This window comes from Woeseia sp. D3-10 (assembly GCF_055809415.1).
Window position 1 is genome coordinate 3,487,243 of record NZ_JBVVTW010000007.1, and the last position, 56,228, is coordinate 3,543,470.

Genomic DNA, 56,228 nt, shown 5'->3' on the forward strand with positions numbered 1-56,228 from the left:
CTGGCCGCGCTCGCGCCGTCGTGGGTGCCCAACGATTCTTGGCTTGGTGAAGTAGTCAATGGCCGGTACGGCGAGATTCATCAGTAGTACAGCGAACGCTACGCCGTCCGCGTAACTGCCCCAGCGACGAATGGCGAAAATCATGAAGCCAACTCCAAAGCCGTACACCAACCGGCCGCGAGTGCTGGTTGCCGCGGACACCGGGTCCGTGGCAATGAAGAAGGCGCACAAAATGGTGCCGCCGCTGAACAGGTGAAAACCCGGTCCCGGGCTGATGCCAGGCTCGATGAAGTACATGACACCTGCGGGTATTAACAATCCCATCAGGACCGCAACGGGTATGTGCCAGCGTATGATTTTCTTGAGCAACAGCCAGGCGCCACCGATCGCCGTAAAGTTGGCAATCCACTCCCAGCCGCGGCCACCAAAATCGCCCATGCTGGGCAGGGCCTGAATTTCGCTGAAGGTACGCATGTTGTTCAGCCCGGCTTTCACCGTATCAAGTGGAGTCGCACGGCTGATGGCATCGAAACTCAGGTAGTCCGGTAACGATCCGGTCAGCGTGTAGCGGACTGTTTCAAGCACCGTAAGGTAGTGATAGTCGAGATCACCCATACGCGGCTGTGTCCAGAGGTTCAGGTACATGGGAAAGGCCACCATAACCGCGACGTAGCCGGCCATCGCCGGGTTGAAAATGTTGAAGCCCAGTCCGCCGTACAAGTGTTTTGCAATCACTACCGCGAACAGCGCGCCCGTTGCGGTTACCCACCAGGGTGTCAGTGCCGGCAAGGCAAAGACCAGTAGCACGGCCGTGACCATGGCGCTGTAATCGCCCAGCGCTGTCTCTACTGATCGGCCACGAATACGCATCATCGCGGCTTCGCCGAGTGCACAAAACAGCGCGGCGATCATCAGGTTCAGAATGAAGCCAGGACCGAAAAACCAGACATAGGCCAATGCAGCGGGCACGAGCGCAAGCAAGACCTGGCGCATGATGGCGGCCACGTCGGTGGGCGGCGTGACAAACGGAGCTTCGCGGCGTTCGAATTCCATACCGCTATTCTTCCTTATCCGCTGACGGTTTGCTTTGCCCGGCGCGCTTGAGCATGTCCTTAATGGCGTCCGGGCCGACTTTCTGCGCGGTGCGCTTTTGCGCAGCCAATTGCTGATCACGCTCCGCTTGCTCCCGGCTCAGGCGCTCATTGCGGGATTCGAATCGTTGCCGGGCGCGTTCGGCTCGAGCTTTTTCATCAGCGAGTTCACGCACGCGGCCCTTGGCCTGGCGAAAATCCGCGGTCAGGGGAATGTGACTGGGGCAGACGAGGTCGCAACAGCCGCATTCGATGCAATCCGTTAGCCCGTATTCGCGCAGCTTTACTTCGTTGTCGGCACAGGCGTACCAGAACAGTTGTTGCGGTAGCAGCTGTACCGGGCAAACTTCCGCGCATTCGCCACAGCGAATGCACGGTGATTCGCTGCCGATCGACGGCGGTTGTGAAAGTACCAGCACGCAGTTCGTTGCCTTGACCAGCGGTACCTGGTCATTGCTGATCGACTTGCCCGTCATTGGGCCGCCTATGACCAGTGTGGCTGCGCGCTCTGTGTATCCGCCTGCGGCTGCTGTTACGGCGGACAGCGGTGTGCCGATACGTGCAAGTACGTTGCAAGGTTCTTTTATGCCGTCACCGGTTACGGTGGTCACGCGGGATATCAGAGGCTCGCCCAAATTGATCCAGCGATGCACGGCGGCCGCCGTGCCGACGTTCTGAACAACACACCCAACATCACTTGGCAGACCGCCACTTGGCACTTCCCGGTTGGCAACCAATTGCACGAGCTGGTCTTCACCGCCTGACGGATAAATCGTCGGTACCTGTTTTAGTACGAGGCGCGGATCGGCAAGCTCCGCCAGCGCACTGCCGATGCTGGCAATTGCTTCCGGCTTGTCACTTTCGACGACGACAAAGCAGCTGGCAATGTCGAGTGCGTGCATGATGACCTGCGCGCCCTTGACCACATCGCTGCCAAATTCCCGCATCAACATGTCGTCGCAGCTGATATAGGGTTCGCACTCGACGCCGTTCAGAATCAAATGTTGCAGGGGGGCAGTAATGGCCTGCATCAATTTCTGCGCGGTTGGAAACACCGCGCCGCCCAGGCCGACGATGCCGCCGAGCATGATTCGCTGCAGCAAAGTCTCGCGACTGAGTTCGCGAAAATCGCCGATTTTTTCGTTGCCTTCGTATGCGCGATCTTCACCGTCGCACTCGATGATGATGCAGGGCGCTTTGTCACCCAAACGTCTTGAGACCGGCCAGGGTTCGATCGCGATGACCTTGCCCGACGACGGCGCATGTACGGGTGCACTGATTACGCCGTCGGCCTCCGCGACGGTCTGTCCCTTCAACACGGTCTCGCCAATGCTGACAACCGGCTGTGCAGGTTCGCCAACATGCTGTGCCAGCGGCAGTATCAACTGGTCCGGGAGTGGCAATCGCTTGATGGCCGCGGTCGTCGAAACGGCTTTCTCGCCTGGCAGACGCAAACCGCCGTGCAATTGGCCAAGGTCAAATGTCGGCGCGCTCATCGCGCGTCCACCATGCTGATGCAGTCCACCGGGCAGGGCGGCAGACACAATTCGCAGCCTGTGCATTCGCTAGCGAGTACGGTATGCATGAACTGGTGCGCACCGACGATGGCATCGACAGGGCAGGCGTCGCGGCAATGCGTACAGCCGATGCACAGCGATTCGTCGATAACAGCCAGTGAATGCTTCATGTCACTGCTGGGCTCGGTCGCCAGCGGCAGGGGCTCTTTACCGAGGAGCCCGGCAAGTCTTTGTACTGTCTCGTCTCCGCCAGGCGGGCACAGATTGATGTCGGCTGCTCCGCTGACGATGGCGTCGGCATAAGGACGGCAGCCGGGATACCCGCATTGAGCGCATTGTGTTTGCGGCAGCAGACCGTTGACAGTATTAACGAGGTCGTTGCTGTCAGCGGGCAGGCGGCGTGCTGCCACGCTGAGCACAAGGCCCGCAAATAACGCGATCGCGGTTATCAGCAGTACCGCTAACCACATGAGACACCTGTGCTCATCATGGTCGTGCCATGCCGGAAAAGCCCATAAACGCCAGCGACATCATGCCAGCGGTGATCAGGGCGATAGCGGTGCCGCGGAACGGCAAGGGTACGTCGGCGGCTTCAAGTCGCTCCCGCAATGCGGCGAACAAAGTGAGGACCAGCGCGAAACCTGCGGCGGCGCCGAAGCCGAAGAACAGTGCCTGCAAAAAGCCCGTGGCCTGCTGCACGTTCAACAGGGCTACGCCCAGTACGGCACAGTTTGTCGCAATCAGCGGTATGTAAATGCCCAGCACCTGGTCCAGCAGCGGGCTCAAACGTCGTACCATGATCTCGGTGAACTGCACGCTTGCGGCGATGACGAGAATGAACGCAATGGTCCGCAGGTACTCGAGCCCAAGGGGCTTCAGCGCATATTCGTGCAAGAGGAAGCTGACTGCGGCAGACAGTGTCAGTACAAACGCCGTTGCGAGTGACATGCCGAGCGCTGCCTCGAGATTCCGCGACACGCCCATGAAAGGGCAAAGACCCAGAAAGCGCACCAGCACAAAGTTGTTGACCAGTACGGTGCTGACGAGAATAAGGATGATGTCTGTCATAGTCTGACGACGATGCGCCAACGGCGCAGCGGCTGTTACGAACCGGTCACTATTGTAGTGCTTATGTTCGCGCGCGTCGCCTGCGCTTACTTGACCCGCATGCCCGGTTCAGCGCCGTCGTCCACGGACAGCAGGAATACGTCCTTGCCGCCCGGGCCTGCGGCCAGCACCATGCCTTCAGAGACGCCAAAACGCATTTTCCTTGGCTGCAAATTGGCGACAGCGATGACGTGACGGCCAATCAGTTCTTCCGCTGCATAAGCTGATTTTATGCCCGCAAACACGTTTCGTTCGCCTTCACCCAGGCTCAAGGTCAATTGCAGGAGTTTATCGGCCCCTTCAACGGCTTGCGCTTTTTCAATGCGGGCGACCCGCAGATCGACTTTCATGAAATCGTCGATCGTGATCATGCCGTTGTCCGCCGGAGTTGGCGCCGCTGCCGGAGTTTTTGCGGTGTCTTTGGATTGTTCAACCATAGCCTTAATCTGCTTGTCTTCGACGCGAGTTAACAAGGGTTTGAATTTCCGGATGGTGGCGCCCAACAGCGGTGTCGTTGCATCGTCCCAGCGCCACGCCGGTTCATTGAACATCTCCCGCGATTTGCCGGCGAGATCCGGTATGACCGGTGTCAGGTAAATCATCAATGTGCGAAACAGATTCAGGCCCTGCGTGCAAACGGCCTGAACTTCGTCTTTAGCCGAGGCGTCTTTCACCATGAGCCACGGTTTTTTCTGTTCGATGTAACGGTTCGCCTGATCAGCTAAAGCCATGACAGAACGCATGGCTTTGGAGAACTCGCGGGCCTCGTAGGCATTGGCGATGGTCTCGGCCTCGGCGACAAATTCGGCGAACAGTGCATCATCGTCCAGCGAGGTCGAAAGTTGACCGGCGTAGTTCTTGCTGATGAAGCCGGCGCAGCGACTTGCGATGTTGACCAGTTTGCCGACCAGGTCGGAATTCACACGGGCGACGAAGTCCTCCAGATTGAGGTCGATGTCTTCCATGCCTGAACCGAGCTTGGCAGCGTAGTAGTAGCGCAGGCAGTTTGGGTCAAGGTGATCCGCGAAGGTCCGCGCATTTATAAACGTACCGCGCGACTTCGACATTTTCTTGCCGTTGATCGTCAGAAAGCCGTGTGCGAACACGCTGCTTGGCGTACGCATGCCAGAGCCTTGCAGGACCGCAGGCCAGAACAGGGTGTGAAAATAGACGATGTCCTTGCCGATGAAGTGATAGACCTCGTGCTGACTGTCGGCTTTCCAGTAGGCGTCAAAATCAAGATCGTCGCGACGCTTACAAAGGTTCAGGAAGCTCGCAACGTAGCCCATAGGCGCATCGAGCCAGACGTAGAAGTACTTGTTCTCCGTGCCGGGGATGCGAAATCCGAAGTAGGGCGCATCCCGGGAGATATCCCAGTCCTGCAGGCCACTATCGAACCACTCCTCCAGTTTGCTGGTGATGTTGCGATGTAATTTCGCGTCGTTGATCCAGGTTCGCAATTGTTCGGTAAATTCAGAAAGGCGGAAAAAATAATGCTCGGATTCTTTCCAGACCGGTCGGGTGCCTGACAGGACAGAGATGGGATCAATGACCTCATCCGGCGTGTAGGTTGCACCGCAGTTCTCGCAGGCATCACCGTACTGATCCTCAGTCTTGCACCGCGGGCAAGTGCCTTTGACGAAACGATCCGGCAGAAACATGTTTTTCGTTTCGTCGTACGCTTGTTCGATGGTCTTCGTGTAGATATGACCTGCAGCACGCAAGGCTTCGAACATCTGGCAAACGAGTTGTTCGTTTTCTTCTGAATGCGTGGTGTGAAAATTGTCGAAATCGACGTCGAATGCCTGCAGGTCTGCGAGCTGTTCGGCAGCAATCCGCTCAATCAACTGTTCCGGCGTGATGCCTTCTTCGCGAGCGCGGATCATGATCGGCGTGCCGTGCGCGTCGCTGGCGCAAACGTAGGTGCACTGGTGACCACGCAGTTTTTGAAAACGTGCCCAGATGTCCGATTGGATGTACTCCACCAGATGACCCAGGTGAATGGAGCCGTTCGCATAGGGTAATGCGCTGGAGACGAGAATTTGGCGAGGGCTGGCTGTCATGGCTTTCAGGCTGGGTTCCGGCTAAAAGCGGCGATTATGCCACGATGTGGCGCTTCGGATGACAGTTCCGACGAGCTGCCAGTAAGTCTCAGAGTACTGGCGCAGGTCAGCGGGCGGTCTGGGTAATGAATTACTTCTGGTCTTTGACCTGCTGGAACTTCACTTTATTGTTGGCTTGCTGGTAGGCCTCTTTGCCGGACACGAAGCGCCGTTCGACGAGGTCCATCAATGCGGAGTCCATGGTCTGCATGCCGACGGAAGCACCGCTTTGCATGGCAGTTTCCAGCTGATCCAGTTTGCCCTGGCGAATCAGATTGGCCACAGCCGAAGTGTTGACCAGTATTTCCAGCGCAGCGATACGGCCTGGCTTGTGTTTCGTCGGCAGCAATTGCTGCGAGATTACGCCGCGCAGGGAGGTGGATAACATGGTCCGGATATGACTTTGCTTGTCGGCCGGGAAGCTGTTGACGATACGATCAACCGTGGGCGCGGCGCCATTGGTGTGCAATGTCCCCATGACCAGGATGCCCATTTCTGCCGCGGTAATGGCGACACTCATCGTTTCGAGGTCGCGCAGCTCGCCGACCAGAATGACGTCCGGGTCCTCGCGCAAAGCGGAGTGCAGCGCTGATGCAAATGACTCTGCATGGACGCCGACTTCGCGTTGGCTGATAAGGCAACCCTTGCGTTCGTGTACAAATTCGATGGGGTCCTCAACCGTCAGAATGTGGCCCTTCAAGCGCCGATTGATGAAGTCCACCATGGCTGCCAACGTGGTTGACTTGCCGGAGCCGGTTTTTCCCGTCACGAGAATCAGGCCAGACGTTTGTTTGCACAGATTGCTGACGACCTCCGGCATTTTCAGGTCTTCCAGCGACAGGGCCGTGGACGGTATCGCCCGGAACACTGCGCCGACGCCGTTCAAATGGCGCATTACGTTGACACGAAAACGCGAAATCTCAGGGATTTCATAGGCAAAATCCACTGCATCGTCTTTCTCAAAATCACGCTGCACCGTGCCGCTCATGATCTCGTAAATGGCTTCCTTGACAAATTCGGTGGTCAGAACATCCTGACTGAGAGTTTGCAGTGCGCCGTGTACACGGACGCGTGCCGGATCGCCGGAAATGAAATGCAGATCCGAGCTACTGCGCTCGAGAGCTGTCTTCAGGTAAGTGTCAATCTTGTTCAAAGGATCGGAATTCCTGTGCTACGCGTGCCCGGTCAGCTGCCTTCGCCATCGAGTACCGGCAATATGCCGGTGTCGGTTACAAATCGTTTGAACGTGCGCTTGTCACTGGCGTAGCGAATGGCGTCGTCCGGATCGACTTCGCGTGCCTCGATGCACTCCATTAATGCCTGATCCAGCAGTTGCATACCCTGATCGCGTCCGGTTTGAAGCTGGGCAGGAATCTGGTGTGACTGATCGGTCATGATCAACTTGGAAATCGCACGGTTGTTTACAAGTATTTCCAGCACGGCTTTACGGCCGCGTCCGTCGGGGGTCTTCACGAGTATTTGCGTGACCACCGCTTTAAGGCTCTGCGCGAGAAAGCTCTTGGTCTGTTCGCGCAGTTCGCCGGGTTGCGCGTCGATGATGCGATCAATGGTTTTTACCGCACCCGTGGTGTGCAGAGTGCCGAGGACTGAAATGCCCCGTTTCCGCTGCGGTCATCGCCATGGATATGGTCTCGGCATCACGCAACTCACCGACCAGGATGACGTCCGGGTCTTCACGCATTGCCGAGCGAACGCCATCGGCGAAGCTCGTCAAATGCGTGCCCAGTTCGCGCTGAATCACCTGACAGTTCTTGCTGGGATGAACAAACTCGATCGGATCTTCCAGGCTGATGATGTTGAGATTCCGTGTTTGATTCAGGTGGTTGATCATCGCCGCAAGTGTTGTGGACTTGCCGGTACCGGTGGAGCCAGTGACCAAAACCATGCCTTGGTGGTAATCACAGAAGTCGCGCAAAGCGCTCGGCAAATTCAGTGAATCAAGCGTGGGCACTTCATTCGGAATGTAGCGAAAAACGGCGCCAACGCCGCTCGCTTTGCGAAACAGGTTTACACGAAACCGGCCGCCGTCTTCCCCCACGTAAGAGAAATCGAGATCGTGGCCGGTGTCAAAGTGCTCGCGTTGCGAGTCGCTCAAAATTTCCTGTACGTAACTTTCCAGCTCGGTATCGGACAATTCCCGAAATTTGATCGGCATCAGGTCGCCGTTCATGCGCAGCATCGGCGGTACGCCAACGGCGAGATGGACGTCTGAGCAGCCCTGAGCAAGTCCCAGTTTCAGGAATGAATCGATACGTGGCATGAATTCGCACTCACTGTTCTTATTACGTACGCAATGGCACTTGTCAGCATCGCGTAGTGCTGATGCTGACATGGGGCGGGCCAGTAACGAGCTATCCTAGGTGGATTTTCCAGCCAGCACCAGTGCCCTGGTGCACATTTTCTTATAATTCCAGTGAGTTGAGAGCGTCGATCAGGTCGTTCATTGACTGGTAACGCTTGGACTTGTCGACCGACATGGCCTTGCCGACGAGGGCGGCAAAATCATCGGGAATCTTCTTGTTTACTTCCTGGCACAGGCGCGCTTTGCCCTGAACGTGTTGGTACATGACCGACATGTGGTCGCCACGGGAATAGGGCGGAATACCGGTCAGCATTTCGTACATGATGACGCCGATACTGTAAATGTCGGCGGTTTCGTCGACCTTCTTGCCGAGAATCTGTTCCGGTGCCATGTACTTGGGAGAGCCGATGACGTAACCGGTCTTGGTCAACTGCGTGTCGCCACTGCTGGCGGCGGCGGCGACGCCAAAGTCCACGATCTTAAGCAGCGATTCGTTGTTGATAAGAATGTTGGCCGGTTTCAGGTCGCGGTGAATAACACCGGCCTGGTGCGCCACGGCCATACCAGTTGCCATATCCAGCGAGAACTGCAACGCACGTTTGAAGTCCATCGGCTTGTTGTCGACGATTTCACCGCCGAGCGTGTGCGATGGGAAATATTCCATCGAGATCGCGTAGCAACCCTGCAAGTGCAGAAAGTCATAGATTCGGATGACATTGCGGTGCGTGATTTTCCGCGAGTAGCGCAGCTCGTGAACGAAGCGTTTCATCATTTCTTCGTCAGATGAGACGTTCGGGTTCAGGAACTTGAGAATCAAACGCTCGTCGACCACCTGGTCCTGCATGAGCAGTACGGTGCCGAAAGCGCCTTTGCCGATTTTCTCGATGTATTTGTAACGACCGTCTATGACCGTGCCCGGTTCGAGCGTCGAGATATCGAGAATCTGCGGGCCGCCAGCCTGAATGATGCTGTCGATATCCTCGCTCTCGATAAGCAGCGTTTTTGTCTGGTCGACGATTTTTTCGGCGCGCACATTTTCTTCGATAATCGACGGTGAAAAACGGGCATCGATTTCTTTAATTGCGGCGTCGGCGCTATTGATGATTGTCTTGTCACTGGACTGTTTGATCTTTTCAAGCGCATTGCGCACGGTCTCGGCGCGCTTTTCATCGGCCAGATGGGCGATGGCTTTGATGGCTTCGACCTGCACGTCACGCTCGCCCTTAGCGAGCAGTGGGACAATGTGGTCGATAACGTCGTGATCGCCCAGCTTGCCCAGCGCACGTATCAGTACCGTGTCCATCTTCTTGTCTTTACCGAGCATCGCGATCAGTTTCGGCACAGCCTGCTTGCTGCCGATCTGCGAGAGCGCATCCACGGCACGTTCGCGGACCCACCAGTCTGAGTCGTCGGTGGCTACCATGAGCTGCGCAACGGCGCTCTCGTCCTTGGTCGAATTCAGAATTTCGATAGCCGTGCGCCGGATATCTTCGTCTTTGTCATTGATAAGTCGGATCACTGACTGAACCACTTTCGGTCCGCCGATTTCACCCAGTGCATCGCCCGCGCGGGAACGTACCCACCAGTCGTCGTCTTTGATCGCGTCAAGCAGGTGTTTTACTGAATCGGGGTCCGCGAGTTCGTTGAGCACTTCAACGGCGGCACGGCGGGTGTATTCCGACTCGTCTTTCAGTGCCGGCAGCAGATGTTGCACCGTATCTGGGTGATTCATGTTGATAAGGACTTCGACCGCCTTGCCTTGTACATCGAGATCCGGGTCAAGTAATAATTTCGAAACCTTGCGAATATCGACGTCGCCTTTCCGTCGGGCGAGTGCGCCGAGTGCGGCTGATCTCACCATCTTGTGGCCGTCACCAAGCTGCATTTCCAGCGCCTGGTTGATTTGCGTGCCTTTGAATTTTGCCAACAGGCTGATCAGGTGAATCTTGATGACAGGGTCTTTGCCCCCCATGCGATTGATCAGGTCAGGGACGATTTCTTCCGTTGCTATGTCTTCAATAATTTTGAAGAGTGCAGCCTTTTCTTTCGGTTCTAGCTCGTACGCACGCCGCAGCACCTCGTAAACATTCAGGCTTTGCTTGTGCACCTTGAGAATTTCGATGAGTGCCGGTTTCGACACTTCCGGATCATCGAGGAAATCGAGCAGCGCATTGGGGTTGTAGTTGTTGCTGCTGGACAGTGCCCACGCGGTGCCGGAGATTACTCGCTCACCACCGTCCGCAAGACCTTCCCGAAAAAACTTGAGTGTCTTGTCGTTGACGTAGCTGGCGAGGATATCGACGAACACCATCATGTGCGTGCGGTCGCACATCGCGAGCGCATCAATGGTCTTGGGGATTGCTTTGGGGCCCAGGTTTTTTAGCTTTTCGATGCTGCGTTGTGCGGACGGCGAGTCCATATCCTGCTCGGTGCTGAGTGCACTGAGCAGCTGATCGGCTCTGAACCCCCCGAGTAACTTCACCGGCAGCGATCCGCGCACGGCGACATCAATGAGCCGTGATTCTCGTTGTTGGCGATCGAGCGCACCGCAGCGCAGCGGGCAGTACGGATACTTGCACGCCAGTTATTTTTTGCTCTCAGCATCTGTGCCGTAAGTCCAGTGTTGCGTCGCGCCCCGCGGGCGGTACAGGATCAGCGAGGCCGTGGCCCCCCATCGCTGTCTCTGTTTCGTCTTGACGGCATTATGCCACATTGGTCGTCAGGGCCAATGAAGCGGTGTTTACGCCGCGTCCGCGAAAGTGGGGGGATCAATTCGCCGATTCCTTCGCTACAATGTGCGCCCCTTGCGCGGGCCGCTATCGGCAGTGCGCAATTTTACCTAATCCATAACTGTGAAGTGTGACATTGTCGGCAGAAACAGAGCTGAAAGACGCGATTAGCGCCGCGGTAGTACCGGAGATCGGCTATGCGCTGGCCGATGTGGGGCAGGTCCGCATTACTGAATTCGGTGCGTCCCGTGTGTGTATCGACATCAAACTCAGGTTTGCAGCCAGCAAACTCGAGAGTCGTTTGCAGGAATTTGTTACCGACCTTGCGCGACAGGCGGTCGCTGGCGCCCAGATCGCGGTGACGATTTCGAGCAGCATCGTCGCGCACGGCGTGCAGCCCAACCTGAAACCACTGGGGAACGTCCGCAACATTATTGCGGTCGCGTCGGGTAAGGGTGGCGTGGGCAAATCGACAACTGCAGTCAATCTGGCGCTGGCGTTGGCTGCCGACGGTGCTGCCACGGGTATCCTGGACGCCGACATTTACGGTCCCAGTCAGCCCACGATGCTGGGGTTGGCAGGGCAACGTCCATTAAGTGAAGACGGCAAGACGATGCAGCCGTTGACCGCGCACGGAATCGAAGTCATGTCGATTGGATTCCTGATCGACCCGGATCAACCGATGGTCTGGCGCGGCCCGATGGTGACCCAGGCCTTGAATCAGTTGCTGACCCAGACGCGCTGGGGAGACCTGGATTACCTGATTGTCGACATGCCACCTGGTACCGGCGATATCCAGCTGACGTTGTCGCAAAAGGTGCCGGTTAGTGGCGCGGTTATCGTCACCACACCACAGGACATTGCATTGCTGGACGCGCGCAAGGGTTTGCAAATGTTCCGCAAAGTATCGGTGCCGGTGCTTGGCATCATTGAAAACATGAGTACCCACGTGTGCAGTCAATGCGGTCATGAAGAGCCGTTGTTCGGCAGTGGTGGCGGGCAGCAAATGGCCGATACCTATGACCTGGACTTGCTCGGTCAGTTGCCGCTGGAGATGGGTATACGCCTGCAAACAGACAGTGGCCGACCAACGATAGTCTCCGACCCCGACAGCAGCGCGGCCGACGCCTACCGACGAACGGCCCGCCGGATGGCGGCACGACTGGCGATGCAGGGCAGGGACTACAGCAGTAAATTTCCCAATATCGTTGTAGAAAACAGCTAGCGGGCAACCAGCGAGGCGGCCATGACTTGCTGCCAGGGCAAATGCACGCACGCCGTTTCAGGTTGGAACTATCAGGACAGAGTGGACTAAATGAGTATTAAATCGGATCGCTGGATACGGCAGATGGCAGAAGAGCACGGCATGATAGAGCCGTTCGCGCCGACCCAGGTTCGTGAGTCGGATAAGGGCCGGATTGTCTCCTATGGAACTTCCAGCTACGGCTACGACGTTCGCTGCTCCAATGAATTTAAGGTATTCACGAACATCGAGTCCGTGATTGTGGACCCCAAGCATTTCGATGAATCCAGCTTCGTCGATAAGACCAGTGACGTGTGCGTCATCCCTCCTAACTCATTCGCGCTGGCGCGAACGGTGGAATATTTCAGGATTCCGCGCAACGTCCTCACGATCTGTCTCGGTAAATCCACCTACGCGCGCTGCGGCATTATCGTTAATGTCACGCCGCTGGAACCGGAGTGGGAGGGACACGTCACGCTGGAGTTTTCCAATACCACGCCGCTGCCAGCCAAGATTTACGCGAACGAAGGTGTGGCACAGATGCTGTTTCTCGAGTCCGATGAGGTCTGCGAAACGTCCTACAAAGACAGGGGTGGCAAGTACCAGGGGCAGCGGGGCGTGACCTTACCCAAAGCCTGATTGCTGCTACAGCGAGTCCGGGTGCAAGAGGGGCTTGCGCAGAACTTCGTTGTCGAGCAGGCACTGGCCATCGCGGTAGGTGATCCGGCCGTTGGCGAACAGGTTTGCTGCGCGAGGGTATATCTGGTGTTCGACCCGCAACACCCGCGCCGCGAGCGTTTCGGGGCTATCGCCGGGTTCAATTGCTACCCGACCTTGCAGAATCGGCGGCCCACCATCCAGTTCTTCCGTCACAAAGTGCACCGTGCAGCCGTGCTCACTGTCACCGGCAGCAAGCGCGCGGGCATGGGTGTGCAGGCCTGGGTACAGCGGCAACAATGACGGGTGTATGTTCAGGATGCGCCCGGCGTAACGGCCGACGAACGGCGCGCTGAGGATCCGCATGAAGCCCGCCAGAATGATCAGGTCGGGTGTTAACCGGTCGAGTTCGGCTGCCAGTGTCCGGTCGTAAGCTGCACGGTCGCTAAAGCCTTTCGACGGCAGGCAGCGGGTGTCGATACCGGCGTCCTGCGCTCGCGCCAGCCCGCCAGCCTGCGGCCGGTTGCTGATAACCATCGAGACCTCAAAGTCCAGCTCGCCCTGTTTGGCCGCGTCGATAAATGCCTGCAGATTGGTGCCGCCGCCGGAAATTAGGACGACGGCCTTTTTGCCCGGCATGGCACTCAAACGTAGCGTACCTCGCCCGCGCCCGATGCAACCTCACCAAGCTCCCAGGCCTTCAGGCCGTCGTTCTGCAGCGTTTCGACCGTTTTCGCGGCCTCGTCTCTACTGACCACGACGACCATGCCGACGCCGCAGTTAAAGGTTCGCCGCATCTCGCCGGTGTCGATATTGCCGCCGGCCGCCAGCCAGTCAAACACCGGCCCTTGCTGCCAGCTGTTGACCTTGATCTCGGCGTGCACGTTCTCAGGCAGGATTCGAGGTACGTTCTCTGTGAGGCCGCCGCCGGTGATGTGCGCCAGGCCTTTGAGCGTCACGGCTTTGCCGAGCGCGAGCAAAGGTTTGACGTAAATAATGGTTGGCGCCATCAGCAAGCGCTTGGCGTCCTCCCCGTCGATGTCGTGGTTGTCGGTAACCTCGAGCACTTTCCGGATCAGCGAGTAGCCGTTGGAATGCGGGCCGCTGGAGGCGATACCAACCAGCGCATCGCCGGCGCTGATTGTGCTGCCGTCAATCAGCTCAGCGCGTTCTACGGCGCCGACACAAAAGCCGGCAAGATCGTATTCGCCCGGTTGGTACATGTCCGGCATCTCGGCCGTCTCGCCGCCGATCAGCGCTGCGCCGGCTTGATGGCAACCCTCCGCGATGCCCGCGACGACGGCCGCCGCAACCTCGATATCGAGTTTTCCGCAGGCAAAATAATCGAGAAAAAACAAAGGCTCAGCGCCGGTAACTAAAACATCATTCACGCACATTGCGACGAGATCAATGCCGATTGTGTCGTGGCTGCCGAGTTGTTGCGCCAGCATCAGCTTGGTGCCGACACCGTCAGTACCGGATACGAGAACAGGCTCCCGGTAGCGGTCCGGTGGCAGCGCGAACAAGCCGCCAAAGCCACCGAGCCCGGCCAGCACTTCGGGTCGCCGGGTGCGCGCCACGAGGGGCTTGATACGTTCAACGAGAGAATTTCCAGCATCGATATCAACGCCGGCGTCGCGGTAGGTCAGAGGTTTGCGGGTCATGTAGGCTCGCGGGTGCGGGCTGTAGTCACACTGGGTGCGCTAAGCGGTGGTAATTCTTGCAAGGGCGATATAATAGTGCCTAATTATCCAAACCACCATTAGCCAGACCCCGTCTCCGGGAAATCACCATGTTGAATAACTTTATGAATACGCCCGCGATGCGACACGGCAAGTGCGGCATCAGTGCTTTGCTGCTTACGCTGCTGCTGTTGGTCGCGGGTCCTGTATCAGCCGTCGAAGTGGAGGACTTGTACAGTGCCGAAGTGCCGGTCGACCCCAATGACCCTGATTCGCGCGAAACCGCTTACCAGCGCGCGTTGCAGCAGGTTCTGATCCGGGTAACCGGCTCTGAGGATGCGGCGTTTTCGCCGGAATTGAATGCGTTGTTTCCGAACCCGGCACGTTACGTACTGCAATACCGGCCGGGCGAGGACAACTCCCTGTGGGTCATGCTGGACGGTACGGCAATAGAAGATGTGTTGCGGCGTTCCTCGATGCCGGTATGGGGCAATGACCGGCCTTTGACCGTCTTGTGGGTCGCGGTGGACTGGGGCCTGGGCGAGCGCGAATTGTTGCAGGCGGCGCCGGCCCGTGCTGTTCGTACGTTGCCCGGTGTGGTTGATCGTGCCCAGGCGTTGCGCGACCGGATTCAGCGTGTCGCGCGAGCACGCGGTGTGCCCGTTGTGTTTCCAACACTGGCGCCGGATGACGAGAGCATCAGTTTCAGCGATGTTTGGGGCGGCTTCAATGAACGCTTGATGGAGGCATCCCGGGCGTACGGTTCCAGCTCTATTCTGGTGGGACGTTTGCGCGCCGATGCGGTTGACCGCAATCGCTGGAATTACACCGTCGGTGCCCAGCAACGGCAATGGACCGGCGAGGCCGAGGATGCAATCCACTTGCTGGCCGACTCGCTGGCCGGAGAGTTCGCTTTTGCGGGTAGTGCCGGGATCGAGACCGTATCGCTCAGTATTGCCAACGTGGATTCCGCCAGTGCGTTCGCAGTCGTGCAAGGTCTGGTGGACGGTCTTGATATGGTGGCGGCTTATACCGTTGCGGAAGTCAGTGGTGACCAGATTCGTTACTCGGTTGATATCAATGGCGGAGCCCGGCGTCTGGCAGCTGTGCTCGACTTGCGCGCGGAACTGGCGCGGGCAACGCTAACAACGACGGGTTCAGGTATTGCGACCTCACGATCGACTGCTGCGCTGACCTACGACTACCGGCCATCTGTGGGTTTGACGCAATAACAAAGACTTACGACGCATACCTTGGGTGGCTTCGACAGGTTGGATCCGGGTTCTCAGTAACGGCAGTGCGGGTTCAATCAGCGCCGTTTTAAAATCTAGAAAAAGATTGTTGAAACATGAGCTTCCGATGGATACCTAACGCAATTTCGATGATGCGTATCGCGCTGGTGATACCGATCCTGTGGCTGCTCGCGGAAGAGCATTATCTGCCGGCGTTGTTGTTATTCTTGCTTGCGGGATTCTCAGACGGGATGGACGGTTTTCTGGCCAAGCGCTATGGCTGGCACAGCCGGCTCGGCGCTTTGCTCGACCCCATCGCCGACAAGCTGCTGGTCGCTGGCGTGTTTGTCATGCTGGTGTTTGCCGGACTGATTCCGCTCTGGCTGGCCGTTATCGTCATACTGCGGGATGTGGTGATTGTGGGCGGTGCAACGGCCTACAATTTTCTGGTGCGGCCCGTGCAAGGCGAACCGACCCGCATCAGCAAACTCAATACGGCACTGGAGTTGTTGCTGGTGCTGTTCGTCCTTTGTCGTGCAGCGCTGGGCTGGCCGCCGGAGGTCAGCATTACCGTGCTCGGTGCATGCGTGCTGGTGACCGTGGTCGTCAGTGGCATTGACTACGTTTGGTCGTGGTCTCAGCGCGCACGCGGACACACATAACAGGATATTTATGAAAGCAGACAATCGATTGAACTGGCTGATCGCCATCGCGCTGACAGGGTGGTTACTGTGGCTGCTGGCACCGGTCCTCACGCCGTTCGTAGCGGCTGCCTTGCTCGCTTATATCGGTGACCCGTTGGCAGACCGTCTGCAAACCCTGCGCTTGCCGCGAACTATGGCCGTCGTCGCCGTGTTCGTGCTGACGCTGATTTGCCTGGCGCTGTTGCTGCTATTGGTAGTGCCACTGATCCAGACTCAGGTGGGCGCGCTACTGGACGCCTTGCCCGGCATCATTGCGCAGGCCGAACAGGTATGGCTGCCGAAAATATCAGGCTTCATCGGTGTCGAGCCGGGCGACGATGTCGGTATCGCTGCATTCCTGGATCGCTACCGGGACATGGCCGGCTCCTGGGGTGCCAAAATTCTGTTGTCCCTGTCTCGCTCCGGCGGTGCGCTGGCCGCGGCGGTAATCAGTTTGTTCTTGATCCCGATTCTGACGTTCTACCTGCTGCGCGATTGGGACACGATGATGGCGCGCTTCGGTTCGCTTGTGCCCGCCCGCAACCGGGAAACGGTGTATCAACTGGCCCGCGAAACCGACGATGTCCTCGGCGCATTTCTGCGAGGCCAGATTCTGGTGATGATTTCATTGGCCATCATCTACGCGGTGGGGCTCAGTCTGGTCGGCCTCAAATTCGCCATCGCCATTGGCGTGGTTGCCGGCCTGGTCAGTTTCGTGCCTTACCTCGGCTTTGTGATTGGCATAGCACTGGCCGCGCTGACGGTGGTTATGGAGCCGGACCCGCTGTTGCGGCTGGTGGGGGTCATCGCGACCTTTTCCATCGCGCAAATGATAGAAGGCTCTTTCCTGACGCCGAAACTCGTCGGTGACCGAATTGGCTTGCACCCGGTCATCGTCATCTTCGCAGTGGCAGCCGGCGGTCAATTGTTTGGTTTCTTCGGCATCCTGCTCGCGCTGCCGGCAGCCGCGGTATTGTCGGTGTTGGTCAAGTTCATGTACGGCCGTTACCTCGCCGATCATCCGGACGCGCGGATCATTGCTGATCTCGGGGATTCAGCCTCTTGAGTCAGCTTGCACTGCCACTGCGGACCGCTGACTACGCGGTCTTCGACAGTTTCTGGAACGCAGGAAACGAAATCGCCGTTGCTTATCTGCAGGAATTGGTCGGCGCTGCCGAAACGCCGGGCTGCTGGTTGAGCGGCCCCGCTACCAGCGGCAAGACACATTTATTGCAAGCGGTGTGTGAACGCATGGGCGATCGCTCAGTGTACTTGCCCCTGCAGGACGTTGCCGAGGCAGGGCCCGGCATGCTGGAGGGTATGGCGTCGCGACCGGTGGTTTGCATTGACGACATCACGGAGGTGGCCGGTCAGCCTGCCTGGGAACATGCGCTGTTCGATTTCTGGCATCAGTTGAGCGATGCACGCGGAACCCTGGTGCTGGCAAGTCGTGCGACGGTTCGCGAGAGCGGCTTCGAACTTGCTGACTTGCAAAGCCGCTTCTCCCAGCTTGCCGTATTCCAGCTCAGCACACTCGATGAAGACGAGCTCGCGAGAGCCTTGCAAATGCGCGCCCGACACCGTGGTCTGGAATTGCCGGATCAAACCGCGCGCTACATGTTGAGCCGCAGCCGACGTGACATGGCCAGTCTGTACAAATTGCTGGATCACCTCGACGCCGAGGCCTTGCGCACTCAACGTCGCCTTACGGTGCCTTTCGTCAAGACGGTGATGCCGGGTTAATTCCTGGCTAGTCTGCAGCCAGCTTTGCGGCAATGCTGGCGATGCGGCTACCCAGGGCAGCGGCCAGTTGTTTTTCATCAACGCTCAGGCTGTCAGCTTTGCGATTCCAGCTGACGTGCGAGGCGCCATAGGGCGTGCCACCGCTTTCCGTCGTGCCAAGGCCAGCCTCGGTAAACGGAATGCCGGTGATCAGCATGCCGTGGTGCATGAGTGGCAAGGCCATGCTGAGCAGGGTGGTTTCCTGACCGCCGTGCAGCGTTGAGGTCGAGGTAAACAGCCCGGCCGGTTTGCCGACCAGATCGCCGTTCAGCCACAAGCCCGAAGTGCCGTCGAGAAAGTACTTCAGTGCGGCGGCCATATTGCCGAAGCGGGTCGGGCTGCCAAGGAGCAGCCCTGAACATTCCCGCAGGTCATCAAGGGTGGCGTCACGGCGGTCCTTCCGCTGGCACGCTGTCTTCGCTGGCCTCGGTCGTTGCCGAAACGGCAGGGACGGTGCGCAAGCGGGCATTGCAGCCCTCGACGGAATCTATGCCCCGGCATACTTCGCGCGCAAGTGCGGCAGTGGCCCCGTTACGCGAGTAATAGACAACGAGTATGTCGTTCATTTCGGCAGCAGTGTCAGGACGTTCTCGGGCGGTCGGCCGATTACGGCCCGGCCACTGTGTTCGTCGATAACAATCGGTCGTTCCAGCGCACGCGGATGCTGTTCCAGCCATTCAGCCAGGGCCTGATCGTTGTTGATATCGAGACTGGCAGCAGCGTCCTTGTACTCCTGTTCGCCGGTGCGCAGGACTGCTTTGACCGGTAATGACAAGGCTTTGGCGAGACCGAGGATCGTCGCGGCGCTCAGTGCGTCGTCGAGGTAAGGCACGATGACGGGTGTTACTCCGCGTCCTTCTATCAATTCGAGTGTGTTCCGCGATTTGGAGCAGCGCGGGTTGTGGTAGATCGTCAGGGTCATGGGCTTACTCGTTACGGGTGGGCCAATTTGCGCTGGGCCACTTTAGCAGTGACGCCCGGCGACGTCAGCCGCTTGACTGTTACAAGCGCCGCCTGCTAGCTTTTCGCGGTGCATTCAAAGACATCAAGCAATTCGACCCGTGTCATGGCTGGCCTTTTGGGGCGCGGCTGGTGGCTGGTATTGGCGTTTTTCGTTTCGGCCTGTGAAACAGGCCCGCCCGTGCAGGAAATGAGCGATGCCCGTCAGGCCATCGCCGTCGCTCGTGAAGCGGGTGCCGAAGACCGTGCTGCCATCGAACTGCGCGAAGCCGAAACCTATTTGGCCAGTGCGCAACGAAAGTTGAGCCGGCGGGCTTATGCACAGGCGAAGCGGGACGCCTTGCAAGCCAAGAACAGTGCTATTCATGCGCTCAGTATCGCGGATCGCGCACCGGACCAGCCGCGGCGTCCGGATTCAAACTGATACCACCGTGTCAGCCACAAAAGGCAGTTCTTTATCAGCGCAGGACGATCATGCCTGCCAGCTGTTTCGCGTAACTGGCCGCGTACAGGGCGTGTTCTTTCGCGCCAGCACTCAGACGACCGCCCGCGATCTTGGCCTCGGCGGTTACGCAAAGAATCTGTCGGATGGTTCGGTAGAAGTTCTGGCGTGCGGTAGTTGCGACGCTTTGGCGCAACTGGATGGTTGGTTGCATGAGGGGCCGCCCATGGCAGCGGTTACCGGCGTCGCGTCCGAGTCCCGGCCCTTTGAAGAGATTGACGCGTTCACGATTGCTTGATCGGCGCGAGAGGCCAGCGATTCAGCTTCGAAACCACTTCAGTCGCAGGCGGTCGATGACCTTGTTCGGGTACTTGCGTTTGCCCAGACTGCCGTTGTAGCGGCCAAGGGCGCGCACCAGGTCACCGTTTTCCATGTCGAGGTAGTAGCGCAGTATCGTGCAGCCGAACCGCAGGTTGGTGTCGATGTGGATGAGGTTGTCGTTGGGCCGGCCGATTTCATTCAGCCAAAACGGCATGATCTGCATCAGACCCTGAGCGCCTGCCACCGATATCGCGTAGCGGTCAAAGTTACTCTCTATGTCGATGACGGCCAGCACCAGTTCCGGCGGCAAATCCGCTCGGGTGGCTTCGAAATGCACACGCTTCAGTATCTGAATTCGCTCTTCCGGGTCCTTCACCTGCGGTGCCAGACGCCGCGACATGTCCGTCAGCCAGACTATGGCGTCGAAGCGGTCAGGGAAACTGTCGGCAGCACCGGCAGCCTCGCGAAGCAGATCGCGCAGCACCGGATCGGGCTGGGCATCGTCCGCTGCAGCGCCGAGGACCGGTATCGCCAACAGTACTGTTAGTAGCAATCGTGCAAACATTACGGGTACTGAGTCATGGCAGAACCCACGAGCCTAATCAGCCCTTCAGCAGAATGTCGAGAGCCGCTTCACGTTTCAGGAGCCGCGCTTCGCTATCACGGCGATGCCGGTACTCGAGTTCGCCATTGGCAAGTCCACGGTCACTGACGACCAGGCGGTGTGGAATTCCAATCAGTTCCGCATCCGCGAACTTCACACCCGGGCGCGCATCGCGATCATCGAACAGCACTGCTTTGCCTGAGGCGGTCAATTCGTTGTACAGCGCTTCGGCGGCAACCCTTACATCGTCGGAGCGGTGCATGTTAATGGGGACCAGCACGACGTCGAACGGCGCCAACGGGTCAGGCCAGATGATGCCGTTCTCATCGTGGTTCTGTTCGATGGCCGCACCGACAATCCGCGTGACGCCAATACCATAGCAACCCATGGCCATCGGCACTTCGTTGCCATCCTGATCCTGTACGGTTGCGCGCATGGCTTCGCTGTATTTTGTTCCGAGCTGAAAAATATGGCCGACTTCGATGCCGCGCGCAATGCTGATTGTGCCTTTGCCACCCGGCACCGGATCGCCTTCGACTACATTTCGCAGATCGTGTGTTTCCGGGAGCGGCAGGTCGCGGCCAAAATTCACGCCAGTAAGGTGCGTGTTGCTTTCGTTGGCACCGCAAACAAAGTCGCTCATGGCGACCACAGCGTGATCGAAATAGACGGGAATAGTCAGGCCAATCGGGCCGGCGAAACCAGGCTCGGAACCAGTGACCGCACGGACTGCCTCTGCCTCGGCCATTTCAACCGGCGTGGAGACTCCGGCCAGCTTGCTGGCTTTGATCGTGTTTAATTCGTGATCACCTCGCAGCACCAGCGCCACCGGACCGTCCTCACCCTGGACAATCAGCGTTTTGATCGTCTGCTGCGGTTCAACTTTCAGTCGTTTGCAAATCTCTTCGATGGTGCGCGCGCCCGGGGTGCTGACGGACTGCAGCTCTTTGCTGGCTGCCGGCGCTGCAGCGACGGGGCGCAGCGTCGCCGCCGTTTCAATATTCGATGCGTAATTATCGGTTTCGCTCCAGGCGATGGCATCTTCGCCCGAATCGGCAAGCACGTGAAATTCCTGCGAGCGACTGCCGCCAATTTCACCGCTGTCTGCATCGACCACGCGAAACCGGAGGCCGAGCCGTTCAAAGATAGCGGTGTAGGCGACGTGCATGCGCCGGTAACTCTCGACCAGTCCGTCATGGTCGATATCGAAGGAGTACGCGTCCTTCATGATGAATTCGCGTGCCCGCATGACACCGAAGCGCGGCCGGATTTCGTCCCGGAATTTGGTCTGGATCTGATAAAAATTGACGGGCAGTTGCCGGTAGCTCTTTAACTCACGGCGAGCGACGTCAGTGATCACTTCTTCGTGCGTCGGTCCGAAACAAAACGAGCGATCGTGTCGATCCTGCATGCGCAACAAGAGGGAGCCGTACTGGTCCCAGCGTCCGGATTCCTGCCACAACTCTGCCGGCTGCACTGCGGGCATCAGCACCTCAAGTGCACCGGCGCGATCCATTTCTTCGCGAACGATGGCTTCGACTTTGCGCAAAACGCGCAAGCCCAGCGGCATCCAGGTGAACAGGCCGGAGGACAAGCGGCGAATGAGACCGGCCCGCAGCATCAGCTGGTGGCTGACAATTTCGGCTTCTGCCGGCACTTCTTTGAGCGTGGTTAGCCCTAATTCAGAAAAACGCATAGGTATCAGTGTCTGGGTAGCAAATAGCGGCGGTATTCTACACGAGAGCCCGGCCAATCTGCGGCTGCCGCACGAATAAGCACCGGAATCTGCCATGCCCTTGTGCGGAAATGCACCATCTTGCACACTCGCGGGCCACTGCAGGACAAATTTTTAGCGAAGTGAGGTTTGGACCCGCCGACGCACGCCGTGACGAGGCCCGCGCTGCTCCAGGTCACTGTGCCGCACTCGCAAAGGAACTGTTGAGACTTGAAAGGACGCCGTAATCCATTCGTTGCTCGCGAGGGCCTGCCTTACTTGCTGGCGAGTCTGGCCTTGCTCATCCTGGCTTTCAATCTTGGCGGCTGGCAGTACGTACTGCCGATCGCCCTGATCAGCGTCTGGCTGTACTGCATTTTTCGCGATCCACGACGTCCCATCCCGCCGGCACCGCTCGGTGTGGTTAGCCCGGTCGATGGCACGGTGGTGGAAACAGGCACGGTGGATTGCGGAGCAGAACACGGCGACGTTCAACAGATACTTATTCGAGTCGACAGCTTCGGGCCGTACACCGCCCGTTGCCCGGCCGAGGGCACGGTGATGGACCTGAGCTGCAACCTGCCTGATGGTCAGCCAGCGGTGAGCAGCAGTGGCTTGTGGATGCGCACCGACGAGGGCGCGGACGTATTGCTGCAGTTTCACGGTCATCGCTTCGGTCTCGCACCGCGCGCTTTTGCACGCTATGGCGAGCGTATAGGCCAGGGCCAGCGTTGCGCCTATCTGCGCCTGACGCGCTTTGCTGAAGTACGGGTTCCGCGCGACAGTCGGGTGTTGGTTGAATCGGGCCAGCGGGTCCGGGCCGGTGCCGACCTCATAGCCCGGCTCGCGCCATAGCCGCAATGCACTATTGAGCAAGTCCCGGAGACTCGTGGCAGAATTGCCTTGATGAGCAGCGCTATTACAGAATCGGACCGACTGGCCTATCTCGATGCACTCGGGATTACTCCGTGGCGATCGCGCGCTGGCGAGTATGATCAGGACCCGGAAGAGTCGGCTGAATCGGCGGCTGAAACCTCTGTCGATGATGTTCCGCTCACCGACTGGGCCGCGCTGCAACAAGCGGTAGCGGCGTGTACGCGCTGCGATCTGCACAAGGGCAGAACGCAAACGGTCTTTGGAGTTGGCCGTTCGAACGCAGATTTGTTGGTCGTCGGCGAAGCGCCGGGCGCGGAAGAAGACCGACGTGGTGAGCCCTTCGTCGGCAAGGCGGGGCAATTGCTGGATGAAATGCTGCGCGCCATCGGCCTTGAGCGGAAGGTTGTCTACATTGCGAACATTCTGAAGTGCCGGCCGCCCGGCAATCGCGATCCGCAGGACAGCGAGGCTGCAAGTTGCCGCCGTTATCTCGACGCCCAGATTAATCTGCTGCAACCAAAAGTCATACTTGCCGTCGGCCGCATTGCCGCGCAGCAACTACTGGGTAACAGCTTGCCGCTGGGACGTATGCGTGGTCAGCGGCTGGAGCTGGCGTCAGCAAACATACCTGTCATCGTGACTTACCATCCGGCGTATCTGTTACGCACACCCTCGGACAAACGCAAAGCCTGGCAGGACCTGTGTGCGACGCGAGCCCCTGTTACGGGACCTCACGGCGTGATTTCCCGAGCCGAGGAAATGCCGGTCACTCTGCGATCGATGGCGCACGATGACTTGCCACTCGTGTCTGACATAGAACGCCGCAGCTACGAGTTCCCGTGGAGCCACGGCGTGTTTCGCGATTGTCTGCTCGCAGGTTATGGCTGTGTGGTTCTGGAACATGGTGACAGGCTGGCCGGCTACTCGATCCTGTCCATCGCGGCAGGCGAGGCTCACGTGCTGAACTTGTGCGTCGACCCCATGTTCCGTTCGCTCGGTTACGGCGGCGGTCGCTCTGCTGGATGAGGTGTTGTCCCGTGCCCGCTACGCCGAGGTCAAGGAAGTTTTTCTGGAGGTTCGGCCTTCGAACACGAACGCGATCGCTTTGTACCGCAAGAGGGGCTTTCATCGTATCGCCCGGCGAGCCGCGTACTACCAGTCGCGGGACGGCCGTGAAGATGCCGAGGTCCTGTCGATGCGCTTTGGCACTCGCTAGGTCAGGTCCGCCACCGGTTGGTCTCGCGGTCAGCCTCTGGTCGTTGCCGGGCACCTGAGCTACACTTCGCAGCCTTTTGCGGCGCCTCCTTTCTATGTCGTCCTTTTCCAACGAAGCAGACAAACGTCGCACGTTTGCCGTTATCTCGCACCCTGACGCGGGCAAGACCACGCTGACCGAGAAGCTGTTGCTGTTCGGCGGCGCTATTCAGCTTGCCGGTACCGTCAAAGGTCGCAAGGCGAGCCGGCACGCTACCTCGGACTGGATGGCGCTGGAACAGCAGCGCGGTATCTCGATTACCTCGTCGGTGATGCAGTTCCCATACAAGGAACGTAATCGTCAATCTGCTGGATACACCTGGCCACGAAGACTTCTCGGAAGATACTTACCGGACATTGACCGCAGTCGACTCCGCGCTAATGGTGATCGACTGCGCGAAAGGTGTGGAGCAACGAACAGTCAAATTGATGGAAGTCTGCCGCTTGCGGGACACGCCGATCATGACCTTCATTAACAAGCTTGATCGTGAAGGTCGCGAACCGGTGGACTTGCTGGACGAGATCGAATCAGTACTCGGCATCGAATGTTCTCCGGTTACCTGGCCCATCGGCATGGGACGCTCGCTTAAAGGCGTCTACCATCTGTTGCAGGACCGGATATACCTGTACACGCAGGCAGGTCGGCAGAAAGCCTCGCAAATCGAGGTTATCGATGGCCTTGATTCGGCGGAAGCGTCGGCGGTGCTGGGCGATGAGGCGGATGCTTTTCGCGAAGAGATTGAGCTCGTTCGCGGAGCGTGCCCCGAACTTAATATTGACGACTACCTTGCGGCGAAACAGTCGCCCGTATTTTTTGGCTCGGCGATCTCCAACTTCGGTGTCCGTGAATTGCTAGACGAGTTCGTTGAGCATGCGCCGCCACCGCGTAATCGAGAGAGCGAGCAGCGTGTAGTGGATATCCACGAAGACAAGCTCACCGGTTTTGTCTTCAAGATTCAGGCGAACATGGACCCCGGGCACCGCGATCGAATTGCCTTCATGCGAATTTGTTCCGGTGAGTTTCAGAAAGGCATGAAGGTGCTGCACGTGCGCAGCGGCAAGGAAATGAAAATTCCTGAGGCAATCACCTTCATGGCAGCCGACCGTCAGCACACAGAACACGCGTACGCCGGCGACATTATCGGCATCCACAATCACGGCACGATCAACATCGGCGACAGTTTTTCGCAGGGTGAAGACATCAAGTTTGCGGGCATCCCCAGTTTTGCTCCGGAGATTTTCCGTCGAGCCGTATTGAAGGACCCGCTGCGCCTGAAAGCATTGCAAAAAGGTCTGGCGCAGTTGTGCGAAGAGGGCGCGACTCAGCTCTTCAAGCCCATGCGCAACAACGACCTGATTCTCGGTGCTGTAGGGCCGCTGCAGTTTGACGTCGTTGCTCATCGTCTTGCCGATGAATACAAGGTGACCTGCTTGTTTGAGACTATCAGCGTTGCCACGGCGCGTTGGGTGGAATGCGACGATGAAAAAATGCTGGCCGAATTTCAGCGCAAAGCGCACGATAACCTGGCACTGGATCACGGCAACAGCCTGGTTTACATCGCGCCGACTCGGGTGAACCTCAGCCTGACGGTAGAGCGCTGGCCGGATATCCGCTTCCGCGCGACCCGGGAATACTGAACGAGGCGGAATTCCGCAGAAAAAGTACCCGCGGCCGACACGCAAGTCTGTACACTTTTCGCTTCCACTTTCCTGTGCGGGAGATCAGGCAACTGTCCGGCAAACTGCTGAACCGACACTCTGTCTGCCGTGGGCACTGTACGACTGCGGTAGTTCGGCGTTCGCTTTAAGCGTCCTCGCCGTGTTGTTCCCGCTGGCGCTGGGCAGTCACTGGAGCGCGGGCGATGACGGCGCTGTGGTTACCGGTCGCCTGTCCAGTGCGAATGCCGTGGCCAGTCTGGCCGTATTCCTGCTTGCACCCGTGCTGGGCGCAGTTGCCGAACAGTGGCGGATTTCGCAAGCGTTTTCTGTTGCTGTTCGTCGTACTGGGCGCAATTGCAACGGCAGCACTTGGTCTGGTTGGCGCAGGCGAATGGCCAGTCGCCTTGTTGTTGTTCGTGATTGCGTCGATCGGCTACTACAGCGCCAACGTGTTCTACGATTCCTTGCTGGTTGATGTTACCGGGCCGCGTAACTACAGCGCGGTTTCCGCGCTCGGTTTTTCACTGGGCTACTTCGGCAGTGCATTGCTGCTGACGTTGCACGTTGCAATGCTCAGGGCACCAGCGAGTTTCGGTTTCGCGGACACGACTGCCGTAATGGGCTTCGTTTTTGTGTCAGCGGGCATCTGGTGGTTGCTGTTCGTCTTGCCGCTGATGTTTGTGGTCAAAGAGCACCGCAACGTTCGTGAGACCAGCAGTAGTGTTATCCGCGATGCTTATCGTGCGCTCGCCCTGACCTTTCAGGATTTGCGCCGTTACCGACAGGCAACCCGGTTTCTTGCGGCGTACTTTCTCTACATCGGTGGTGCGTACCACTGTCATCGTCATGGCCCTCAACTTCGGCCAGCGACTCGGGTTCAGTCAGGCAGATTTAGTCAGCGCCTTGCTGATCACCAATTTTGCCGGCTTTCCGGCAACGCTGGCTTACGGTTATATCGGCCATGGCATCGGACCGAGACGGGCCTTGTACATCGGGCTCAGTGTGTACATTGTTGTCGCTTGCTGGGCCGTGTTCCTGGAAAACGTCCGGCAGTTTTACGTGATGGCCATTGCGATAGGCATGGTGCAGGGTGGTGTGCAGGGCATGAGTCGATCGTTGTACGCGGGGTTGATACCGGTGGAAAAATCCGGTGAGTTCTTTGGCTTCTACAATACCTTGACGAAGCTGGCGCACGTCCTCGGGCCGTTATTGGTTGGCCTCGGAGTGTTGCTCTCCGATGATCCGAAATTTCTGCTGATTCCGTTGCTGCCGCTGTTTATCGGCGGTGCGCTTATGCTGTTGCGCGTATCTGAACCCGAGGCACTGGCGGCTGAGGAGAGCGCCTAGCCGCCGTTGCGGTATTTCTTGACGGCCGTCGCCAGTTGCGGCAACGCGGAGTCAGCGTCACTGCTGTAACGTGATCGCAAGTACAGCGCTGTGACGGTATCCACCGCCTGCGGGTCGGCTTGGTCGCTGCCTTTCAAGCGCTCTGCGTATTCGAGAGGCGTTTCACCACGCGCCGGTTGTACGCCCACTTTGCGAACGAAGCGCGCGTAAAGCTGCGCCGCAGCGTCAGTGGCAGGTGGTCGATAGCGCCAGACCAGCAACAGGCTGATCAATGCGATGAGCAACATGACGATGCCGATCAGGGTCAGGATCGTCTTCTGCCAGTCAGGGCTATCCATGCCGAGGCCGAGAATGCATGAAACTTCAACTGCTTGTCGGGACCGTAGCCCAGCACCCAGTCGTTCCATTGCGCATTGAGTACGTCCCACGTCAGGGTTAGCCGATGCAGCCACACGGCCGGTGCGTTCAGGCCCCAGCTCGCGCCTGTGCCGTCGATCATCGCACCGGACATGCCGGACTCGATACGCTCCGGCGCAACGGCAGCGGTAGGATCAACCCGCACCCAGCCACGTTGCGGCAGCCATACTTCGGTCCAGGCGTGGGCGTCGGACTGGCGCACGATCAGGTGATTGCCAAGCGGGTTCCTGATTTCACCCCCCTGATAGCCCAGCACAACCCGCGAGGGAATGCCCGCGGCGCGCATCATTACCGCGAACGCTGACGCGTAGTGCTCGCAGAAACCACGGCGGGATTCAAACAGGAATTCATCGACCGAATCACGGCCGAGCGCAGGCGGTTGCAACGTGTAGAAATATTCCTGCTCGTGAAAGCGCCGCAGCACCGTGTCGATAAATGCCTGATCGGTGCCGGCTTGTGCGCGCCAGTCGCAGAGCCAGCTGCGCCGTGCGCGGATTGCTGTTTTCGGGCAGGCACATGTACCAGCTTCTGGGCAGCCGACCCGCAGTATGATCAATTCGGTAGCGCGGGTAGGAAACGGCGGTGTAAGCGATGCGCTGATCAATAGGTTGTGGTCGGGCTAATTGCTGTTGCGGCCCCATGAAGGTTCGCTCCAGAGACACCTCGTAAGGAATATCCAGTGCAAATACCCATTGCTGGCCCGTTGGCTCCATCGTGACTGAATAGGAGACCGGTTCACCAAGGTACTCGATTCGTTTACGTGCGCCCCAGTCCGGCGTGGCCTCCAGGCCGGCCCAGCTACGTCCATTGAAACGGTGCAGAACCAGCCCGCGCCAGTAGCGGTCGCGGGGAGCCGGCACGGCATCCGCAAACTGCACACGAAACGCGAGCGCGTCCGACAGTGACAAGGAACTGATGTCGCCGGGGCTCATGGTGTCGGACAAACCGGTCGTGCCCGCGCTGGTGTCGATGGGAACCGCCCAGAAGGGTGTGGCAATACGCGGGAAAAATACCCACATCGCCAGCATCAACGGCGCGCTGTACAGCATGAGTCGCGCACTGGTACGCAAGCTATCACTGAGACGGCGGTGTTCGCGCGTCGCCATCTGTAACCACGCCGTCATTGTTATCAGTAAGGCGATGAACAAATACAACAGCGACCACAAATGCTGTTCGCGGAGCAACGCGGCCATGACCAGGAATATGCTGATGAACAACAGCACGAACTGGTCGCGTCGCTGGCGAGTCTCCATCAACTTCAATCCGGCCATGATGGCCAGCAAGGCAGAACCGGGACCGACGCCACTTACGGCTTCGTACGAGGCGAGCACACCGATGAAGCAGGCTAGCGATAAGGCGATGCGCATCCACGCTGGTGGCAAGCGCCAGCGCCGCAACTCGACCAGCCAGCGTCCGCCGGCACAAACGATGAAGGCGACCGTAATCCAGATCGGCAGAAACGGAATATGCGGCAGCAGTGAGAAGGTGAGCGCGAGCAGCGTCCAGGGCAGGCTGGCAAGCAATGAACCGTCAGTACCCATGCGCCGGCTCATGACGAATGCCCGTTGTTGAACAAAGCCAGAGCGCGCAAACAAGCCTGACGTTGCGCGTCGCCGTGTGCTGGCGGGAATACATGACCTGGCAAGCGCAAACCGTAGTCTCGTTGCATCAGTTCCGCATCCACCACCCAGCGGGTCAGGATAGACAGTCGCAGTTCGGTATCCGAACTGTCCAGCGTGTCGAAGTCGAACCATTGGCTGCTTGTGTCAGCACCGGCAAATTGTTTGGACAACAATTCACCGCTGCGCGCGTACGCTTTCCAGGCAACGTGGCGTGGCGAATCGCCGTCGCTGTAGCGACGCAATCCGGCGAAGTCTTCCTCGCCGCGTGCGTCGTGTTGCCGATGGCCGGTGGCCGTCAGCGCTGCCGGAGGCGGAGGAACGTCGCTTGCTTGTGCAGGCCAGACCAGCGCTTCAAGGTCCATGTGCAACCAGCTCCAGGCGCGAAACATCTCGAAAGGAAAATTACTGCGGATTCCAAACCGCGGCACGGCCATGCGACCGCGTGTGCGGGTCGGGTATTCAAGGCGGAATACCCGGCTTTCTCCGGCAGGAATATCACGCACCTCGCTGACGATACGCCCATCGTAAATTTGCACGTTGTAACGCCGGCTCTTTGAGCGGTTGTGTACGGCAATGCGAAATTCCAGAGGTCGTGTGGCATGCACCGGCTCAACGCCGGCGAAACTGATATTCAGGCCGACCAGGTTGCGCTGGCACTGGTGCATCGCGACGAAACCAAGCGCCACCAGCATGAAGGTCAGCACAAATGACAGATTGTTGTTGTAGTTCATCGAGCCGAGCAGCATCGCGAACGCGGTCAATGCAAAGATCAGGCCGATAGCGGTCGGCAGAATGTAGATGCGACGCGATGACAGTGTGGTGGTGTGGGGATCGAGCCCCTGCCGTTTGCGTGCCCAGTGCAGCACGCGTGCCGACAAGCGCTCGCGAAGGTGACGCGGGCTCAGCGCCTCAGGGAATGGCCACGGAATCGAGGACATGACGACTCAGTTCACCCGCGTGCGCATAATTGGAGCCGCTGGCAAGTTTGAGACGGTGTCCGGCTACCGGCACGAACACTGCCTGAACATCGTCGGGAAATACGCCGGCATGGTTTTGAATCAAAGCGTGTGCTTTCGATGCAGCTGCCAGCGCCAGCGCGCCACGTGGCGATAAGCCAGTTTCGATATCGGGTGATTCGCGGGTAAACCGCACCAGCGCCTGTATGTAATCGACGAGTGCGTCGCTCATGTGCATCTTGCTGGCTTCGATTTGTAGTGCGAGCAACGTGTCGGGTGACATTGCTGCTTCGATGTTGGGAAGCATGCTGCGGCGGTCAGCGCCTGTCAGTAACTCTCGTTCGTGTTCCTCGCTGGGGTAGCCCAGTGCGAGACGCATGATGAACCGGTCAAGCTGTGACTCGGGCAACGGGAACGTGCCTATTTGACTGGACGGATTCTGCGTGGCGACGACAAAGAACGGCTGCGGCAATGCCAGCGTTTTTCCATCCACCGAGATCTGCTGTTCTTCCATCGCTTCCAGCAACGCGCTTTGCGCTTTCGGCGTTGCCCGGTTGACCTCGTCGGCCAGGACCAGCTGCGAAAACACCGGGCCTTTCTGGAATTCGAATTCGCCTTTGTTCTGGCGGTAGATTGATACGCCGATGATGTCGGCAGGGAGCAGGTCGCTGGTGAACTGTATGCGCTGGTAACTGAGGCCCAGTACCTGTGCGAGTGCTTGTGCCAGCATGGTCTTGCCTAGGCCGGGTAAATCTTCGATCAGCAAATGGCCGCGAGCCAGCAGGGCGGACAGCGCCAATGCGATTTCGTCGTCCTTGCCGAGAATAATCGTGGCAAGGCTGGCGCGGGCGCGGGCGATAGCGTCACGCCGGGCATCCGCTCCGAGTGGCAGTTTTTCGAGCGTATTGTCGCGCTGCATGCTCACCAGACCCTGTCAGTTCAATAATGTGCCCATGGTCGCGAATGGCAGCGACCAATGCACCCCGGCGGCGCGCAATTTGTGACCCAGTCCTCAGTAGACCGGGTTACGAGTGCTGGCCGTCAGGCGAGGCTCTCCAGTTTTTCCAGTTGCTCGGCGAGTTGTTGCAATTGCTGCTCGAACTCACTAACCCGGTTCTTCTCCTGTGTGACAACGTCGGTCGGGGCATTGTTCACAAAGTTTGCGTTGCCAAGTTTGCCGTTTGAGCGGGCGAGATCAGCGAGCACACGGTCGCGCTGTTTGCCGAGACGCGCACGCTCGGCCGCGACATCGATTAAACCTTCCATTGGCACCAGCAGGCACATGTTGCCGAGTAATGCCGTCGCAGCAGGTGGCGCCTGCTCGTCGTCGTTCAGTGCGGTGACGGACTCAACGCGGCCAACGCGGGCCAGCAGCGCGGCATGTCGTTCGGCACGTTCTTTGTCCAGCGTGGAGGCTTGTTGCAGCATTACCGGCAGTGTCTTGCCGGGCGATATATCCATTTCGCCACGAATTTGACGAACACCGAGGATGAATTGCCGCACCCATTCGATTTCACGTTCGGCATCATCATCTGCTGCGTAATCGCTGGTTTTCGGATAGGGCCGCAACATGATGGTGTCGCCATCGATGCCGGCACGCAGGCGAGTCTGCTGCCAGATTTCTTCGGTAATGAAGGGCATGATCGGGTGCAGCAAGCGCAACAACGATTCCAGTACCTCGATCAGTGTCTGCCGCGCACCTTGCTTCTGCGCATCGCTCGTATCCTCCGATTGCAGAACCGGCTTGGACAGTTCGAGGTACCAATCACAGAACTCATGCCAGGTGAAGTCGTACATCGCCTGCGCCGCGAGATCGAGGCGGTAGTTGGTGAAGTGTTCGTGAACGGCGGCGACGGTGCGTTGCAGGCGCGAACGAATCCAGCGATCGGCCGGACTCAGTTCCGGCGTGGCGTCACTTTGCTCTTCCGTGTTCATGTGCGTGTAGCGGGCCGCATTCCACAGTTTGTTGCAGAAATTCTTGTAACCTTCGATACGACCCAGGTCGAAGCGAATGTCGCGGCCGGTGGTGGCGAGCGCGGCGAAGGTGTAGCGCAATGCATCGGTGCCGTATTCGTCGATTCCCTGCGGAAACTGCTTGCGGGTGGTCTGTTCGATCTTCGGTTTCAGGTGGGGCTGCATCAGCCCGCGAGTCCGTTTTTCCAGCAGTGTGTCGAGGTCTACGCCGTCGATAAGGTCGAGCGGGTCCAGCACATTGCCTTTGGACTTCGACATCTTCTGGCCTTCCTGATCGCGAATCAGGCCATGGATGTACACCTCGCGGAACGGCACATCGCCGGCGAACTTGAGCCCGAACATGATCATGCGGGCCACCCAGAAAAAGATGATGTCGAAACCAGTGACGAGCACGTTGCCGGGATAGAATGCTTTCAATGCGTCGGTGTCTTCGGGCCAGCCCATGGTGCTGAACGGCCACAGGGCGGACGAGAACCAGGTGTCGAGCACGTCCTCGTCTTGCCGCAACGCCACTGACGAATCGAGTTTGTACTTTTCGCGCACGGCGGCTTCGGTATCAGCAACGTAAATCTTGCCGGTATCGTCGTACCACGCGGGTATGCGGTGTCCCCACCACAACTGCCGGCTGATGCACCAGTCCTGAATGTTGTACATCCAGTCGAAGTACGTCTTGTTCCAGGTTTCAGGTACAAAACGGATACGGCCGGATTCGACCGCTTCAATGGCAGGGTCTGCCAACGGTTGAATTTTGACGTACCACTGATCGGTCAGGTAAGGCTCGACGATTTCACCACTGCGATCACCGCGTGGCACTTTACGGTCGTAGTCTTCGACGGCCGCGAGCAAACCCAGTGCATCGAGGTCGGCAACGACTTTCTTGCGCGCGTCGTAGCGATCAAGTCCGCGATAGGCTTCCGGTGCCGAGTCATTAATGGCGGCATTGTCGTCAAAGATGTTGTACATCGGCAGAGAGTGCCGTTGGCCGACGTCGTAGTCGTTGAAGTCGTGTGCGGGCGTAATTTTGACGCAGCCGGTGCCGAATTCGGGGTCGACGTAATCGTCGCCCACTACCGGTATGGAACGGCCCACCAGCGGCAGTTCGAGTTCCTTGCCTATCAGGTCTTTGTAGCGCTTGTCTTCCGGGTGAACGGCGACCGCACTGTCGCCCAGCATGGTTTCTGGTCGGGTGGTGGCAACGGTCAGGTGGCCACTGCCATCAGTCAACGGGTATTTGAAGTGCCACAGATGACCGGGCTCGTCTTCCTGCAGGACTTCGAGATCGGAGAGGGCGGTGTGCAACACCGGGTCCCAGTTCACCAGTCGCTTGCCGCGATAGATCAGTCCTTCATCGAACAGGCTGACAAACACCCGGGTAACAGCTTCGGACAGGCCTTCATCCATGGTGAAGCGTTCACGGGTCCAGTCGACAGATGCACCCATGCGGCGCAACTGCTGATTGATCTGACCACCGGATTCGTCCTTCCACTTCCAGACCCGTTTCAGGAACTCCTCACGGCCAAGCTCGCTGCGAGAAGTGCCGGCGGCATTCAACTGCCGTTCGACGACCATCTGGGTTGCAATGCCCGCGTGGTCCGAACCCGGTTGCCACAACGTATTGCGACCGCTCATGCGCTGATAGCGGGTAAGCGTATCCATGATCGTGTCCTGGAACGCGTGCCCCATGTGCAATGTGCCGGTAACGTTCGGCGGCGGAATCACGATGCAATACGGCTCGCCCTCACCGGACGGCGCAAAGTAGCCATTGGCTTCCCAGCGTTGGTAGTGTCGTTGTTCGATCTCGCGAGGGCTGTAAGTCTTATCCATGTGGGTCTTTCTGCGCCGGACGGCGTTCGTGTTTCGTGATTGGTTGGGATTAGTTGTCGAGGTGTTCTTTCAGTGCACCGCGCACGATGGCGGGGAGCTCGGCGCGCAACGTCGACATTGTGCGCTCCATTAATACGTGTTCGGCCTCGCGACAGGCGTCGAGTAACATCGCTTCGGCTATGCGCAGGCTGGAAGCACAGATGTCGGCTTGCAGCGCATCGAGATCCACTCCGGGCATTGCTGCCGGCGTGGTCGCTATGCGCTCAATAGCGTCGGTTAGTACCGGGATGTCGTCGTCGTTTTCGCCGTCGGTCATGCCCGCGGTCCTCAAAGCTTGTGCGTGTCGAGTGTGTGACCTTGCTCGCGATACCGTGCATATCGTGCCCGGCTCAGACGGCGGTCATTGTCGTCGGAGGTTACAATCTCCGCGACTCTCGGGAAAGGACCGATAGTGGCCGGAACTTCATCGCTGAGGTTTATCAGGAGGTCGCACCCGTTTTGCAGGTGTTCATCGGCGTAGCCGATGGTGACCGGCGGTCGCTCGCCGCCTGTAGCCCCGGCGAGGTCGTGTGGCACAAAACTGCCATCGCGCCAGGTCCACAACAGCTCATCGAGCTTTGTTGCCGCGTTCTGTTCGCTGGTGTGGACGTACACCGTGTTGTTCAGACGGTAGGCTTTTTCGACTAGGCGGCAAGCAAATTGCCAGCGCGCGGAGGCTTCCGCTGCTGGCAGAATGTAAAAGTCGACTTTGGCCATCGCGCTCAGGGCAGGACCGCCGCCCGCGCCAGCAGGAATTGGGTCAGCAATGGCACCGGCCGGCCGGTGCCGCCTTTACGTGCACCGGATTGCCAGGCGGTGCCCGCGATGTCCATGTGCGCCCAGTTCATGCCGTCGGTGAACTTGCCCAGAAAGCAGGCAGCTGTGATTGCGCCGCCGTCTCTGCCGCCGACATTGGCCATGTCCGCAAAATTGCTCTTCAACTGCTGCGCGTACTCGTCAGCCATGGGCAGCTGCCAGGCGCGATCTTCTGCGCTGACGCCGGATGCCACGAGTTCGGCGGCGAGTGCATCGTTGTTACTCATGACCGCCGTGGTGTGATGGCCAAGCGCAATAACGCATGCGCCGGTCAGCGTTGCGACGTCTATCGTGACAGCCGGTTTGAAACGTCGGGCGTAGGTCAGTGCGTCGCACAAGATCAAACGGCCTTCGGCATCGGTATTCAGCACTTCGATCGTTTGGCCGGACATGCTCTTGACAATATCGCCGGGCTTGGTGGCCTTGCCGCTCGGCAGGTTCTCGCAAGCTGGCACGATCGCCGTGACATTGATAGGCAGTTTCAAGGTGGCAACCGCGGCCATCGTTGCAATGACGCTGGCTGCGCCGCACATGTCGTATTTCATTTCGTCCATGCCGGGGCCGGGCTTGATGGAAATGCCACCGGAATCAAACGTAATGCCTTTACCGACGAGTACAACCGGAGCCTCTTTGCCATTGCCTTTGTACTGCATGACGATCAGCTTCGCGGGTTCTTCGGTGCCTGCCGTAACGGATAGCAGCGAGTGCATACCCAGCTTTTTCATCTCCGCTTCGTTGATAATTTTGGTGTCGAAACGAGCATGTTCTTTCGCGAGCTTCTGTGCCGTCCGCGCCAGGTACGAGGGCGTGCAGACGTTGGCGGGCAGATTGCCGAGGTCTTTCGCGAGTGCCATTGAGGTCGCGATGGCGTCAGCGTGTTCCGCTCCTAGCGTAGCCTGCGCACTGTCGCCGCGTTTTTCGACAGCCAGACCGATTCTCTTCAACGTAGGCGCAGGTGAGCGGCGGGTGCTTTTCATCACCTCGAAACGGTACAGCGCATCGCATACCGTTTGCACAGTGTGGCGGGCGAGGTAGTAGGGACTGGCATCGCCTGCAGGCTCAAGCGTCAGGTAGGACACGAGGTCGGTAATCTTGTGAGTGTCCAGCGCTTTCATCGCGGCGGCAGTCGCTTTGCGAAACGCCGATACGCCGAACTCATCAGCTTTGCCCAAGCCAACGGTAACGACACGTTGCGCGCGAACGCCTTGCAGCGAGTGGTGGACACTGGCTTTGCCGAGGGTGCCCGTTGCGTCGCCGCTCTTGATCAGCTTGCTTAAGAGGCCGTCGCTGGCTTTGTCGATATCGGCGGCCGCTCGGCTGAGCTTGCTGCGATCGTAAATACCAACAACAATTGCGCTCGCGGCGTGCCGGCTGGCGGCACTGGTCGTCGTGAAGTAGTCCATAAACTCTGCCTGTAGTTATTAGAGTCGCGCTGCGGTTTCGACACACGCGGCGTAACCATTGTGAGTACTGAGTTGCCGGTTTGCGGTTCTGGTTGGACGGTCGTCCAGAGCTGGGCGACGATGGGGCTGTCCCGAACATCTCAAAGGCGGTAGTCTAACCGATCCTAATGCCCGGCGTTAACTGCGGATTTCCAAGTGAAATCATCAGAATATTCATGATTCGGATCCTCGATCGTTACATATTCCGCGAAGTCGCTCAGACCTGGCTCGCGGTCACCACCGTTCTGCTGTTCATCCTGCTGACGAACCAGTTCGCGCGGGTGCTCGGCGATGTGGCGAAAGACAAACTGCCGAAGGACGCCGTCTTTCAGATCATCGGTCTGACCGGCCTGCAATACCTCACTATTCTGGTGCCCATCGGGCTGTTCCTGTCGATTATGCTGGCACTCGGCAGGCTCTATGCGGACAGCGAAATGCCCGCCATGATGGCCTGCCGGGTCGGCCCGGCCGGCATATACCGGCCCATCACCTGGCTGATGTTGCCACTGGTTGTTGGCGTGGCGTGGCTGGCCATGGACGTCGCGCCGCGCGCTCTGACCGCCATCGAGCGTATCGGCGTCGAAGCGCGCCGTCAGGCGGATCTCGCGAGCATCGAACCCGGGAAATTCACAGCTTCCGGCGATGATTCCGTGGTATACGCCGAACGCGTGATGGGTCCGGGTACTGTCGAGAAAGTGTTCCTGCAGCGTCGCACTGAAGCGGGCGACGTGGAAGTGGTTGTTGCCGAGCGCGGCGAGCAACGCGACTCCGATGACCCGAACACCCGGTTTTTTGTACTGCACGATGGCCGTCGTTATTCCGGCGTGCCGGGAACTCCGCGCTTTACCGTCATGGAGTTCGCTGAACACGGTATACCGTACCGACTGCCAGACCTTTCCGAACCCGAACTGGAACCGCGTGCAATGCAGACGCGCGATCTGTTCGGCTCGACCGATCCGGCCCAAGTCGCGGAACTGCACTGGCGATTGGGCGTGCCGCTGTCGACGCTGATTCTTGCAATCTTTGCAGTTCCGCTGAGCCGCAGCCAACCGCGTCAGGGTCGCTACGGCCGCATCGCCACCGGGTTACTGGTGTTCATCATTTATTTCAATTTGCTGAGCGCGGGCAAAGCGTGGGTCGAGCAGGGCACCGTGCCGTCCTGGATGGGTATCTGGTGGGTGCACTTGCTGATGTTGTCGGCGGCGCTCGGATTGCTCGGCGTGCAGAACGGGGTTCATCGACGCCTGTTCGCGCGACCAAGGACGGCAGCGGCATGACCGGCATACTCTCCATGTACCTGATGCGCTCGATCCTCTTCAGCACCTTGCTGGTTCTGATCGTACTGCTGGCGCTGGCTGGCCTGTTCGAGTTTATCGGCCAGATCGACAATGTGCAGGGCACCTTCGGTATCCCGCAGGCGGCGATTTACGCTGCGCTGCGATTGCCGCAGTTGGCGTTCGAAATGCTGCCAATTGCCGCATTGATCGGTGCGTTGCTGGGTCTCGGCAGCCTTGCCAGCAACAGCGAACTCGTCGTTATGCGTACAGCCGGGCTGTCGGTACCGCAACTTGGCGGCATGGTGGCTATGGCCGGTGTGGTCTTGATGGTTACGACCGCGCTGATCGGCGAATTTATCGGACCTCCGCTCGATTACTATGCGCGCAACATGCGCAATGAAGCGCGCTACGAGAAAGAAAAGCAGGACTTCGGCAACGCCGCCTGGGTCAAGGATGGCAACGTCATCATGAATCTTGAGCGGGTCAATTCCGAGTTTGAGTTTGGCACTGTCTATCTGTTTCAGTTTGACGACGACGACAATCTGCAGTCGATAGGCCGCGCCGAAAATTCGGGCATAGATGATGCTGACAACTGGGTGTTGGAAAACTACCGCTCAACTCGTTTTGCCAACAATGGTGTCGAGGTCGAAGAGTCGCCGCGTGAAGTCGAAGACTTCAGTATCAATGGCGACGTGCTGGGTATCACGCTCGTCAAACCGGTGAGTTTGTCGGCGCGTGGCCTCATGAGTTACATCGGCTATTTGCGCCGCAATGACCTGTCAGCCGTGCGTTACGAGATGGAATTGTGGTCACGTATATCGTCCACCGCGACGGTCGTGATCATGCCCGTGCTGGCTCTGGCCTTTGTCTTTGGTTCACTGCGCTCTGCCGGAACCGGCAGTCGTCTCATGATCGGTGTGTTGATTGGTCTGGGTTATTTCCTGGCCAGCGAAACGCTTGCCAATTCCGGTCAAGTGTTCAACCTGAACCCGGCACTTGTGACCTGGATGCCGACACTTGCGCTAATGGCGATTACTGGCTTCGCACTGAGTCGCGTGCGCTAGCGACGCGCTACTTCTTGTCTTTTGCCGGCCGCGGGTAGTAACGCAATTGCGTCCCTGAGGCTCGGTCGTGCCAGCTCAGTCCGTCACGATCGATAAGTTGCCAGATAAAGCCGAGTCCGGCAGGCGCCCAGGAGATCAGCGCAACAACAAAACGAACGCTGCAGGCACCGATACCCGGCAAGCGACCTTGCCCGTCTTCTATCCGGAGGCCCCACGATTGCATGCCGAGCGTGCGTCCATAGCGCGACCAGAACACCACGAAGAACAGGTAGACCAGCAACAACAGAAACAGCTGGTAGCTTGCGTTGCCGCTTTCCACAGGCTCGCCGCCACGTAAGGCAATGAACGGTATGGTGCCGAGGAACAGCACTGCCAGAATCAACAGGGTGTCGTAGAGTATCGCGCCGAGGCGGCGACCAAAGGGTGCATTTTTCATCAGGGTGTCTTGCTGGTTCGTGAATTGAGATGAGTAGTCTCTGACAGGTACGTGCGTTTAGAGAGACGTGAAGTGCTCCAGCATACGCTGGCGCGTCGCGGCGTCCGGCAAGTCGCCGAATCCGGCGCCAAGATTGTCTGCCATGTGATGCGGTTTGCTGGTGGCGGGAATCGCGCAGGTTACCGCGGGATGGCTGACGATGTATTTGAGAAAGAACTGACCCCAGCTTGCGGAAAATTCGCGCGCCCAGTCGGGCAGCTCGTGGCCGCGGACTTTCGAGAACAGTGCGCCGGCCTGATACGGCCGGTTGATTAGTACGGCAATGCCCATGTCAGCGGCGAGTGGCAACAACCGTTCGTCCGCTGTTCGCTCCCCGAGCGAATAGTTGATCTGAATGAAGTCGGGTCGGTAGCGGCGCATCGCGGTTTCCATTTCGTCGAACGCGCGTTCGTGGTAGTGGGTAATACCGGTGTAACGGATTTGACCGTGCTGCTGCCATTCCCGCAGGGTGCGAAAGTGGGTATTGAGGTCCCGCAGATTGTGTACCTGCATGAGATCAATGACGTCGGTGCGCATCAATTCCGCCGAACGGGTCATTTGCGCGATGCCCGAGGCCGCGCCATTCGTCCAGACCTTGGTTGCAAGGAAGGTGTCGCTGCGCCGGCCCGTCGCGTCCAGCACGGTGCCGATAATACGTTCTGAGCGGTTGTACATTGGCGATGTGTCGACGAGGCTGCCACCTTTCTCCAATAGCAGCTCAATGATTGCTTTGCGCTCGGCAAGTTCTTCGGGCGTACCAGCGACATCGAAAACGTCATAAGTGCCGAGGCCGATCAGTGGCAGCAATTCACCGCTGCCGGGAATTTCCCGGGTTCGCATGTTGGTGTCCTGTGCAGCGACGCTCAGCGCGGGAGTTAGCGATGCCATCGCCGCGACCTCCAGAAACTCTCGCCTCGACCAGCCTGTTCTTCGCGTCATTTCGCTTTGCCTTGGGTTAACGCCTCATCGCGCTGTTTGTATTCGCGGCCGATGCGCAGGGCCAGCATTGTCCAGATTACCGCAAGCGGCACGCAAACCAGCGCAACACCAGTGAGGCCGATGCCGCCAATAAAGCGGATCGTCCAGCTGGCGATCAGATCGCCACCGCGGTAAACCGCCGTCTCGATGAAGTTCTTTGCTTTGTAGCGTTCTTCCGCAGAGACGACGGAGTACAGCATGTCCGTTGTTGGTTTCGTCAGGCCGAAGGTGATCGACCGCCGCAGCACCTGTACCGCCGCTATCACGATGAATACCGGGTTTATTGCCAGCAACGCGAAACCGAGCACCGAGACGATGGGCAGAATAGCGAGTGTCACGCCAACGCCAAGTTTGCGAACCGAGTACCGGACCAGCAGCAATTGACCGATGAACGACAGCGCATTCTGGATGGCATCGAGAATCGCAAACACCCGCGTGTGTTGGTCAGTATCGGCGAACGTCGCATCGACCAGTTCCGCCATGTACATATAGGTGGCAACGCCAAGAAAATTGGCGATGATCATGGCGGTAGCAATGGCCAGCAGGTAGGGCGAAGTCGCCAGTAGTTTGATACCGGCCAATGCTGTGCCGCCGATGGGTACACCGCTGCCGATCTGCTGATCACTTTGTTTTTCATCGCGCGTCGTCGCCCAACGGCGAAGTCTGAAAATGCAGAAAACCGCAAACGCGAGTAGCAAAGCTGACATCGGCAACAGGTTTCGAAAACCAATCGGTACAACCAGTGCACTGGTCACTAACGGGCCGAGCAGCGCTCCGGTACTGCCGCCGGCTGAGATGATCCCGAACAAACGCCGACCCTGTTCTTTCGAATATATGTCGGCCATGAAGCTCCAGAATACGGAGACCACGAACAGATTGAACACGCTGAGCCAGACGAAAAATGCGCGGCTGATCCAGACCTGATCCAGACCGTTGTTCTGCTGGTACGTGAACGCCGCAAAGAACAGCAGAATGTTGGCTATGAAAAAATAGTAAACCCAGGGCAGGAACTGCCGGCGCGGAAAACGCGACGCGACCCAGCCGAACACCGGGGCTGCGAGCAACATGGCGACGAATGTACCCATGAACAGCCACGGAATATTCTCGGTGCCGCCGACGATGGCCATCGCCTCGCGGACGGAGCGCAGCATGTAATAGGCTGAGAGCAGGCAAAAGAAATAAGCGAACGACCAGGCAACCGCGGCGAATTCCCGGTCTTCAATGCCCAGCAGGCGGGCGATGGCGCTCAGCAGACTGCGCCTCGGTGCATTGTCACTCATCAAACGGGACCGGTCGTTCCAGTATTGGCCGTCTTGGCGCCTCGAGGCGTTGGCAAGCCAGGTAAGTGTGCATAATGACTGAATTCGGCTACGGGGTGAACCGAAGAGCGAGTTCAGACCTCATGCCAGCATTCAGAGCAAGGGAGCAAGAACGATGGAAGCAGTAGCGATCGTAACGGGATTGGCCTTATTGCAGTTGTTTTTATTCGCGTTTCAGGTCGGGAAAATGCGCGCGAAACACGGTGTGAAGGCACCTGCCGTCAGTGGTCATGAGGAGTTCGAACGCATGTTCCGGGTGCACATGAACACGCTGGAGCAAATAGTCATTTTTCTGCCCGGTCTCTGGTTGTTTGCGCTCTACGTGAACCCGTTGATTGCCGCGGGTCTCGGACTGGTGTTCATCATCGGTCGTTTCGTTTATCGCGCCAGCTACCTGGTTGATCCCGGCAAGCGCAGTATGGGTTTTGCGCTGGGTTGGCTGCCGATGATGGCACTGCTTTTCGGCGGCATGATCGGGGCTTTGTTAAGAATGCTCTAGCAGCACCGATTGCATAACTGCGTTCTTCACCGGAATTCGCCACTGTAACTACGGACGACGTTGTCTGATGCTGACGGTCCGGCACCGCTATGCAGCGGGCCGGTTTACAGCAACATTTCGGCTAAGGAGAGCTGTTATGGGAAGGGCATTAATACGTTCATTTGCATTGCTAATTGTCGCGCTGGCCGGTGTCGGTATGCCGGTCTACGCCTCGGTCGCGGCCGACGGCTGCGCGCAGCTTGCGGCCACCGTCGGTGACAACTTGCAGGGCGCCATGCGAGCTTATCGGCTGGACGGCAGCCCGCCGGCCCATCAGGTTCCGGTAGCGGGTCTAGCAGCTGGCAGTTCGGTCAGTTGCGGTACCACCGCCGCTGCGGCCAGCCGTGCATTTTCGACGGTCATGAACCGCCATGGCTTGCAGCTGTCGTGGGACAACGGCGGATTGCCGAACCCGGGCGATTATTGCGAAAGCCATTACATAAGTCAGTGCTACCCCGATCTGCAGCAGGGCAGCCTGGGCATTACGGCCATTGATCAGGCCTTTGTGAGGGATGCCTGGCTCGGCATTCAGAGCGGTCTCGCGCGGCATATGCCGTTCGGTCTGCGAAGCGACATCGCCTTCTTTCAACCTGAGCAACTGGGCAGAACGTTGCAGATAAGTCTCGATCTCAGCCTTGCTCCATCACCGTTACCGAAGCGTCGGGCTATCGGCAGCCGGGTGGCGGGCGGTGAGCGCTGAAGAGCATTGCCGATGTGGCTGGGTAGCGCCGGTGGTGTTGATCGTCGGCGTAATACCCGGCGTTGCACGCGAGCGTTGCCATCAGCGCGAGGTATTGCTGCGCGTTGCTCCGCCGCAGAATTGAATTGTTGAATTGCTGGTGCGGGTCAAGAATGGCGGGCGAAGGGAAATCGCTGCTCGAAGTGAGCTGCTGGCCCGCTGCGTTCGCCTCAGAGTTTGGCGCGAAATTGCAGTATGGCGACGTGATTCAGCGCGTCTTCAGAACTGCGATTAAGGAACTGGTTCATGTAGCCGACTTCGATCATTAGTTTGTTGCTTACCGGCAGGCGGAGGCCAAGGTAACTGCGAAACTGATCGAAGCCCGATCTGGCACCCCAGTCAGTATCGCGAAGGTTGCTGTGATGCTCGACCGCGGCAATCAAGGTTGCCGATTTGGTGGGCAAGGGCAATGCCAATAGCATTTGTTGCCGGAACCGCACGCCAACATCGCGCGCGCCTTCAAATTCGCGTTCTTCCAGCCGGGTACGCAAGACGAGTGTGCCCCAGTCCCAGGGCTTCGCGGTCCAGATAAATTGTTGCCACCAGCGACGTTCGTTGCGGCGGCTGCCACCCTTCGGTTCGGAAGCGAAGTATCCGAAGCCAGCCCAAACCGTCATATTCGGCGTGAGGTCGTAACCCAACGATGGGCGGAGTCCGTATATATCAGTGCCGCTGCCGCGATCGTAGTGCGCCAACTGAGCATCGACAGCGTAACGCCACCGTGTCGGAGCGCCGTTGTGCCGGATGTTGTTCGATGCCGCAAAGATGAGGCGCGCGCCATTCGCTTCATCAGCCGCAACCGCCGGTGTTGAGATTGCGATCGCGAGCGACGCAATCAGCAGTGATGCGAATTTCATTCAGTCTTACCTGTAGATCGAAAGGTACTGCAGGGCACAATCAGCTGCGCGGCCGGGCGGCAGTGTAAAGAACGCGCGAGCAATAATCCAAAACGGCGGTGTCAGCGCAGGGAGGTGGAGAGTGCAGCCGGAATTAGGAGTTGGCGCATTGGCGATAAGCGCGTTCAGGTGAAACCGCGTGAGCGACCAGACCTTTATATCCTAGAATTTCGTGCGTAAACGTAAAATGGCCAGATGATTGACCGCGTCTTCCTCGCCGCCGTTAACCCACTGATTCATGTAACCGAACTCCAGTGCCAGTTTCTCGTGCATCGGCATGCGTACGCCAGCATAACTGCGCAACCGGTCGAAGCCGGACCGCGCACCCCAGTCCGTGTCGCGTAGGTTGCTGTAATGCTCGATCGAAGTGAACAAGGTTAGCTGCCGGGCCGGCAACGGAATCGCCAGTTGCAGCTGTTGGCGAAACCGCAACCCAATGTCATGAGCACGTTCGATATCCCGTTCTTCCAGTCGGGTGCGGAAAGACAACGTTCCCCAGTCCCAGCGTTTGGCGGTCCAATTGAATTGTTGCCACCAGCGGTGCTCGTAGCGATTGCTGCCATCATTCGGCTCGGTAAGAAAATACCCATAGCCAGCCCATACTGTCATGTTCGGGTTGAGGTCGTAGCCCATTGAGGGCCGCAGGACATACTGATCACTACCAGAGCCGCGTTCAGAATGCCGCCACTGCGTGTCGAGACCGTACCGCCAGCGTGTCTTGATGCCCGCGCTTTGAATGTTGTCTGACGCTGAGAATATCCCCCAGAAGCCATTGGCTTCATCGGCAGCATGAGTTGTGGTCGAGACGGCAGAGGCCAGAATTACGGTTGCGAGCAGCGAGAGTTTCATAAGCGTTGTTGCTAATGGAGTATATGGCGCTGAATGATGCGGTTATGGCGTCAATTTATAAAGTAAAAAAAAGCCCCGACCAGCGGGGCTTTTTCTCAATTGCGATGCGCTACCTTCAGACTTTCTTTCGTCGTGAAAAACCCAGTCCGGCAAGGCCGAGGCCGAGCAGGGCAAGCGTACCGGGTTCCGGTACGGCAACGTCGCCGTCGCGTACTGCCCAGATTCGCATCATGTCGCCATCACCGCCGCCGAAAGTCTGGTAGCCGAAATGGAAGTGGAAAGACCAGACCTGATCAGGGCGATTCGGGTTGTCGGTCAACGTACCTGACCAGTAACCGCGGTACGTCAGGTTCTGGAACGGGTTGTAATTGATTGACGTCGGCGCGGGATCCGAAGGGCTGAGGCTCGTGTTAGCTGCGTAGCCAAGATTGACGTAGTACATGAACGCCAACTCGCTGCTCATACCCGTTTCGTCGAAACCCCAGGATGAGGGATCGTTGAACGTGGACGGCAGTCGCCAGTCGCTGATGTATTGGTCACGAACGGAATCGTAATAGACGAGTTCGTCCACCCACTGGGCAGCGTCACTCTGAGTTCGGCGATCAATGCCTGCGCTGGTGCCGGAGTACGCAGCATCCTGCATCCAGGTGACGTCGAGGACGTCGTCATAAATCAGGCCGCCGCCGCGATCTATCAGCTCGGCGTGACTCAGTGAGGTGAAAAAGGTCGCTAGCATTCCCAGCGCGACGATTCGTCCTGTCCTGTTCTTCATGAATTCTATCCCTGATCCAGTTAATTCGGATTATTGCTGCGCCAGTGTGTCTGGCTGGCTTGCGATAGATAAAGCAAGAACGGGGCCAACTTCTAAAATCCAATAAAAACAATGCGTTGTAAATGCACCGGTACCTTGGCCCCGATACCTTGGAAAGAAAACCGACATCATATGGTCATCGCTTAACGATGGCGTCGGAACGGCCACTGGAAAGGGCTTGAATCAGGTGGGAGACGGACTTCGGGTCACGCATGGCACAAAAGACCTCGCGTAGGTCGGGTCGCTATTCGGTAGTGCGAGTGCGGCTTGCAAAATACTTTAAAAACAACAACATATCATAATTCGGGCCGGCCAGGAGCGCGACTCGAAGCCTGACACTTGGTTCCGAAAGTGACCGACCCAATAGCCAGTGTTGTACGCATCTCACGTAAAAGGGCGCTGGCTTGCCGACGATACCGGGTGCCGCAGTATTTACGTTCATCTCGACGGTCGTAACGAATGTCGACATCATGCGTCCTTGTCGTTACCTGTATGGGCGACTTGGAAGCTGGCTTAACGCTCGATGTCGCAATTGGAGAGTTGCTTATGCACCAATGGAATAACTGTGGCGGGCTCAAATTGTTTGCCGTTCTGTGCCTCGTGTCCGTATCTGTTTCAGCGCAGGATTACCCACCCGCATGGGACGAAGCCTTCCCCGGCCACAAGGTTGTCGCGAATCTTTACTCGGTCGGTACCTTCGATCTGAGTTCGTTCCTGCTGACATCCGACGACGGCCACATACTTATCAACACCGGCATGGCAGGTTCCACCGCATTGATACGCGACAACATTGAGGCGCTGGGTTTTGGTCTTGATGAGGTCAAAATATTGCTAACCAATCAGGCGCACTTCGATCACGTCAGTGCGATGGCGGAGATCAAAGAACTGAGCGGCGCGCAACTTTGGGCGACGGCGCCGGACGCAAAATTACTGGAAGACGGGGGATTCAGCGATCCGTTGTTCGGCGGCAGTGAAACGTTCCGACCGGTCAGCGTGGATCGCATCATCAGTGATGGCGATGTTATTGCATTGGGTGATACCAAGCTCACGGTGCACGAACATCGCGGCCATACAGCCGGCAGTACGAGCTATTCCCTGCGGGTGTATGAGAACGGACGGGACTACAACGTACTGATCGCCAACATGGGCAGCATCAACCCCGGCACAAAATTCTACGAAGACGAGACGTACCCCGGCATTCGGGAGGACTACGCCAACACTTTCAAGTCACAAAAGGCGATGGACGTTGCTATCTGGGTTGCCGCGCACGCCAGCCAATACGGTCTGCATCACAAATACAAACCCGGTCAGCCGTACGACGCGGAGACGTTTTTAGATCCTGCCGGTTTTTTCGACTTGGTTGATAAACTGGAGCAATGCTACCTCGCGGCATTGGCTGAGGAAAAGCAAACGGCCAAGTAACCGCGCTCGGAGCAAATTCCGTTGTGGCCTGGTTCCCGAAGAATGCTCGTGGTAATTGCCGGCTAGCTAGTCGAACACCTGGAAACGATTGATTGTGTTGTCTGGCCAATTTATCAGGCTGCCTTGTGCAAGACGGATTAACCGACAGAGACTCTGCAACAAAGACGTAGCGATTGGTGGAGTGTTTAACTCGTGGATTGCACCATCGCGCGGTGTTGCTGCGGACTCAGCCCGCGAACCCGCTTGAAGGCCGCACTAAACGCGAACGGGGTAGCATAACCGACTTTCTCCGCCACTGTACTCACCGACTCATCGGGCAAGCACAGCAAGTCGGCCGCCATGGCCATGCGCCAGTTCTTCAGAAAGGTCATGGGCGGCTCACCCACCAAATCATGAAACCGCCGTGCGAGCGAGGCGCGTGATGCGCCGGATTCCGTGGCAAGTTCCTGCAGCGTCCATTGCTGGGCGGGGTGGTCGTGCATCAGGCGCAATGCGCGTTCGACTATCCGGTCACCCTGGTATCGCCACCATTCGGGACGGCTTGAGTCTTGTTGAGCGAACCATGCTTTGAGAACGGCGGTTAGCAGCAAATCCAGCAAGCGGTCCAGCACTGCGGCCTGACCGGGTTCGTCTTTAACGACCTCGTCGCAGAGTAATGGCACCAGCGGCGAATCCCAGTCGGCATGCGACACTTTCAGCACTGGTGGCAAAGCGCGTAACAGCCGATCACTTGCATCACTCAGATGCTCATAAGCACCGACGACAAAAACTGTAGAACCATTTGGATCGTTGCCCCAGGTGCGAATGCCGTGGGTCATGTCCTCCAGCACGGAGTTGCCCTCCAGATCGCAGCATCGTTGCCCAGGGTGAATTTCTACAGTCGGTGCGGCAGTGGCCGACTCGGCGACGTTGTAGTGATCCGGCGAGCGAGTTACTGCGATGTCGCCCGGACCGATGCACAGTGCATCGCCGTCATCCGGTACGACCCAGGTGTCGCCCGAAACGCCAGCGATCAGTGTGATCGGTGATTCAGCAAGAATCCGTAACGACCACGGCGAACTCATCACGTTCCGCATGGCAAAGGCGCCACGTGCGCGCGGTGAGTCCAGTAGTCCACCCAGCGTATCCATCGCTGCATTCTAGACGAACGCGTATGAAATTGATTGTTGCCAGCATGTTGCAAGTGTTGGCCGGTGCGTAACGTTGTCCTCACTGATTTTCCACTTAGAGGGCAGCACAATGAACAACGGACTGCAGCACAAAGAAACCACTGACGGCGTCACACTGGTGCTCGGCGGCACCGGCAAGACCGGCAAACGCATTGTTGAGCGTTTGCTCGCCCTCGGTATTGAGACTCGAGTTGCCTCGCGCTCAGCCAGCCTGCCGTTTGACTGGACTGTTCGCAGCACCTGGGGCCCGGTACTGGAGGGCGTATCTGCTGTCTACATAAACTACACGCCAGATCTCGCGATTCCGGGTGCCACTGATGATATTCGCGCTTTCGTTGACATGGCCGTGGAGAATGGTGTTCAACGCCTGGTTTTGCTGTCGGGCCGTGGCGAGCCGGAAGCACAAGCCTGCGAGCGTATCGTGCAGGAGGCGGGCGTCGAATGGACCGTTGTTCGCTCAAGCTGGTTTAGCCAAAACTTTTCCGAAGGCGAGTTTCTTGGAATGGTTCTGGATGGTGCGATTACGCTACCGGCCGGCGATACGCCGGAGCCGTTTATCGACGTCGACGACATCGCCGATGTGGTCGTTGCTGCATTAACTGAAGAGGGTCATGCGTTCGAGGTGTACGAAGTAACCGGGCCGCGACTGCTGACATTCACCGAGGTCGCTCGTGAACTCTCGCAAGCCGCTGGCCGTGATATTCAATACGCACCTGTCCCGAAAGACGCGTTTGTCGACGCTATCGAAGCATCTGGCGCGCCGGATAACATCGTCTGGCTGCTCGATTATTTGTTTGGCACTGTCCTTGACGGACGGAATGCTTACGTCGCTGACGGCGTGCAACGCGCGCTCGGCAGGGAGCCGACAGACTTCGCGACCTACGCACGGCGTGTGGCTGACTCGGGAGTATGGAGGATCGCGGCCTAACAGGGCACGAGCGGGGCAGCCTGATTGGAACAAGTCTTAAAGATGCAATGGCGTTGCGCGTTCTGATCAGGTTGTAAGCTTGGCTATAAAGCGACGTTCTATGTGTTACCCAAACGATGCTTTATCACTCAGGCCGACAGGCCCCGCCAAACTGCTCGACCAGGTCATCGCAGGAAGCCCTCGCGTACCCGCAGCGCGCTTCACCGTTTAGCAGGTGGCAGTAGTTTTGTCGTCCGGGTCGCGGCGATTTCGGCGTATGGCAATGGTAGTCGCCGGTTTTGCGATTGGTGTGGCAGCCGTCTGAGTTTGTGCCGCCAGGGTGAGCGGCAGTCGAGCCAAACTGCGCGACGCATAGAGCTATTGAGAGCAGTACGGACGGTAGGCGCTTCGGCACGGTGGTACCCCTTAGGCTAAGTCAATACGCAGAGTAAAGAGAATGGCTACAAAGTCTGGGCTGAATTCGAGAATACGGTTGGGTGTTAGTCGGCATCGTCGCGTTGCAACGTAATTCTGGAGCGCTCCCATTCGTTGAAGTATTCCGGCGTGGTTAGTATCAATAAATCCGTACGTAGCTCGAAGTCCCATGGCGCTGAGATGTTGCGGTCATCAATGTCGCCGTCTCGCCAAAGCCTGTCGTCCGAGTGCTCTGGTCGGTCCGGTGGCCGCCACCTGCCTTCGTATACAGGTTGCCAGTTAGCCCCGGAAGCCACTACGACGCCCCAGGGTTTCAGGTCGATCCGGGGTGACGAAATATTGAACTGGTAGTGCCCGATCTCCCTTTCAATAACCCGCCATCGTCCGGCAAATCGCTGCATGGTCTGGCATTGATCTTCTCGACGCCAACTCCAGAACAAGTTCTGTCTGACTTTGAATCCTTCGAAGTGGCCGTTTCCCTCGTGGTAATCGAAGGAAGCCTGTTCGTGCAGCGGGACGAACGCGTACAGGGATGCGGCAATCGCCAACGTATTCACAACGACCATCACTTGGGTGCCTTTAGACCGCCTCCAATCATCAAACCCGATGAGGACACTCCACGCCAGCAGCAAGAAGAACACGAGTACAAAGCTCGCGTACAAGGGCCAGTTGCCATTCGCGGCCGTATACCAGTACTGATCGTTCTGCACGCAACGAGCCGTTGTTGCGCCAAATATTCCGGTTATGCGAAGCAAAACGACGAGAGTAAACGTCACCGCAAAGCAAATCAGTGGCGCAATGGCTGAAACGGTCGGGTGGCCATCGTCAGATTGGCGTCCGGATTTCAGAGACCGACAGATTCTCGTCATGGTCTGATTGTAGGCAATCTTCGTGCATGGGGTATTTGATTTCGCTTGCTGTATGCGACGATGATTGAGGGTCAGGCATCTAGACTGAATGTAAGTTGGCTATCTGCAAATCAAGCATCGGGCAATGTTTGCCTCGAAGTCTTGGCAATCGAGGGCGCCATGTCCAAGCTCATCGTTGGTTTCTTACTCGGGGTCATCGTAGCCAGTGCTGGTTTCCTGATGTTTGGCGAGCATCGCAACGAATCGTCGTTGCCGGGGCCTGATGCTGGTATGGCTTCGGCACCGTCAGCATCGGTGCCTGCCGCGGAAGTGGCTGATCAGGGGTCCCCGACTGAAGTACTCGAAGAGGCAAGCGGTCAACAAACATCTCGTTCATCAACGCCTGAAACGACCGCCCCGGTCGAAGCGCTGTTACCAACACAGCAAGGAAATTCACTGGGGAGTTCGGTTGATGCGGCCGTTGCGAAAGCATCGCGAGATTCCGCAGGCGTTTACTCACCCGAGATAGCGGAGGTGATGGGCAGAAACGTGCCGGACGATCTGCATTCCCGATTCGAAACAGAAGACCGCGAGGAGTCGTGGGCAAGTTACATGGAAGGACAGTTCGCTGCCTACTTCGCTGACAGGCCTGTCCTAGCGCAGTTCAACATTCCATTGATTCATTGCCGCACCTCCATCTGCGAGGTGCACGCAATTGGTTATGGTCCCGATGCCTACGTAATCTGGACAGGTGCAACGGCAGGTATTCAATATGAACCGTGGCACGATTTTCGACGGCTGTCGGTATCGACCAAGGATGTGGAGCCGGACGTGCTGGGGATTGTGTTAATACTTGCAAGAGCAGTTGAATAGCTTTGTTCGGGAGTAGTCGCGAGTTGGATAACTACATTCTTCGACGCGGCGCGGGCACGCAATGTGCCGTTGCGGCTAAACTTCGGAGCCAGGTGCCTCAGACAATGCCAATAACTTAACGCCGCAGAAGCGGCGATAGGTGATTGAGGTATTTGGTACTCCCTACCGGATTCGAACCGGTGTTACCGCCGTGAGAGGGCGGCGTCCTGAACCACTAGACGAAGGGAGCATGGTGTTGTTTTTGACTGCCCCGGCTGGCGGGGGCTGCTATTATACGGCCGCGTCCTCATTCCTCAAGCGGAATCTCTATTGAATATCGGCCGTTCGAAAAAACCAAAAAAACCTACAATCATCCCTCGGCCCAAGCACACGGTCTCCCGTTCGGAGATCTCCGACAGCGCGCTTAAGGTATTGTATCGATTGCATAAATCGGGCTATCAGGCTTTCCTGGTTGGCGGCGGTGTGCGTGACGCGATACTGGGCCTGCACCCCAAAGACTTCGATATTGCGACCGATGCTCACCCGGATGAGGTGAAGGCCTTGTTCAGCAATTGCCGTTTGATTGGCCGGCGGTTTCGGCTGGCACACGTGCGATTTGGTCGTGAGGTCATTGAAGTGGCTACCTTCCGGGCGGCTAGCGATGAGGAGGATGATCCGGATTCCACGCTCGATAACGAAGGCCGCATTCTCCGCGACAATGTCTATGGCACGGTTGACGAGGACGTGTGGCGTCGCGATTTCACCTGCAATGCCCTCTACTACAACATTGCCGATTTCAGTATCTGGGATTACGTCGGTGGTGTGAAAGACCTCAGTAAGCGCCGTCTCGTCTTAATCGGCGATGCTGAAACACGTCTGCGCGAAGACCCGGTTCGGATGCTGCGTGCCGTGCGTTTTGCCGGCAAGCTGGACTTTACAATTCACCGCTCTGTGCAGAAGGCCATGCGGAAGTCGGTCGAGTTGCTGCGCAATGTACCGCCAGCGCGATTGTTCGATGAATTCCTGAAAATGTTCCAAAGTGGTCATGCGCTCAAGACGTTTCACTTGCTCCGCGAACACAATCTGTTTCGCCAGTTGTTCCCGGAGACTGACGAGTATCTCGATTCGGACGAGTCGTTCGTCCGGTTCGTTGAGGCCGCGTTGATCAACACCGATCGCCGTATCGCCGAAGAGAAATCCGTCACTCCGATGTTCCTCATAGGCGTGTTCCTGTGGGCCCCGGTACGTGAGCGCGCCAAACAGCTGCGCGAGGAAGAGGGCATGACCGTTGCCCAGTCACTGGCCGCTGCGGGCTGGGATATCACCGGTTTGCAGCAATCACGCATTTCCATACCGAAACGTTTTACAGCGCCGATGCGTGAGATGCTGTCGCTGCAGCCGCGCTATGAAATTATCAACGGTAAACGTGCGATGAGATTGCTGGAGCACCGGCGTTTTCGCGCGGCTTATGACTTCTTTGTTCTGCGTGCCGAAGTGGGCGAAGTCGATCAGGAGCTGGCCGATTTCTGGACCGATATTCAGACCCAGCCATCGGAAGCTCGCGACAAGCAGTTTGCGGTTGCCAACGATGCCGGACCTGCGCGCAAGAAGCGCCGCCGCCGTCCGCGTAAGCGCCGCGCGGCCAATCCCGAATCGTCATGAGCGACATTCGGCCACACTGGTGGCCGGCCTATATCGGGATCGGCAGCAATCTGGCTGAGCCCTTGCAGCAAGTTGAGCAGGCAATCTCGGCTTTGGCCGATCTGGAGCAATCACGCCTGGTCTTGCGTTCGTCGCTGTACCGCTCCGCGCCTCTGGGTCCGCAGGATCAGCCGGATTTCGTCAATGCGGTCGTTGCTGTCCTCACGGGTCTCGCGCCTCAGGACTTGCTGGCGGCCCTGCAGGTCATTGAAAACGCACAGGGCCGTACTCGTAACGGCGAGCGCTGGGGCCCGCGTACGCTCGATCTGGACCTGCTGGTTTACGGCAATGAGACCGTGGCCACGCCCACCCTGACGGTGCCACATCCGCGCATTGGGGAACGAAATTTTGTATTGTTGCCACTCAGTGAGATTGCTCCCCATCTGCCAATTCCTGGATTGCCCAGCGTTCCTCAACTGGTGCAGCAGGTTTCGCGGTCAGAGCAATTGATCGAACGAATAACACGCTGACGCAGCCAGTGCGCGGCACGCAACAGGAAAGTCCACCACGTGCTTACGAGTCTCAAGCAAAAACAACAAGGACCGCGCTATATCGTAGTCGAAGGACCGATAGGCGTGGGCAAGACCAGTCTGGCCCGGAGACTTGCGGAAAGTTTTAACGGCGAACTGGTGCTTGAGCCGCGCGAAGAGAATCCGTTCCTCGAGCGCTTTTACAAGTCCGGTCGCAGTGCGGCATTGCCGGCACAATTGTTTTTCCTGTTCCAGCGTGCGCGCCAGATGGAAGCGTTGCGACAAGCGGATATGTTCGCGCCTGTACGGATCGCGGATTTTCACATAGACAAAGACCGCCTGTTCGCCGAGTGCAATCTCGACAACGAGGAAATGGCGCTGTACGAACAGATATGCGCCAAGCTCGATGTGGACGCGCCAGTTCCTGATCTGGTGATTTACCTGCAAGCGCCGGTGGACGCTCTGCTGCGGCGGATAGCCGGGCGGGGCATACCGTACGAGCGCACTATTGATCGCGGCTACCTGGAAAAGCTAACCGACGCCTACGCCCGTCATTTCCATAATTTTGACGAAGCGCCGTTGCTGATCGTCAATGCCGCGGCCATCGACCCCGTGAGCAATGAGGCCGATTACCAGCAATTATTTGAACAAATACAGCGTACAACGAGCGGCCGGCATTTCTTCAACCCGGCTGCGGCTGTGGCGCTGGCCTGAATTGGTCGCGCCGTCAGGTGTGAAATCTTTTATGATCCGTTGCCCGGCGTAACCTGCGGAGACAGGAATGTACACACAATTAGAACAACGTGGCATGGCCGAGCCGCCCGTCAACGTTTCAACGTTGCACAAGATGAAAGAGGCCGGCGAAGCCATCGCCTGCCTGACCGCTTACGATGCCAGCTACGCCATGCTGGTCGATAACGCAGGCACCGACCTGGTGCTTGTCGGTGATTCGCTGGGTATGGTTATTCAGGGGCACGACACAACGGTGCCGGTCACTGTCGGCGACATCATCTACCACACGCGAAATGTGGCGCGTGGATTGCGCCGGGCTTTTCTGGTTGCGGACATGCCGTTCATGAGTTATCGCAACCCAGATCAAGCGCTGGAGAATTCCGTGGCGTTGATGCAGGAAGGTGGTGCGATGATGATCAAGCTGGAAGGCGGCGACAGTCAGATTGAAATCGTCAAGCACCTCGCTCGTCACGATATTCCGGTATGCGCGCATCTCGGTTTAAAGCCGCAATCGGTGCACAAGATTGGTGGTTTCAAAGTGCAGGGCAGGGAGCCTGAAAAGGCCCAGCACATGATTGACAGCGCGCAGCGTTTGCAGGATGCCGGCGCGGATATCGTCTTGCTGGAATGCGTGCCGAACGAACTGGGCAAAGCGGTGACCGAAGCGCTGGACGTACCGGTCATCGGTATAGGTGCGGGTCCCGAAGTGGACGGTCAGATACTGGTGCTTTACGACATACTCGATATCACAACGGGACGCACGCCGCGTTTCGTCAAGAACTATATGGCTGGTCATGATTCACCTGGCGCAGCACTGGATGCTTATGTGCAAGCCGTTAAGAATCGTGACTACCCTGCACCGGAACATTGCTTCTCCTGAGCGCCGGCATTTTCTTTCAGTAAAGGACAGACACACTTGCAAGTAGTAAGCGGGCGGAACGAGCTTCGGGAAATTCTCGACGAATGGCGGCATGCGGGCGAGCATGTTGCGCTGGTGCCCACCATGGGAAATTTGCACGAAGGGCACCTCAGTCTGATGACACTGGCGCGCGAACACGCTGAACGTGTCGTCGTGACGATCTTCGTTAATCCAACTCAGTTTGCTGAAGGCGAAGACTTTTCTACCTATCCCCGAACCCTCGAGCGGGACAAGCGGCACCTCAAACGCGTCAAAGCCGACCTGTTGTTCATACCCGATGTCGAAACCATTTATCCGTTTGGTACTGATGGTGCAACGTCGGTAACCGTGCCGGTCCTGACAGAAGAGTTTTGCGGTGTTGCACGTCCCGGGCATTTCGACGGGGTTACGTCCGTGGTCAGTCGGTTGTTCAGCATCATTCGACCGGATGTGGCGATTTTTGGCGAGAAAGACTACCAACAGCAACTCGTTATTCGGCGCATGGTCGAAGACATGCATTTGTCCATCAAAGTTGTAAGCGGACCTACTCTTCGTGAAGACGACGGACTTGCGCTCAGCTCGCGCAATCAATACCTGAATGACGAGCAGCGTACGATTGCCCCAGCGTTATACGCAACGCTGCGTGAGATTGGTGATGCGTTGCAGGCGGGTAACGACGATCACGGCGGGCTTGAAACCAGCGGCATGGAGCGACTGAGCGCCAGCGGCTTTGATGTCGAGTACGTGAGTATCCGGAGAGCGGAAAATCTGGCGGCTCCGGACAGAGAGACCGATCGTTTAGTGATACTTGCCGCGGCGCAGCTCGGCAAGGCGCGGCTCATCGACAATATCGTCGTCGAGATCTAGTTCTATTCCAGTTATTGGTTCGGCATCGGGTGTGACGCAAGCATACTGCCGGTGTCTGCTCTCTCCGCAGACTTGAAACGATGCCGACGTCAGGCCAATACCTGATTCCGACCGGCACGCTTGGCGCGATACAGCGCCGCATCAGCTGCATACATCAGCGTTTCCAGCGTTCCATCCTCTTTCAGTTCGGCCACGCCCATCGAAATGGCGATCGGTATTCTGATCATGGAGTCGATGTTCTCTTCGTAATCGCCGTTGATCGCGATTCGAACCCGATTGGCGGTTGTCAGCGCTTCAGCTTCGGCGACGCCCGGTAACAAGACAGCAAATTCATCGCCACCAAATCGCACCAGTTTGTCGCGGGACCGAAACTGATCTCGCAACACGCGTGCTACCGCGGTCAATGCACGGTCGCCTGCAACGTGACCAAACTGATCATTGAATGTTTTGAAGTTGTCGACGTCAACCATGATCATCGAGACGGGTTCGTCCATCTTGCGGCAACGTGCTATCTCGGTAGGGAATTCATCAATCATGGCATGCCGGTTGCCGAGGCCGGTCAAAGC

57 protein-coding genes, 1 tRNA gene and 3 pseudogenes (2 of these 61 only partly in view) are annotated in these 56,228 nt (G+C 57.9%); 26 read left to right on the plus strand and 35 right to left on the minus strand.

Features of this window, described 5'->3' with window-relative positions; translation table 11 throughout:
* From AC0L8N_RS15865 to AC0L8N_RS15905, 9 genes are all read right to left on the minus strand, one after another.
* Positions 1–1,053: the 5' portion of an RnfABCDGE type electron transport complex subunit D gene (locus tag AC0L8N_RS15865; RefSeq protein ID WP_473668923.1), read on the minus strand. The gene continues 9 nt to the left of window position 1, outside the view; 1,053 of the gene's 1,062 nt are visible here — the first part of the coding sequence; it begins with the start codon at positions 1,051–1,053; the stop codon falls past the left edge of the window.
* Positions 1,054–1,057: 4 nt separating this feature from the next.
* Positions 1,058–2,587 carry an electron transport complex subunit RsxC gene (gene rsxC, locus AC0L8N_RS15870; RefSeq protein ID WP_473668925.1) on the minus strand — a complete coding sequence of 510 codons (1,530 nt, stop codon included), beginning with the start codon at positions 2,585–2,587 and terminating at the stop codon, positions 1,058–1,060.
* Entirely contained in the window at positions 2,584–3,078 is a 495-nt protein-coding gene (rsxB, locus tag AC0L8N_RS15875; RefSeq protein ID WP_473668927.1) for an electron transport complex subunit RsxB, read from the minus strand. Before rsxB ends, rsxC begins: the two co-directional genes overlap by 4 nt.
* Before the next feature lie 16 nt (positions 3,079–3,094).
* A complete protein-coding gene (rsxA, locus tag AC0L8N_RS15880; RefSeq protein WP_068616266.1) occupies positions 3,095–3,676 on the minus strand; it encodes an electron transport complex subunit RsxA in 582 nt (193 codons plus the stop codon).
* Positions 3,677–3,762: 86 nt separating this feature from the next.
* A complete protein-coding gene (gene metG, locus AC0L8N_RS15885; protein ID WP_473668929.1) occupies positions 3,763–5,778 on the minus strand; it encodes a methionine--tRNA ligase in 2,016 nt (671 codons plus the stop codon).
* Positions 5,779–5,908: 130 nt separating this feature from the next.
* A complete protein-coding gene (locus AC0L8N_RS15890; RefSeq protein ID WP_473668931.1) occupies positions 5,909–6,970 on the minus strand; it encodes a type IV pilus twitching motility protein PilT in 1,062 nt (353 codons plus the stop codon).
* A gap of 32 nt (positions 6,971–7,002) precedes the next feature.
* The gene (locus AC0L8N_RS15895) at positions 7,003–7,290 is read right to left on the minus strand and encodes a hypothetical protein (RefSeq protein WP_473668933.1); all 288 of its coding nucleotides are present in this window, start codon (positions 7,288–7,290) and stop codon (positions 7,003–7,005) included.
* Positions 7,291–7,381: 91 nt separating this feature from the next.
* A complete protein-coding gene (locus AC0L8N_RS15900) occupies positions 7,382–8,098 on the minus strand; it encodes a type IV pilus twitching motility protein PilT (RefSeq protein WP_473668935.1) in 717 nt (238 codons plus the stop codon).
* Between the two features lie 142 nt (positions 8,099–8,240).
* The gene (locus AC0L8N_RS15905; RefSeq protein ID WP_473668937.1) at positions 8,241–10,622 is read right to left on the minus strand and encodes a HEAT repeat domain-containing protein; all 2,382 of its coding nucleotides are present in this window, start codon (positions 10,620–10,622) and stop codon (positions 8,241–8,243) included.
* A gap of 377 nt (positions 10,623–10,999) precedes the next feature.
* Between AC0L8N_RS15905 and apbC the strand changes: the two genes are divergently transcribed.
* Both apbC and dcd read left to right on the plus strand, forming a co-directional pair.
* Positions 11,000–12,094, plus strand: coding sequence for an iron-sulfur cluster carrier protein ApbC (apbC, locus tag AC0L8N_RS15910; protein WP_473668939.1), 1,095 nt, complete (start codon positions 11,000–11,002; stop codon positions 12,092–12,094).
* 90 nt (positions 12,095–12,184) lie between these two features.
* Entirely contained in the window at positions 12,185–12,751 is a 567-nt protein-coding gene (gene dcd, locus AC0L8N_RS15915; RefSeq protein WP_473668941.1) for a dCTP deaminase, read from the plus strand.
* Positions 12,752–12,757: 6 nt separating this feature from the next.
* Here the strand turns inward: dcd and purN are convergent, their stop codons facing one another.
* Complete coding sequence (gene purN / locus AC0L8N_RS15920) at positions 12,758–13,408, minus strand: phosphoribosylglycinamide formyltransferase (protein ID WP_473668943.1); 651 nt, start codon at positions 13,406–13,408, stop codon at positions 12,758–12,760.
* Positions 13,409–13,413: 5 nt separating this feature from the next.
* The gene (gene purM / locus AC0L8N_RS15925; RefSeq protein WP_473668945.1) at positions 13,414–14,433 is read right to left on the minus strand and encodes a phosphoribosylformylglycinamidine cyclo-ligase; all 1,020 of its coding nucleotides are present in this window, start codon (positions 14,431–14,433) and stop codon (positions 13,414–13,416) included.
* A 128-nt stretch (positions 14,434–14,561) separates the two neighbouring features.
* Between purM and AC0L8N_RS15930 the strand changes: the two genes are divergently transcribed.
* The 4 genes from AC0L8N_RS15930 (at position 14,562) to hda (ending at position 18,109) form a co-directional block, all read left to right on the plus strand.
* Entirely contained in the window at positions 14,562–15,683 is a 1,122-nt protein-coding gene (locus tag AC0L8N_RS15930) for a DUF2066 domain-containing protein (protein WP_473668947.1), read from the plus strand.
* A 116-nt stretch (positions 15,684–15,799) separates the two neighbouring features.
* A complete protein-coding gene (locus AC0L8N_RS15935; RefSeq protein ID WP_473668949.1) occupies positions 15,800–16,345 on the plus strand; it encodes a CDP-alcohol phosphatidyltransferase family protein in 546 nt (181 codons plus the stop codon).
* A gap of 10 nt (positions 16,346–16,355) precedes the next feature.
* Entirely contained in the window at positions 16,356–17,432 is a 1,077-nt protein-coding gene (locus tag AC0L8N_RS15940; RefSeq protein WP_473668951.1) for an AI-2E family transporter, read from the plus strand.
* A complete protein-coding gene (hda, locus tag AC0L8N_RS15945; protein WP_473668953.1) occupies positions 17,429–18,109 on the plus strand; it encodes a DnaA regulatory inactivator Hda in 681 nt (226 codons plus the stop codon). Before AC0L8N_RS15940 ends, hda begins: the two co-directional genes overlap by 4 nt.
* A gap of 7 nt (positions 18,110–18,116) precedes the next feature.
* Here hda and wrbA read toward each other — a convergent pair.
* A pseudogene (gene wrbA / locus AC0L8N_RS15950) lies at positions 18,117–18,714 on the minus strand (NAD(P)H:quinone oxidoreductase).
* Entirely contained in the window at positions 18,711–19,070 is a 360-nt protein-coding gene (gene arsC, locus AC0L8N_RS15955; protein ID WP_473668955.1) for an arsenate reductase (glutaredoxin), read from the minus strand. Before arsC ends, wrbA begins: the two are co-directional and overlap by 4 nt.
* A gap of 144 nt (positions 19,071–19,214) precedes the next feature.
* Between arsC and AC0L8N_RS15960 the strand changes: the two genes are divergently transcribed.
* Together AC0L8N_RS15960 and AC0L8N_RS15965 are read left to right on the plus strand one after the other, a co-directional pair.
* Entirely contained in the window at positions 19,215–19,532 is a 318-nt protein-coding gene (locus tag AC0L8N_RS15960) for a DUF4398 domain-containing protein (protein WP_473668957.1), read from the plus strand.
* 7 nt (positions 19,533–19,539) lie between these two features.
* Positions 19,540–19,848 (plus strand): acylphosphatase, encoded by a 309-nt coding sequence (locus AC0L8N_RS15965; RefSeq protein WP_473668959.1) that lies wholly within the window; start codon positions 19,540–19,542, stop codon positions 19,846–19,848.
* A gap of 21 nt (positions 19,849–19,869) precedes the next feature.
* Here AC0L8N_RS15965 and AC0L8N_RS15970 read toward each other — a convergent pair whose 3' ends face one another.
* The gene (locus AC0L8N_RS15970; protein ID WP_473668961.1) at positions 19,870–20,436 is read right to left on the minus strand and encodes a lytic transglycosylase domain-containing protein; all 567 of its coding nucleotides are present in this window, start codon (positions 20,434–20,436) and stop codon (positions 19,870–19,872) included.
* A gap of 37 nt (positions 20,437–20,473) precedes the next feature.
* On the minus strand, positions 20,474–22,171 hold the full coding sequence (locus AC0L8N_RS15975; protein ID WP_473668963.1) for a proline--tRNA ligase: 1,698 nt from the start codon (positions 22,169–22,171) through the stop codon (positions 20,474–20,476).
* A 249-nt stretch (positions 22,172–22,420) separates the two neighbouring features.
* Here AC0L8N_RS15975 and AC0L8N_RS15980 point away from each other — a divergent pair, with 249 nt between their 5' ends.
* The 6 genes and pseudogenes from AC0L8N_RS15980 to AC0L8N_RS16005 all read left to right on the plus strand — a co-directional run bounded on the left by AC0L8N_RS15980 (position 22,421) and on the right by AC0L8N_RS16005 (position 27,325).
* Complete coding sequence (locus AC0L8N_RS15980) at positions 22,421–23,044, plus strand: phosphatidylserine decarboxylase (protein ID WP_473668965.1); 624 nt, start codon at positions 22,421–22,423, stop codon at positions 23,042–23,044.
* Positions 23,045–23,095: 51 nt separating this feature from the next.
* Positions 23,096–24,091: a GNAT family N-acetyltransferase gene (locus AC0L8N_RS15985; RefSeq protein WP_473668967.1), complete on the plus strand. Its 996-nt coding sequence runs from the start codon at positions 23,096–23,098 to the stop codon at positions 24,089–24,091.
* A gap of 4 nt (positions 24,092–24,095) precedes the next feature.
* Entirely contained in the window at positions 24,096–24,281 is a 186-nt protein-coding gene (locus tag AC0L8N_RS15990; protein ID WP_473668969.1) for a GNAT family protein, read from the plus strand.
* A gap of 94 nt (positions 24,282–24,375) precedes the next feature.
* Positions 24,376–25,957: pseudogene (locus tag AC0L8N_RS15995) on the plus strand (peptide chain release factor 3).
* A gap of 263 nt (positions 25,958–26,220) precedes the next feature.
* A pseudogene (locus tag AC0L8N_RS16000) lies at positions 26,221–26,739 on the plus strand (MFS transporter); the annotation flags it as partial.
* Positions 26,740–26,824: 85 nt separating this feature from the next.
* A complete protein-coding gene (locus AC0L8N_RS16005) occupies positions 26,825–27,325 on the plus strand; it encodes an MFS transporter (RefSeq protein ID WP_473668971.1) in 501 nt (166 codons plus the stop codon).
* Here AC0L8N_RS16005 and AC0L8N_RS16010 read toward each other — a convergent pair.
* From AC0L8N_RS16010 to AC0L8N_RS16050, 9 genes are all read right to left on the minus strand, one after another.
* Positions 27,322–27,663, minus strand: a complete 342-nt coding sequence (locus AC0L8N_RS16010; protein WP_473668973.1) for a DUF4129 domain-containing protein — start codon at positions 27,661–27,663, stop codon at positions 27,322–27,324. The two genes, AC0L8N_RS16005 and AC0L8N_RS16010, sit on opposite strands and share 4 nt — an antisense overlap.
* Positions 27,630–28,166, minus strand: a complete 537-nt coding sequence (locus AC0L8N_RS16015) for a transglutaminase-like domain-containing protein (protein ID WP_473668975.1) — start codon at positions 28,164–28,166, stop codon at positions 27,630–27,632. The genes AC0L8N_RS16010 and AC0L8N_RS16015 overlap by 34 nt, the downstream gene beginning before the upstream one ends.
* A complete protein-coding gene (locus tag AC0L8N_RS16020) occupies positions 28,102–29,295 on the minus strand; it encodes a TgpA N-terminal domain-containing protein (protein ID WP_473668977.1) in 1,194 nt (397 codons plus the stop codon). The genes AC0L8N_RS16015 and AC0L8N_RS16020 overlap by 65 nt, the downstream gene beginning before the upstream one ends.
* Positions 29,292–30,302: a DUF58 domain-containing protein gene (locus AC0L8N_RS16025; RefSeq protein ID WP_473668979.1), complete on the minus strand. Its 1,011-nt coding sequence runs from the start codon at positions 30,300–30,302 to the stop codon at positions 29,292–29,294. Before AC0L8N_RS16025 ends, AC0L8N_RS16020 begins: the two co-directional genes overlap by 4 nt.
* A complete protein-coding gene (locus AC0L8N_RS16030; RefSeq protein WP_473670197.1) occupies positions 30,274–31,239 on the minus strand; it encodes an AAA family ATPase in 966 nt (321 codons plus the stop codon). Before AC0L8N_RS16030 ends, AC0L8N_RS16025 begins: the two co-directional genes overlap by 29 nt.
* A 122-nt stretch (positions 31,240–31,361) precedes the next feature.
* Entirely contained in the window at positions 31,362–34,118 is a 2,757-nt protein-coding gene (locus tag AC0L8N_RS16035; RefSeq protein ID WP_473668981.1) for a valine--tRNA ligase, read from the minus strand.
* A 49-nt stretch (positions 34,119–34,167) separates the two neighbouring features.
* Positions 34,168–34,434, minus strand: coding sequence for a hypothetical protein (locus AC0L8N_RS16040; RefSeq protein WP_473668983.1), 267 nt, complete (start codon positions 34,432–34,434; stop codon positions 34,168–34,170).
* Positions 34,435–34,445: 11 nt separating this feature from the next.
* Positions 34,446–34,874, minus strand: a complete 429-nt coding sequence (locus AC0L8N_RS16045) for a DNA polymerase III subunit chi (RefSeq protein ID WP_473668985.1) — start codon at positions 34,872–34,874, stop codon at positions 34,446–34,448.
* Between the two features lie 5 nt (positions 34,875–34,879).
* Entirely contained in the window at positions 34,880–36,376 is a 1,497-nt protein-coding gene (locus AC0L8N_RS16050) for a leucyl aminopeptidase (RefSeq protein WP_473668987.1), read from the minus strand.
* A 215-nt stretch (positions 36,377–36,591) separates the two neighbouring features.
* Here AC0L8N_RS16050 and lptF point away from each other — a divergent pair, with 215 nt between their 5' ends.
* Both lptF and lptG read left to right on the plus strand, forming a co-directional pair.
* The gene (gene lptF, locus AC0L8N_RS16055) at positions 36,592–37,692 is read left to right on the plus strand and encodes an LPS export ABC transporter permease LptF (protein ID WP_473668989.1); all 1,101 of its coding nucleotides are present in this window, start codon (positions 36,592–36,594) and stop codon (positions 37,690–37,692) included.
* Positions 37,689–38,756 (plus strand): LPS export ABC transporter permease LptG, encoded by a 1,068-nt coding sequence (lptG, locus tag AC0L8N_RS16060; protein WP_473668991.1) that lies wholly within the window; start codon positions 37,689–37,691, stop codon positions 38,754–38,756. Before lptF ends, lptG begins: the two co-directional genes overlap by 4 nt.
* Positions 38,757–38,763: 7 nt before the next feature.
* Here lptG and AC0L8N_RS16065 read toward each other — a convergent pair whose 3' ends face one another.
* Genes AC0L8N_RS16065 through AC0L8N_RS16075 form a run of 3 tightly spaced genes read right to left on the minus strand, consistent with a single transcriptional unit; the run spans position 38,764 to position 41,489 of the window.
* Complete coding sequence (locus AC0L8N_RS16065) at positions 38,764–39,192, minus strand: RDD family protein (protein WP_473668993.1); 429 nt, start codon at positions 39,190–39,192, stop codon at positions 38,764–38,766.
* 57 nt (positions 39,193–39,249) lie between these two features.
* A complete protein-coding gene (locus AC0L8N_RS16070) occupies positions 39,250–40,170 on the minus strand; it encodes an aldo/keto reductase (protein WP_473668995.1) in 921 nt (306 codons plus the stop codon).
* A complete protein-coding gene (locus AC0L8N_RS16075; protein WP_473668997.1) occupies positions 40,167–41,489 on the minus strand; it encodes an NTP/NDP exchange transporter in 1,323 nt (440 codons plus the stop codon). Before AC0L8N_RS16075 ends, AC0L8N_RS16070 begins: the two co-directional genes overlap by 4 nt.
* Before the next feature lie 154 nt (positions 41,490–41,643).
* On the opposite strand from AC0L8N_RS16075, the gene AC0L8N_RS16080 reads away from it, so the two are divergent.
* Together AC0L8N_RS16080 and AC0L8N_RS16085 are read left to right on the plus strand one after the other, a co-directional pair.
* Positions 41,644–42,027, plus strand: coding sequence for an MAPEG family protein (locus AC0L8N_RS16080; protein WP_473668999.1), 384 nt, complete (start codon positions 41,644–41,646; stop codon positions 42,025–42,027).
* Between the two features lie 136 nt (positions 42,028–42,163).
* Entirely contained in the window at positions 42,164–42,766 is a 603-nt protein-coding gene (locus tag AC0L8N_RS16085) for a hypothetical protein (protein WP_473669001.1), read from the plus strand.
* 209 nt (positions 42,767–42,975) lie between these two features.
* Here the strand turns inward: AC0L8N_RS16085 and AC0L8N_RS16090 are convergent, their stop codons facing one another.
* The 3 genes from AC0L8N_RS16090 to AC0L8N_RS16100 all read right to left on the minus strand — a co-directional run bounded on the left by AC0L8N_RS16090 (position 42,976) and on the right by AC0L8N_RS16100 (position 45,322).
* Entirely contained in the window at positions 42,976–43,662 is a 687-nt protein-coding gene (locus AC0L8N_RS16090; protein ID WP_473669003.1) for a DUF2490 domain-containing protein, read from the minus strand.
* 201 nt (positions 43,663–43,863) lie between these two features.
* Positions 43,864–44,550 carry a DUF2490 domain-containing protein gene (locus AC0L8N_RS16095; RefSeq protein ID WP_473669005.1) on the minus strand — a complete coding sequence of 229 codons (687 nt, stop codon included), beginning with the start codon at positions 44,548–44,550 and terminating at the stop codon, positions 43,864–43,866.
* Positions 44,551–44,665: 115 nt separating this feature from the next.
* A complete protein-coding gene (locus AC0L8N_RS16100; protein WP_473669007.1) occupies positions 44,666–45,322 on the minus strand; it encodes a PEP-CTERM sorting domain-containing protein in 657 nt (218 codons plus the stop codon).
* A 585-nt stretch (positions 45,323–45,907) separates the two neighbouring features.
* Here AC0L8N_RS16100 and bla point away from each other — a divergent pair.
* Positions 45,908–46,783 (plus strand): subclass B3 metallo-beta-lactamase, encoded by an 876-nt coding sequence (bla, locus tag AC0L8N_RS16105; protein ID WP_473669009.1) that lies wholly within the window; start codon positions 45,908–45,910, stop codon positions 46,781–46,783.
* Between the two features lie 185 nt (positions 46,784–46,968).
* On the opposite strand, the gene AC0L8N_RS16110 is transcribed toward bla, so the two are convergent.
* On the minus strand, positions 46,969–47,913 hold the full coding sequence (locus AC0L8N_RS16110; protein WP_473669011.1) for an AraC family transcriptional regulator: 945 nt from the start codon (positions 47,911–47,913) through the stop codon (positions 46,969–46,971).
* Between the two features lie 109 nt (positions 47,914–48,022).
* Here AC0L8N_RS16110 and AC0L8N_RS16115 point away from each other — a divergent pair, with 109 nt between their 5' ends.
* The gene (locus AC0L8N_RS16115; protein ID WP_473669013.1) at positions 48,023–48,880 is read left to right on the plus strand and encodes an NmrA family NAD(P)-binding protein; all 858 of its coding nucleotides are present in this window, start codon (positions 48,023–48,025) and stop codon (positions 48,878–48,880) included.
* Positions 48,881–49,004: 124 nt separating this feature from the next.
* On the opposite strand, the gene AC0L8N_RS16120 is transcribed toward AC0L8N_RS16115, so the two are convergent.
* Both AC0L8N_RS16120 and AC0L8N_RS16125 read right to left on the minus strand, forming a co-directional pair.
* Positions 49,005–49,274, minus strand: a complete 270-nt coding sequence (locus tag AC0L8N_RS16120) for a YHYH domain-containing protein (protein WP_473669015.1) — start codon at positions 49,272–49,274, stop codon at positions 49,005–49,007.
* An 85-nt stretch (positions 49,275–49,359) separates the two neighbouring features.
* Positions 49,360–50,163: a hypothetical protein gene (locus AC0L8N_RS16125; protein ID WP_473669017.1), complete on the minus strand. Its 804-nt coding sequence runs from the start codon at positions 50,161–50,163 to the stop codon at positions 49,360–49,362.
* 159 nt (positions 50,164–50,322) lie between these two features.
* On the opposite strand from AC0L8N_RS16125, the gene AC0L8N_RS16130 reads away from it, so the two are divergent.
* Positions 50,323–51,015, plus strand: coding sequence for a hypothetical protein (locus tag AC0L8N_RS16130; RefSeq protein WP_473669019.1), 693 nt, complete (start codon positions 50,323–50,325; stop codon positions 51,013–51,015).
* Between the two features lie 153 nt (positions 51,016–51,168).
* Here AC0L8N_RS16130 and AC0L8N_RS16135 read toward each other — a convergent pair.
* Positions 51,169–51,244, minus strand: a tRNA-Glu gene (locus AC0L8N_RS16135).
* An 80-nt stretch (positions 51,245–51,324) separates the two neighbouring features.
* Here AC0L8N_RS16135 and pcnB point away from each other — a divergent pair.
* The 5 genes from pcnB (at position 51,325) to panC (ending at position 55,662) form a co-directional block, all read left to right on the plus strand.
* Positions 51,325–52,656: a polynucleotide adenylyltransferase PcnB gene (pcnB, locus tag AC0L8N_RS16140; protein WP_473669021.1), complete on the plus strand. Its 1,332-nt coding sequence runs from the start codon at positions 51,325–51,327 to the stop codon at positions 52,654–52,656.
* Positions 52,653–53,165 carry a 2-amino-4-hydroxy-6-hydroxymethyldihydropteridine diphosphokinase gene (folK, locus tag AC0L8N_RS16145; protein WP_473669023.1) on the plus strand — a complete coding sequence of 171 codons (513 nt, stop codon included), beginning with the start codon at positions 52,653–52,655 and terminating at the stop codon, positions 53,163–53,165. Before pcnB ends, folK begins: the two co-directional genes overlap by 4 nt.
* Before the next feature lie 39 nt (positions 53,166–53,204).
* The gene (locus tag AC0L8N_RS16150) at positions 53,205–53,879 is read left to right on the plus strand and encodes a deoxynucleoside kinase (RefSeq protein WP_473669025.1); all 675 of its coding nucleotides are present in this window, start codon (positions 53,205–53,207) and stop codon (positions 53,877–53,879) included.
* A gap of 67 nt (positions 53,880–53,946) precedes the next feature.
* A complete protein-coding gene (gene panB / locus AC0L8N_RS16155) occupies positions 53,947–54,777 on the plus strand; it encodes a 3-methyl-2-oxobutanoate hydroxymethyltransferase (protein ID WP_473669027.1) in 831 nt (276 codons plus the stop codon).
* A gap of 36 nt (positions 54,778–54,813) precedes the next feature.
* On the plus strand, positions 54,814–55,662 hold the full coding sequence (panC, locus tag AC0L8N_RS16160) for a pantoate--beta-alanine ligase (protein WP_473669029.1): 849 nt from the start codon (positions 54,814–54,816) through the stop codon (positions 55,660–55,662).
* 89 nt (positions 55,663–55,751) lie between these two features.
* Here the strand turns inward: panC and AC0L8N_RS16165 are convergent, their stop codons facing one another.
* Positions 55,752–56,228: the 3' portion of a GGDEF domain-containing protein gene (locus tag AC0L8N_RS16165; protein ID WP_473669031.1), read on the minus strand. It continues 483 nt past the right edge of the window; only the last 477 of its 960 coding nucleotides appear in the window; its start codon lies off the right edge, out of view; it ends in the stop codon at positions 55,752–55,754.

What these genes read in the sequence shown, in the direction of transcription:
- AC0L8N_RS16130 (WP_473669019.1), top strand. Translation starts at nt 50,323, where the DNA reads ATGTCCAAGCTCATCGTTGGTTTCTTACTCGGGGTCATCGTAGCCAGT.
- lptF (WP_473668989.1), top strand. Translation starts at nt 36,592, where the DNA reads ATGATTCGGATCCTCGATCGTTACATATTCCGCGAAGTCGCTCAGACC.
- AC0L8N_RS16040 (WP_473668983.1), bottom strand. Translation starts at nt 34,434, where the DNA reads ATGACCGACGGCGAAAACGACGACGACATCCCGGTACTAACCGACGCT.
- AC0L8N_RS16115 (WP_473669013.1), top strand. Translation starts at nt 48,023, where the DNA reads ATGAACAACGGACTGCAGCACAAAGAAACCACTGACGGCGTCACACTG.
- AC0L8N_RS15940 (WP_473668951.1), top strand. Translation starts at nt 16,356, where the DNA reads ATGAAAGCAGACAATCGATTGAACTGGCTGATCGCCATCGCGCTGACA.
- AC0L8N_RS16100 (WP_473669007.1), bottom strand. Translation starts at nt 45,322, where the DNA reads ATGAAGAACAGGACAGGACGAATCGTCGCGCTGGGAATGCTAGCGACC.
- panB (WP_473669027.1), top strand. Translation starts at nt 53,947, where the DNA reads ATGTACACACAATTAGAACAACGTGGCATGGCCGAGCCGCCCGTCAAC.
- metG (WP_473668929.1), bottom strand. Translation starts at nt 5,778, where the DNA reads ATGACAGCCAGCCCTCGCCAAATTCTCGTCTCCAGCGCATTACCCTAT.
- dcd (WP_473668941.1), top strand. Translation starts at nt 12,185, where the DNA reads ATGAGTATTAAATCGGATCGCTGGATACGGCAGATGGCAGAAGAGCAC.
- bla (WP_473669009.1), top strand. Translation starts at nt 45,908, where the DNA reads ATGCACCAATGGAATAACTGTGGCGGGCTCAAATTGTTTGCCGTTCTG.
- purM (WP_473668945.1), bottom strand. Translation starts at nt 14,433, where the DNA reads ATGACCCGCAAACCTCTGACCTACCGCGACGCCGGCGTTGATATCGAT.
- AC0L8N_RS15970 (WP_473668961.1), bottom strand. Translation starts at nt 20,436, where the DNA reads ATGTTTGCACGATTGCTACTAACAGTACTGTTGGCGATACCGGTCCTC.
- AC0L8N_RS16025 (WP_473668979.1), bottom strand. Translation starts at nt 30,302, where the DNA reads ATGTCCTCGATTCCGTGGCCATTCCCTGAGGCGCTGAGCCCGCGTCAC.
- AC0L8N_RS16095 (WP_473669005.1), bottom strand. Translation starts at nt 44,550, where the DNA reads ATGAAACTCTCGCTGCTCGCAACCGTAATTCTGGCCTCTGCCGTCTCG.
- rsxB (WP_473668927.1), bottom strand. Translation starts at nt 3,078, where the DNA reads ATGTGGTTAGCGGTACTGCTGATAACCGCGATCGCGTTATTTGCGGGC.
- purN (WP_473668943.1), bottom strand. Translation starts at nt 13,408, where the DNA reads ATGCCGGGCAAAAAGGCCGTCGTCCTAATTTCCGGCGGCGGCACCAAT.
- AC0L8N_RS15975 (WP_473668963.1), bottom strand. Translation starts at nt 22,171, where the DNA reads ATGCGTTTTTCTGAATTAGGGCTAACCACGCTCAAAGAAGTGCCGGCA.
- AC0L8N_RS15960 (WP_473668957.1), top strand. Translation starts at nt 19,215, where the DNA reads ATGGCTGGCCTTTTGGGGCGCGGCTGGTGGCTGGTATTGGCGTTTTTC.
- AC0L8N_RS15935 (WP_473668949.1), top strand. Translation starts at nt 15,800, where the DNA reads ATGAGCTTCCGATGGATACCTAACGCAATTTCGATGATGCGTATCGCG.
- AC0L8N_RS16070 (WP_473668995.1), bottom strand. Translation starts at nt 40,170, where the DNA reads ATGACGCGAAGAACAGGCTGGTCGAGGCGAGAGTTTCTGGAGGTCGCG.
- AC0L8N_RS15985 (WP_473668967.1), top strand. Translation starts at nt 23,096, where the DNA reads ATGAGCAGCGCTATTACAGAATCGGACCGACTGGCCTATCTCGATGCA.
- AC0L8N_RS16010 (WP_473668973.1), bottom strand. Translation starts at nt 27,663, where the DNA reads ATGGATAGCCCTGACTGGCAGAAGACGATCCTGACCCTGATCGGCATC.
- rsxA (WP_068616266.1), bottom strand. Translation starts at nt 3,676, where the DNA reads ATGACAGACATCATCCTTATTCTCGTCAGCACCGTACTGGTCAACAAC.
- arsC (WP_473668955.1), bottom strand. Translation starts at nt 19,070, where the DNA reads ATGACCCTGACGATCTACCACAACCCGCGCTGCTCCAAATCGCGGAAC.
- AC0L8N_RS16050 (WP_473668987.1), bottom strand. Translation starts at nt 36,376, where the DNA reads ATGGACTACTTCACGACGACCAGTGCCGCCAGCCGGCACGCCGCGAGC.
- AC0L8N_RS15900 (WP_473668935.1), bottom strand. Translation starts at nt 8,098, where the DNA reads ATGCCACGTATCGATTCATTCCTGAAACTGGGACTTGCTCAGGGCTGC.
- AC0L8N_RS16085 (WP_473669001.1), top strand. Translation starts at nt 42,164, where the DNA reads ATGGGAAGGGCATTAATACGTTCATTTGCATTGCTAATTGTCGCGCTG.
- AC0L8N_RS16045 (WP_473668985.1), bottom strand. Translation starts at nt 34,874, where the DNA reads ATGGCCAAAGTCGACTTTTACATTCTGCCAGCAGCGGAAGCCTCCGCG.
- AC0L8N_RS16075 (WP_473668997.1), bottom strand. Translation starts at nt 41,489, where the DNA reads ATGAGTGACAATGCACCGAGGCGCAGTCTGCTGAGCGCCATCGCCCGC.
- lptG (WP_473668991.1), top strand. Translation starts at nt 37,689, where the DNA reads ATGACCGGCATACTCTCCATGTACCTGATGCGCTCGATCCTCTTCAGC.
- AC0L8N_RS16030 (WP_473670197.1), bottom strand. Translation starts at nt 31,239, where the DNA reads ATGCAGCGCGACAATACGCTCGAAAAACTGCCACTCGGAGCGGATGCC.
- AC0L8N_RS16090 (WP_473669003.1), bottom strand. Translation starts at nt 43,662, where the DNA reads ATGAAATTCGCATCACTGCTGATTGCGTCGCTCGCGATCGCAATCTCA.
- AC0L8N_RS16065 (WP_473668993.1), bottom strand. Translation starts at nt 39,192, where the DNA reads ATGAAAAATGCACCCTTTGGTCGCCGCCTCGGCGCGATACTCTACGAC.
- AC0L8N_RS16035 (WP_473668981.1), bottom strand. Translation starts at nt 34,118, where the DNA reads ATGGATAAGACTTACAGCCCTCGCGAGATCGAACAACGACACTACCAA.
- folK (WP_473669023.1), top strand. Translation starts at nt 52,653, where the DNA reads ATGAGCGACATTCGGCCACACTGGTGGCCGGCCTATATCGGGATCGGC.
- AC0L8N_RS16110 (WP_473669011.1), bottom strand. Translation starts at nt 47,913, where the DNA reads ATGGATACGCTGGGTGGACTACTGGACTCACCGCGCGCACGTGGCGCC.
- rsxC (WP_473668925.1), bottom strand. Translation starts at nt 2,587, where the DNA reads ATGAGCGCGCCGACATTTGACCTTGGCCAATTGCACGGCGGTTTGCGT.
- AC0L8N_RS16125 (WP_473669017.1), bottom strand. Translation starts at nt 50,163, where the DNA reads ATGACGAGAATCTGTCGGTCTCTGAAATCCGGACGCCAATCTGACGAT.
- AC0L8N_RS16005 (WP_473668971.1), top strand. Translation starts at nt 26,825, where the DNA reads ATGGCCCTCAACTTCGGCCAGCGACTCGGGTTCAGTCAGGCAGATTTA.
- AC0L8N_RS16080 (WP_473668999.1), top strand. Translation starts at nt 41,644, where the DNA reads ATGGAAGCAGTAGCGATCGTAACGGGATTGGCCTTATTGCAGTTGTTT.
- AC0L8N_RS15930 (WP_473668947.1), top strand. Translation starts at nt 14,562, where the DNA reads ATGTTGAATAACTTTATGAATACGCCCGCGATGCGACACGGCAAGTGC.
- AC0L8N_RS16020 (WP_473668977.1), bottom strand. Translation starts at nt 29,295, where the DNA reads ATGAGCCGGCGCATGGGTACTGACGGTTCATTGCTTGCCAGCCTGCCC.